Here is a 57,671-nt window from a genome sequence, read left to right on the forward strand (position 1 = left end):
ATTGCTCATTATCCCATGTCATCGCGTCATCGGTAAAAACGGAAAATTAACTGGTTATAGTGGTGGTTTATTAATGAAAGAAGCGTTATTAATGCTGGAAAAATAATTGAAAATCAATTTTCTTTTAAAAGAAGATTGATTTCTTTTTACATATAGTGTACTATTGTAGATAGTGCACTTAGTTCTTTATATGAAAGTAGGGTGAGAGATGTTTACAATTAATACTAAAAGTCAGCTACCAATATATGAACAAATTGTCCAAAATGTGAAAGAACAAGTTGTGAGTGGCGTGCTGCAAGAAGGAGAGAAAATTCCATCAATTCGTGAATTTGCTAGTAGGATTGGAGTGAACCCAAACACTGTAAGTAAAGCTTATCAAGAATTAGAACGTCAAGAAGTTATTGTCACACTGAAAGGAAAAGGAACGTTTATTGCAAATCAGAAAGAAAGAGTTAGTTCACCAAAAAAATTGGCAGAAACAAAACTAAAACTTAAAGAGAATATTCTAGATTTAGTTTATCTTGGTGTGGAGTTAGAACAAATACATCATTTAATTGAAGAATATAGTAAAGACATCATTGGAGGTGACAGTGTTGAAAGTTGATTCACTAAGTAAAAAAATGGATGGAAAAGTATTGTTTGATAAAATAACATTTGAAGTGAAACCTGGAGAGATTGTTGGAATAGTCGGGCGAAATGGTGTTGGAAAGACAACTTTATTTCGAACGATGATGGGATTTTACACACCAGATGAAGGGGATGTTTACATTGATGGTGCCTTGAGTAAAAATCCACAACAAAAACAAAATATATTTTTGCTGCAAGATAATTTAAGTTTTTGGGATGCATACAAAATCCCTACAATTAAAAAGTTTTATCAAAAAACATACCCGCTATTCGATGGAGTGAAATTCGATGATTTAATGACTAAAGTGGATTTAGAAATGGATGTCAAATTCCAAAGTTATTCGAAAGGAATGAAAGGATTATTTGGTTTAATATTAGCGCTCTCTGTAGGTGCGGATTATATTTTACTTGATGAACCGATGGAAGGTTTAGATATTATTGTTCAAAAAAAAATAACAGGAATTTTACTTGCAGAAGTGGCGGAGAGAAATCTCGCTGTGATTATTTCCTCTCATCGTTTAAGTGAACTAGAACCGATAGCTGATTATATACATATTTTAAAAGATAATCAGATTAAAGAAACATATCACCTAGAATCTTTACGTGAAAAAGCAGTGAAAATTCAAATTGCTTTTAATGACAAAAAACTTCCCGCTTTCATACTAACAAAAGGGAAAGTTATCAATCAATATGGAAGAGTATATACAATTTTGTTTCAAGATTTTAATTCAGAATTATATACAAAAATAAAAAAAGAAAAACCTATTTTTATGGATGAACTTGCAGTAACAGTAGAAGACTTATTTATTTATCATCTAGAAGAACAAGGAGGCGAAAAAAATGAGTAAAGGACTTCTTTGGAAAGAATGGCGTCAAAATGCTTGGATTTTTATTTTGATTTTAATAGCATGTGTTGGTTCTGAAATGATATCTGCTTCAAACATGATCGACGGATTTAATAATAATTATAACTATTATTATTCTGAGGAATTTCAAAAAGATAATGACAATGCGCTGGAAGAGGAGCAAATGACAGAGGCTGGTATTTTAGAAAGTATAAAACTTACCCCCTATGATTTTGAGGGTAGTTGGGTGCTTTATGTTTTGTTATTTTTATTTTTAGGGTTAAAAGTAACCGTATTTGAGAAAAATAAACAAATGGAATATTTTACATATGGGTTGCCATATTCAAAAAAACAAATATTTTGGCATAAAATGATTTTCCCTGCATTATTGATACTGGTTGCATTTCCAAGTATTATATTTTTGAAGAGCATTTACATTTACCAAAAGATACCTGCAATGTATTTACCAGATTTTTCGAAGATATGGATTTTTATTAGTGCTGTAGTAGTTTTATTATTATTTACTTATACCGTAGCAAGCGCGATTGGAAATTTAGTTGGTGAAATTGTAGTTGCTGGTGTGATCGGACTTGGAGCAATATTGAGCTTTTTTTACATGTTCCCAGTAGCTTTGACTAATTTAATTGTTGGATTTAAAGCTATTTTCAGAGGAGAAACAATCGCTCAATTGGGTAAAGATGGTGATTTATGGCTTTCCAGGTTTCCTTCATTCTTTGGAGAAATCGTGAATACTGAGGACTACATTTTACTAATTATAATGATTATTGCAATGCTTATCATTAGTTGGTTTGGTTTGAAAACGGCATCGCTAGAAAATAATGGGCGTTTTTTGATGAATAATAAGTTTCGTTTGCCAATACTAATTATTGGTACTATCTATGTAACCATCTGCTTGAGTGGTCGATTCCAGTATTATAATTATGAAGAAATGATTACATCTGGACAAATTGTAGCTCTTTTAATCAAAATGATTATTATTGCATTAGTGACTAGTATCTTTCTTTGGATAGTAATGTATAAATGGAAAACATTAAGAAAGAATTAGTTGTATATTAAAAGTCGAGAATGATTATTCATTCCCGACTTTTTTTATTAAATAGTATCGCGTCCAAATTTTCTTTTTCGAACAAAAACGATCATTAGTAATATCAATCCAAATAGTGCTATGCCTGAATTTAATAAAAATATCGCCGCAATATCAATTCGAGAAATAGCAGCTGCAATCAACGGAATACTAAATACGGCAATTCCTTCAGCGATAGTATAGAGGCTGGTAACAAAACCTTTTCCTCGAGCAGAAACTTCTGCAAGTAATGTTAGACCTAGTTGAATAATGCCGCCTGCTGAGAAGTAACCAAGTAAGAAAGCCCCAACGAGACAGATAATTTTATTTGGGAAGGCGAATAGTACAAAGGAGATTAGCATGGTCATAGTGACATATGTTATCAATATGTATAACGTCTTTACCCCATTATTTCCAAGAATAAAAGTAACGCAGACACATAAAATTGCGCCAACACTTGCGTAACTAACAAGTAACCTTGAAGCATTTTCTGTCATATGAATCACCTCAGAGCCGTATTTCGCAATCCATTGGCTCATAATATAAAGTAAAGTTTGTGCTACAAAACCAAATAGAATCAAGCAAATCTCATCAATACTAAAATGAATGTTTGACCGTTTTTCTTGGGCTACTTCTTTTTCCAAATCAAGCGGCTTGCCAACAGTCATTGGCGGGAAGTGTCGAGTCAATGTGTATAGTAAGTTAATTAGCAAAATAGCAATTAATACAATAAAACTCCAACCATACCACAAGTTATTTGCTAAAATAAAAGCAATCATAAATGGTAAAAGGAATTGTCCGGATTGAACGAATGCTTTTACTACAATATTTGCAGATGCTGCTTTTTTCGGATAGGCTTCCATAAGAGCTGGATAAGTACCAGTATCTAAAAACGAGTTAGCGATACCAGCAGAAATCCCAAATGCATAAGCAACTATCGTATTCGGACTTAGCAAAATCCCACCTAAAAAGACGATATAAAAGAATACCCCAAGAATGACAGATAATTTACGACCAAACTTATCTGATAGTTTACCAGAAACAAAAACGGCTAATAATTTCCCAATCCCAAACGAGGATACAACACCAGCAGCTCCAGCAATATCTGTATTCCATTTCTGAGATAAAAAATCAATATTTTGTGCAATGATAATTAATGCCATCCCATGAACGAAATAATTCATATAAAGTCCAAGTGATGTAGATAAATATTTATTTTTCATAATTTGCTCTCCTTTATGCAGGCGCTTTGGTGGTTATTAGATGCATCTTCTTTATAGATAAACAGCTTGCGCATAATTGTGTTTTTATTCACAATCCGAATATAAGTTCAACTGAGCAGCTAGCTACTCAGTTGGTTGGATAGCTTATTTGATTGCAAGATTAGCTTCTTTTTTATAACGCATATTAACAAAGATTGCAAGTAAGATACCAATAATTGTTATGACTACATTAAATAATAACACATATTTTGGTCCTTCGATACCACCTGTTTTAGTAATGTAACTGGCAATATTTAAAACAATATAATTAGCAAGGCTAGAAGAAATCATGACTATTGATGTGATTTTTCCTTTGTTGGTTGGGAAAAATTCGTTGGCAGTTGATACGGCTAGTTGTAAAACACCACCTGCTGCAGAATATCCAATGACAAATCCACCAATCAAACAAATTGCAGGTGTTTGAACAATATAAATAATTAGTAACATCAAAGTTGCAATAGCTGGGTAAATAATTAGAATACGAACTGGTAAAATAAATTTTTTCACAAGAACAGCTGTAATTAAAATCGCACATATGGTTCCGAGAGAATAGAATGATTGAATTTTACTTGGATCAGTCATCCCGTACAATTTTCCGAGTTCTTGGTTACAAGTTAGCCAAAGTTGGAAAGTTGCCGTACAAGTAAATCCGATACCAATAATGGCCCAACTCGTTGCAGTGAATTTCATTTTTTCAGTTTTAGCTTTTTCACCGCCGACATTATTGTTTAGTGGAGGAAATGGCATAAAGGCGATAATTAAACCATCAATTACAATTAAAACCATTGAAACAATGAAGAGTGTGCGGAATGACATGTTTGCGGCTGCTACAATCCCGATTGCAAAAGGTAGAACGAATTGTCCAATAGAAATGGAGAACTTCGTAAACATGTTAGCAATTGCACCATTTTTAGTGAAAATTTCTAAAACAGAAGGTGTTACTGCAGTATCCAAGAATGAGTTTGCCGCTCCTCCGATAAAAGCAAAGGCATAGGCGATATACATATTTGGTGCAAAAGCAAGTCCGATAAAGTAAACCGCATATAAAGCGACACCAATCAACGCAGAAGGTTTACGACCAAATTTATCTGAAAAAGGTCCAGATATAGGTAATGTAAGTAAGCGCCCCAATCCTAATGCAGCAATAACTGCGATAACTGCGCTAACATCAAAAGTACCATCAGAAAGCGTATCAGCGCCCCAAACACCGGCGAAATCTTGTTTGTATTGGCCAATAATAGAAACCCCAATACCATGAATAAAATAAGTAAAATAAAGTGCAATAGCTGTTGGATAAAATCTTTTTGCGTTCATTTTTTTCTCCTCTCGAAATCCTGATGAATTTTTTAAAACTAAAATAATTTTTTCTGAAACGAGGTATCTTACCTTACGTAGTGTCAAATATGCGTTTCAGGACATTATGTATGCAACGCTTGTTACTTAGTTTTGGAATTTTTTCAAAATCCATTCTATATCCCTTTTCGTCTAACTAGCTACCGGTGCAGTGAAGGTATTCTTGTAAGGTTTTATTCTCCTCCCTAGATTAAAATTAAAAAACTTTGATAATGTTTTCACAAGTGCGAGCAAAAAAATAAAACTATGCGTCTAAAGGAAATTTCAGATGTGATAATCCATCCAAGCATTGTATTCGTAAAAAACGATTGTAAAATTTATCACATATTTCATTAGGCATTAATTTTACTACCACACTTTACATATTAATTGTAGTATGACTGTTCCATAAAAACAAATTGGTATTTTTCTATTAATTAATAGAAAATATGCATAGATTCTATTTGGTGATGAGAAAAATTAAGCGATTAAGCATTTTTTATTATTTTATTCAGCAAGTCTAAATGGAGTAGGGCACTTGATTAACTGAATTTAATTGGGCCATTTCTTTGTGAAAATAGAAGTGGAAATCTCGTATTTATTTAAATAGATAGAATCAGAAAAAAATGGATGATATTCATTTTTTTCTTAAATAAAAAAAGCAATCTGTTTTAGCACCCTCTAAAGTGTCGTAATCAAAGGGCGCTAAAACTGCAGATAGCTTTTTATTAGTCGTTTTTCTTTGTAATTTCAATGTATTCAATATGGTGCGGTTCGCCTTGCTTGACTCGGAAAATGAATCCATCATAGTCAATTTCATCCCCAACTTCTACTTCATAATTTTGAGTGAGGAACCAACCGCCAATCGTATCCACTTCTTCTTCTTCAATATCGGTACCTAAAATATTGTTTACTTCATCAATTAATAATTTAGCATCAACAATATAATGACCATCCTTGATTTTGCGGATTTCAGGAATTTCATCAGCATCAAATTCATCGCGAATATCTCCAACGATTTCTTCCACAATATCTTCTACAGTTACAAGTCCAGAAGTACCACCATATTCATCAAGTAAAATTGCGATATGAGAGCGTTCCCGCTGCATCCGGAAAAGAAGTTCTTTAATCGGTATCGTTTCAATAACTCGTATGATTGGTTTCACATAGGGATCAATACTAAAACTTGGATTCGAACCGTGTTCTACATAGGCTGACAAAATTTCTTTTAAATTAAGTACCCCAATCACATGGTCTTTATCGCCATCAATTACTGGATAACGAGTATAACGTTCGTTTCGCATAATATCGGATAACTCACCAATAGTCGAACCAGTATCAACAGTAACAATTTCTGTACGTGGGATCATCACTTCTTTGGCCATTCGCTCATCAAAGTCGAAAATTTTATTTACATAGCGAAATTCCGATTGATTGATTTCGCCACTTTTATAACTTTCTCCAACAATGATTTTTAGTTCATCTTCTGTATGAGCAATTTCATGTTCAGAAGCTGGCTCTAAACCAAAAAGACGTGCAATAAATACTGCTGAACCATTTAAAATCCAAATAAATGGGAACATGACTTTGTAAAAAATATGCAACGGACGCGCTACAGCAAGTGCGACTGTTTCTGTTTTATCAATTGCCAGCGTTTTTGGTACAAGTTCTCCAACAACAACATGTAAAAACGTGATAAAAAGAAAAGCAATGGTGAAAGAAAGAATTGTAATTGCAGACTGAGGTAGATCCATCATGCTAAACAATGGATGTAACGCAGCTTCTACGGTAGATTCTCCTAACCAACCAAGCCCAAGGGAACTAATTGTAATCCCTAACTGGCAAGCAGATAAATACGCATTTAAATGGTTATAAATGTATCTAGCAAGTGCCGCTCGCTTATCTTTTTCCGCAATTAGTTGATCTAATCGGCTCGGTCGCATTTTTACAATCGCAAATTCTGTTGCCACAAAAAATGCAGATATAGCAATAAGTAAAGCTATAATTAAAAATTTAATGGTTAATATCAATAAATCGCCTTGACAGAAATTATTCTGCTAAGGCAAACACCTCCTAATTTAATATAAATAAGCTTATGATAAAACTATCTATAATAGAAGAAAAAACGTTTTGGAAGAGAACTCCTCCAAGGTTAGGATGTTATTTTCCATTCTAGTTAGATAATTTGACTGAATTAGTTTCTCTGCCCCATCGAATATTCCCTCCCAACAAATGATACTTAATCTAAATTATAGTGGACTTTCTGAATATTGACAACGAATATTATTCAAAAAATGGTTCGATATGGACTAAAGTAAATGCACCTTTATATTCATTTCGGATTTTTTGTTCGACTATTTCCGTAATCTCATGGCTCTTTATTACATTTAATTCCGGGTCAACAGCGATAGTAGCATCAATCCAGATACGATTTCCATTCATTCGTGCTTTAATATCAATCACTTTTTTAACATCAGGAACCGAAGCAATTAAATCATGAATCGTTTCTAGTTTTGAAACATCAAAACCATCTGTTAGTGTATGTGCCGCATCATAGAAAATTTTAATAGCGGTATAAATGATTAACACACCTACTAAAAATGCTGTAACTAAATCAAGCCAAGGTACACCAAAAACAGCACCAATAATACCAATAAACGCGCCAAAACTAACAAATGCATCTGAACGATTATCATAGGCCGCTGCTCGAACAGCCTGGCTATCAAGTTTTTTTGCCAAACGATGATTATATAGATAAATACCATACATAAACACACCGGAAAAAAGTGCAACAACTGCTGTCAACATCGAAGGAGAAGTAAAGTCTTTTTCAATTATATGAACAATGGAACTCCAAATTACTTGAACACCCACTAAAAACATAATAATAGAAGCGATTAAAGAACTGATGGTTTCTGTACGGCGATGGCCATAAGAATGGTCAGCGTCAGGAGGAATCCTTGATATTCTAAGGCCAATTAATAAGGCAACCGAAGCAATAATATCCGTTGTATTATTTAATCCATCTGCGAGTAATGCATCTGAGTTTCCGAAATGACCAGCTACTATTTTTAAAATGGAAAGAAATATATAAGCAAATATGCTCAAAAATGCAGCTTGCTCTGCTTTTTTTAAATCATTATATCCGTCCACTATGTAAACTCCTCTCTTTTTTTAATATAAAAATCCCGCCTACGAGTGGCGGGACAACGAAATTTAAGCCTCTATCAATACGTGCTCTAAATTTTTAACTGATAAGGCAATGTTATCACAAACTTCTTGATAACTCGCCCATTTTTGAGGTAACGCTAATTCCTGTTCTGGATCATCAATGTCCCAATATATAATTTTTTCTTGGATGTCCGTAGGGAAATTTGGAGCAATTTCATGTGCAGAATCATAAATTGTTACAATGAGATCAGCATCTGCCAGTAATTTTGAGCTAGGGGAATACGATAAGCTTTTAGGCGCTTCAATAGCAAACTCATTAAGCGCTTCGGCAATAAATGGTGTTGCTTTTGATTTAAGCCAAGAACCACTAATGAATTTAACATTGCTAACTGAAAGTCGTCTTGCCCAAGCCTCTGCTATGGCACTTCGAATATGCGTTTGTGATAAAAAATAAATTAGCTTTTGCGTCATATTCCAAATCCTTTCCGGCTTAATAATGATACCCATGTAAAACATGATGCCTTTACTTGTTGTACACAGCATAAAGGTGATTCTTATTACCAAAAAGATAAGTGATGGTAACAGTTATATGTACCCTTTTTAAACCACTAGAAACATGAAAATAAAGAAATTGTAAAAAAGAGGTTAATAAATATGTAGGAAATATGGATTATTACAAATTTATTACAAAAATCGGTCTAAAGTTGGTGGCATAAAATTGTGTTTTAACGTAAAATACGGGTATAACTGTGTTTTCAGTTATTGAATACCGTGTAGAAAGATAGGAGAGTTACATGGATAAATTTAAACAACAACTCATAAAATACCTTAAATTATTTTTTGGATTTATTGGTAAATGGATTGGTATTGGCTGGCGAAAATTTAGACGCTTTTGTAAAAATAAACATGTTGGAAAGATATTTTTACTTGCAGGACTGGTATTTTTATTAACTTTTATTATTTATCTCGTAGTTGTAGCTAAGTCTGCCGATATTGATGCCTTAAAGAAAGGGTTAGAATCGGCAACAATTATTTATGACAAAGACGGAGATAAAGCAGGAGAATTATCCTCGACGGATGCTACCTTTGTTTCCATCGATAAAATTTCAGATAATCTTCAAAATGCGGTCGTTTCAATTGAAGATAGAAGATTTTATGAACACAAAGGTTTTGATTTAAAAGGAATTGCTCGTGCTGGTGTTAATTTGATTACAAATGGCGGAATTTCTGGTGGCGGAAGTACTATCACACAACAGCTCGCCAAAAACGCTTTACTAACACAAGAACAAACTTTTACACGAAAAGCAAAAGAAATTTTCATGGCTAGAGAAATCGAAAAAACCTATTCTAAAGATGAAATTATGGAAATGTACTTAAATCGTTCCTATTTTGGAAATGGGGAGTGGGGTGTTGAGAATGCCTCCTTAAAATATTTTGGAAAATCTGCAGCGGACTTAAATGTACCTGAAGCAGCAACAATTGCGGGATTACTCCAAGCACCGAGCGCATATGATCCATACGAGCATATTGATAAGGCAACAAATCGGCGAAATATGGTATTAAACGCTATGGTTGAAACAGGGGACATCACAAAAGCAGAAGGTGATAAATATAAAGCAACTAAAATTGTATTAAATGACCAATCAAAAGATCCGCTAGCCAATAAATATCCATGGTATGTGGATGCAGTAATTAATGAAGCTGTAAATGAAGCAGATATAACGCAAGACGAAATAATGCAAAAAGGCTATAAAATTTATACTGAGTTAGACCAAAATTATCAAACATCTTTAGAAAACGTATATGAAAATGACTATTTATTCCCTTCTAATGCAAGTGACGGCACATTAGTTCAATCAGGTGCAGTTCTAATGGATCCGGCAACTGGTGGGATTCGAGCGTTAGTTGGTGGACGAGGAGAACATGTTTTCCGAGGATTTAACCGAGCGACACAAATGAAAGCCCAACCTGGTTCGACTATGAAACCGCTAGCTGTCTATACGCCAGCACTTCAATCAGGTTATGAAGTCGATTCAATGTTAAAAGACGAAAAAACAACCTATAAAGGCAATTACACACCGACCAATGTTGGTGGGGTTTATAGTGGAGAAGTACCAATGTATACAGCAGTTGCAAATTCTATAAATGCACCAGCCGTTTGGTTGCTCGATCAAATTGGTATAGATAAAGGTGTTAAATCAGTAGAAAAATTTGGCATTGAAGTTCCTGAAGAAGATCGTACACTCGGACTTGCTCTAGGTGGAATGAGTAAAGGCGCTTCACCAGTCCAAATGGCTACAGCCTATTCTACATTTGCTAATAATGGAGCAAAACCTGAATCACATATTATTACTAAGATAGTTGATCCATCAGGTAACACGGTTTATGAAAATGTTCCAAAAACAAAACAAATTATATCTGAGACAGTTTCAAATGATATGACGTCCATGTTACTAGATGTAATCAATACAGGAACAGGACAAAGTGCGGCTGTTTCAGGACACGAAATGGCAGGTAAAACTGGATCAACACAAGTTCCGTTCGATGATACAAGTGGTACAAAAGATCAATGGTTTGTTGGTTATACACCTAATTTAGTTGGAGCTGTTTGGATGGGATTTGATAAGACTGATAAAGACCACTATCTCACAACAACAAGTTCATCCGGCGTATCTAGCCTCGCACATTATGTGATGAATAGCGGGCTGAAATATCAAAAAGCAACAGATTTTGATACGAAAAGTGCCGCTCAAGAAACCGCAGCGAAAAAAGAAGCCGCAGAAAAAGAAGAGGAAGAGGGCGATTTCTGGGGAGGCGTCAAAGAAAAAGCAGATGAAGCTGGTAAAACGATTAAAAAAGGTGCAGATAAAGTAAAAGAATTCGGTGGTAAAGTATCAGATGGCATTGGAAACATGCTAGACTCAATCGGCAATTAATAAAAAGACACTTCATTGAAAATTTCAGTGAAGTGCTTTTTTATATTGCTATATTATTATAACTGTTATACAATATGTATAACAATAAAACGAGGTGAAATAATGGACAAAACACAAATAGCATTAATTATTCCAATAATTATTTTGTATCTAGCATTATTATTAACAGCTATTATTGATTTAGGAAAAAATTGGCAAATTCGAAAGAACCCACTTATTTGGTTATTTGTCATTCTCTTTATTAACATTTTAGGACCAGTAATTTATTTTGTTTTTGGTCGAAAAGAGGCTGGAAACTAATGGAAAAACTAGAAATTCAAGGATTGAAAAAGAAATACAATGGTAAGTTGGTTGTTAAAGAAATTAATTTAACGATTAATAATAAGGAATGTGTAGCGCTTATTGGACCAAATGGTGCTGGGAAATCAACCATTATTAATATGATTGTACAAACTTTACCCCCTGATGGAGGGCATATCACACTTGATGGAAAAGAAGCAAAATTGGTTCGTCAAAAAATTGGTTTTTTACCACAATATCCAGAATTTTATGGTTGGATGAATGCACAAGAATGTCTTCGCTTTATGGGAAGGTTATCCAATATGGAGAAACATGACTTAGAAACGCGTATTCAAGAAGTTTTACTACAAGTAGGATTAAGCGATAGTGCTAAAAAGAAAATTAGTACATATTCAGGAGGAATGCGGCAACGTTTAGGGATTGCACAGGCCATTTTACATCGACCAGAATTACTAATATTAGATGAACCAGTTTCTGCACTGGATCCAATTGGACGTCGTGAAATCATTTTATTGTTAGAGGAATTAAAAAAAGAAATCACCATTTTATTTTCAACACATATATTGAAAGATGCAGAGGAAATCTGTGACCGTATTGCGATTATAAAAAATGGGGAGTTAATAATTGATAAAACGGTAAATCAACTTATCCAAGAAGAAAGTTCCTCTATTTTTGATGTAGAATTTATTGGAGATGCAACTGCATGGCAACAAATACTTATACAAAATGATTTTATTGAAAAAATCGAAAAAATGGGGATGGTATATCAAGTACATTCGAACAACAGAAAAGCTTGTTCAGAAGCAATTTTAAAAGCGTTATTAGATATAAACGGTGAAATTATTCGAGTGGAAAATAGACATCAAAACTTAGAAGAAATCTTTATGGAGCAGGTGGGGAAATGATGCATTTTAGTGCACTCATAGGAAAAGAATGGCTAGAGCAACGTCGTAGTTTGAAAATTATTTGGTTACCAATTGTTTTTGCGCTTCTGGGGCTAACTCAACCAATGATGATGTATTTCTTACCAGATATACTAAAAGCTTTTGGGACGGGAAATGAGGCTGAACAAGTTATTAACTTAATGGGAAATCAATCTGCACAGGCAGTAATGGCTCAAACATTAGGTTCTCAGTTCGATCAACTTGGAATAATTATCATTGTCGTTGCGCTAATGGCTTGTATTCAAAGTGATAGAACAAAAGGAATGCTTGCTTTTATTATGACAAGACCAGTAAACACCATAGAATATGTTTTATCCAAGTGGGTAATGCAATGTCTCATGGGACTGGGTTCTTTACTAATAGGCTACATCTTAGCAGCATATTATACTTATTTTCTTTTTGGAGAATTATCTATAAATACATTAATAGAAAGTTTTTTTGTATACGCATTATGGTTTGTTTTTGTGATTAGTTTGGTAGTTTTTGCCAGTGCTGCTTTTGATAGTAGTGCAATTGTTGCAATGGTGAGCGTATTTATTGCGATATTACTAGGCGTTATTAGTGGATTTGGAGGCTGGATACAAATGTTTAATCCAGCATATTTAAGTAAAAATGCGACGGCGCTTATTATGTCAGGTCAATCAATGGATTATTATTTGCCAACCATTTTCATTACTATAGCATGGATTGTCCTTTTAGTAATATTAACTATTTTTATGGTGAAAATAAAACCACTTCAAAAAACAGAATAACAAATAATTTATAAGTACTTTGCGAAAATATCCTTCGTATAATAAAATAGAAAAAAAGGGGTGGCGAAGTGGAACGAATAGAACGAGATACACTGGGAGAAATTTCCGTAGATGCGACTAAATTTTGGGGGGCGCAAACCGAACGTAGCAGAAGAAATTTTGCGATTGGTGAAAATCAAATGCCAAAAGAAATTATCCGGGCTTTTGCAGAATTAAAAAAAGCTGCGGCTAAAGTAAATGCAATGGAAGGGAAACTATCACAAGAAAAAGCAGTTGCAATTGCTCAAGTATGCAATCAAATAATTCAAGGACATTTAGATGAGCATTTTCCATTAGTTGTATGGCAAACTGGAAGTGGAACGCAAAGCAATATGAATGTAAATGAAGTTATTGCGCATGTAGCGAATCAGCAGTTAACAGGAAGTGTGATTCATCCAAATGATGATGTAAATATGTCACAAAGTTCAAATGATACTTTTCCAACAGCCATGCATATCGCAGCGTATCAAGCATTAGTAACCAAACTTTTACCAGAGTTAAATGAAATGCATCAAGTATTAACGGCTAAAAAAGAAAAATATATGAATCTTGTTAAAATTGGTCGAACACATTTACAAGATGCGACTCCACTAACGCTTGGTCAAGAAATTAGTGGTTGGGAAGCTAGTATTACAAACAATAAAAATTATATCGAAACAAGTATGAAAGCAATTTTGCCACTCGCAATTGGTGGAACAGCTGTCGGAACAGGATTAAATGCATCACGAGATTTTGGTGATAAAGTGGCCCAAGAATTAATGAAACAAACCGGCTACAATTTTACTTCGGATGCTAATAAATACTTTGCATTAACAAGTCATAGCCCGATTAATTTCGTACATGGAGCAATTCGCAGTCTTGCTGCTGATTTAATGAAAATTGCAAATGATATTCGTTTCTTAGCAAGTGGACCTCGTAGCGGAATTGGCGAACTAACAATTCCAGCAAATGAACCAGGTAGTTCTATTATGCCGGGAAAAGTAAATCCGACGCAGTGTGAGGCGATTACAATGGTTGCAGCACAAGTTATGGGAAACGATACAACTATCAATGTTGCTGCAAGCCAAGGAAACTTTGAATTAAATGTGTATAAACCAGTTATCATTTTTAATTTTCTAGAATCTGTTCAATTACTTTCCGATAGCATGCGTTCATTCAGAATTCACTGCTTAGAAGGTCTTGAAGCAAATGAAGCAGTGATTGAAGCAAAAGTAAATGATTCTCTTATGTTAGTGACAGCCTTAAATCCTCATATTGGATATGAAAAAGCAGCACAGATTGCTAAATTAGCGTTTACCGATAATTCAACCTTAAAAATAGCAGCTATAAAAACTGGTTTTGTAACCGAAGAAGAATTTGATTTATGGGTTGACCCACTTAAAATGACGAATTTGTAATCTCATACTTTAGAATGAACTTCCCTAGAAACAATTGTTGTCTAGGGATTTTTCACGTATAATGAAAACACTTTTACTAGATAAATATGAGGAGATGCAAACCATGCCTGTGTTATTTACTATCATTCTAATGGCTATAATTGGCGGATTTATTGGAGCAATGACCAATTTTATTGCTATCAGAATGCTTTTTCGTCCATATAAAGCCATTTATCTTTTTAACAAACGGCTACCATTTACACCAGGGCTTATTCCTAAACGTCGCGATGAATTAGCAGAGCATATCGGAAGTGTAGTTGTTAGTCATTTACTCACAGAAGATGCTATTCGTAGTCGTTTATTAGACACGAAATTACAAAAAGAAGTGACTGAAACTTTTATTAAAATGTTTCAAGAAAAAATGACACTTGAAACTACCCCGAATGAGTTACTAGAAATTTTAGGCTACCAAAATGCAGAAGTTCGCTCCGTTGCATGGCTGGAAAATAATTTAGAAAACCAGCTAAATCAATTTTTTTATAAACACCAAGATACTCGCATTGATAATATAATTCCAACAATGCTGGAATCAGAACTTCAAGCCAAATTGCCACATGTGACAGAAAGAATAGTAATTAAAATGAGTGATTTTATTACAAGTGAAAATGGTAAAATTCAAATAAAACAAATGATCCAGAATTTTTTTGCAGAACATGGCAAAATGGGGAGTATGGCAAGAATGTTTATTAATACCGATACTTTTTCAGAAAAAATTCAACAAGAAGGACTAAGGTTGATTAGCCAAGAAGAGACTAAAAATATGCTTAACCAATTGCTAGTGACAGAGTGGCAAAACTTTAAATCAAAAGAATTACAAGAACTTGTGCCTGTAGAAAAGCAAGCTGATTTAGCAGAGCAGCTTACAACAGAAATAATTCAAGTGATTCCGTTTGGAAAATTATTTAACCAACCAGTCCAAAAATTCTTGCATAATTATGAAAGTATTATCAATGAAAAAGTCATTCCTTTTACAGTAGAACGATCACTTGATTTTGTGGCAAAACATAGCTCGGAAATGGTTGGAAGACTAAATTTAGCCCAGCTTGTAGAAAAACAAATTGCCACGTTCTCTTTACCTGAAATCGAAAAATTAGTTATCGAAATTTCTGGAAAAGAATTAAAAATGATTACTTATTTAGGCGGAATCCTAGGTGGCTTTATTGGGATTGTTCAAGGTATCCTCGCAATCTGGATTTAGTTCTTTTATACTGGAATAACGGGCGACTTTTTGTTATAGTGAAACAGAAGTGACAAATACAGATATTTGGAGGATTTATCAATGGCAGTTAATATTTATGATTTAGCACATGATTTAGACAAAGGAATTCGTGAAACACCTGAATTTTTAAGTTTACAAGAAGCATACCGTGATGTGAACGAAGATGCAGAAGCAAAAGCAAAATTCGAGCGTTTCCGTGATGTACAAGTAACAATCCAAGAAAAACAAATGACTGGTCAAGAAATTGACGATGAAACGGTTCAAGTAGCACAAGAAGTAGCACAAGAAGTTCAAGAAAATGCAACAATCGTGAAATTAATGGAAAAAGAACAAGCAATGAGCACGATTATTAATGACTTAAACCGCATTATTATGACGCCATTACAAGATTTATATAACGTAGCAAACGATTAATTTTGACAAAAAGAGTGGTTCTGGTATTTGTTATTAGCTTAACGATACCAGAACCACTTTTTTTGTTTGAAAGGCTTGTACCCGCTGATAGAATAGGATATAATAAGAACGTATATTCGGTTTTTGAGAAGGAGGCGAAAGTCATGAAAGAAATCAAATTTTTACATATTGCAGATTTGCATTTGGATAGTCCTTTCATTGGACTTTCAGCATTACCACAGCCACTCTTTTCCGCAATTCAAGCAAGCACCTTTCAATCCTTAGAAAGAATAATTTCACTAGCAATCAAAGAAACAGTAGATTTTGTTTTAATAGCTGGGGATATTTATGATAGTGAAGACCAAAGCGTTCGCGCACAAGCCCGCTTTTTAAAAGAAATGAAACGCTTAGAAGATGCCGGAATCAAAGCTTTTGTTATTCATGGAAATCATGATTTTTTAGATAAACACAAGGAAAAACTCGCTTTGCCAGAAAATGTGCATGTTTTTCCAGAAAAAGTAGAAATGGTTACAATGAAAACTAACCGAGGTGTCGACGTTAATCTTTATGGATTTAGCTATGACGAACGGCATATTCGCACTAGTCGTGTGGAGGAATATATTGTACAACAGCCCGCTGATTTTCATATTGCGCTTTTGCACGGTTCAGAATTAACAAGTAGTGAAGAGCACGACGTTTATGCTCCATTTCGTGTGCAAGATATTAGCAAAAAAGGATTTGATTATTGGGCACTTGGGCATATTCATAAACGACAATTACTCGCGGAATCCCCAAGTATTTATTACCCAGGAAATATCCAAGGTAGAAATCGTAAAGAGGCAGGTGGCAAAGGGGCAAGTATCGTAACCCTTTCAGAAGCAAAAACAGTGATTGACTTTGTAGAAACCAGTCCAATTATTTGGGAAGAAGTAACCATCACCTTGTCAGAAAATGCAGAAATAAACACTTACTTCCGAGAAATCACAAAACAATTAGAAACATACCAAGAAAAAAATGCTTCTTATTTTTTACATTTAATAATGGAGACAACAAACAATCAAAAAATAAAGACAGATGATTGGCTACAAATGCTTCAAGAGCAAACAAATATAGATGACTCTACATTTGTATGGGTGCATAAAATATCCTTACAAAAAAAGAAGCAAACAAGCACAAAACATTGGTCAGAATTTCATTTAGCTGAAAAAGAAATAGCAAGTGCCTATCAACATTTACAAGCGGAATCAGCATTTTATCAAGCTGTAGAATCACTTCATTTTGAAAGCGGAGTGAGTCGCTATTTGGAAGATTTATCGGAACAAGATCGCCTTATCCTCCTAGAAAGAGCATTAATCGAACTAGGAACAACGCTTGCAGAAGTAGAAGGTGATGAATAATGAAAATAACGTCTATTGATATTATTGGTTATGGAAAATGGTCGAATGCTCATTTTGATTGCATGGCAGATTTTCAAGTGTTTTTTGGTGAGAATGAAGCAGGAAAATCGACTATTATGGCATTTATACATAGTGTTTTATTTGGTTTTCCAACTAAACAGCAAACAATTCCGCGAATGGAGCCCAAAAATGGTGGTCCTTATGGTGGGAGACTTACACTAGAAGATACACCACTTGGAAAAGTTATAATTGAACGCTTAAAAGGCAAAGCAACTGGGGATGTTCGTATTCATTTGGAAGATGGACAAATGGTTGGAGAAGATAAATTAACTGACATTATAGGCGAAATCGACCGAACAACTTTTGAGGCTATATTCTCTTTTGACATTCATGGCTTGCAAAATATCCATCAATGGAAAAAGAAAGAATTTGAGCGATATCTATTAGCGACAGGTACAACAGGCTCTGACACACTTTTAAAAACAGCAGAAACTTTACAAAAAAAATTGGATGCTTTATTTAAACCCAATGGTAGAAATCCAGCAATTAATCAACAACTAAAAAAAGTAAAAGAAAGTCAGCAAGCTTTTCAAGAAGCCAAAAAACAAAATACCAAATATGAAGCGCTTCTTGCTGAAAAAGAACAAGAAATAGAACGTCAATCTAAACTACAAGAAGAAAAAACAAAAATCCGGGTGGAACTAGACACACTAAATATTTTGCTAGATTTATGGCCGTTATATACAGAGTGGAAGACACTTGATGAAAAAGCATCCAGCTCGGTACAAACAATATTTCCACCAGATGGGATTATCAGACTAGAACATTTGCAGCTTCGAGAAAAAGAATGGCAAAATCAATTTATTCAATTAGAAGAACGACAAAAAAACTTAATAAATAAAAATGATTTTGAACAATTGGCTTTTTTCGCATCCAATGAAGCGGAAGTAGCTTATCTAGTTGAATCGTTCGGAGCGTACAGTGAAAGAGAGTTACAACAAAACAATCTAAAACAAGAAATTGCGTATCATCAAACCAATACAGAGCCAACCAAAATAAAATGGAGAGCGGCACTAGACGAAAGAATTCATAAGCTAAAAGAGCAAGAAAAAATAAATAAACAAAGACAACATGATCTTAATCTAAAGTTAACATTAACATCTGAATCTGAACAAAAGCTACAAACCAAAATTGATCATATCGAAGCAGAGATGTGGGACAATAAATCTTTCCAACAACAAAAAGATCAAATGGAGCGAAAACAGAAATCGCCCACAACAGGTTTATTTATTTCTCTAGGTATATTAGTTATAGCTTTACTAGTAATGATCTTTTCTTTGTCCGTTTGGAGCATTGCCTTCGTTCTTGTTGATGTAGTTGTTTTGGGGTATTTCCTATATATTAACCAACAAAATGGGCAACCCAAAAATAAGCAAATAGTAGCTTTTCTAGAACAGAAAAAAATAAGACAAGAATGGCAGCAATTGCTGAGTGAAATGGATGTTGTCGCTGGTGAAGTTGCTGAATTAGAAGAAGATAAGCAAAAATTAAGCGAAACTATTTATCAACACGATATAGAACTGCGGCAGTTGTATCAAGAATTAGGATTGGATGATGAACCGCAAGAAAACTGGGAATTGGTTGTTCTTACATACAAAGAAAATGCCCAAAAAAATCAATTGATTGTCGAACTACATCAAAAATTACACCCATTAGAACAAAAACAAGCAGCATATCAAGCTAAATTAGAGAACTTAACTATTCCGGCTGAATACTCTCAAATAGAAGAAAAAATCACCTTTTTAAGACAAGGTTTATTACAGTACCGAAATCATTTAGCAGAAAACGCTAAACACACAGAAAAAGTAGAACAAGTAACGATGCAGCTTGATTTACTGAAACAAGATTTATTACTTGTGGAAAAAGAAAAAAGTGACTTACTACTGCAAGCAAAAGTAAACACAGAAGAGGCATTTCGGAGTAAAGCAGTACAAGCAAAAGAAGAACAGAAATGGCGTGAACGATTAGTTTTGCTTGAGGCACAATTAGAAAAAGAAAAAAGGCACGAGCTAAACAAATTCACCAGCCAAACTACAATAAAAGAAAAAGAAATTCAATTAGCGGAAAAACTACACAAAATGGAACTAGAACAAGAACGTCTTCATGCGAGTTTAGCCTCTAAGAACCATGAAATAGCAACTTTAGAAGAAGGTGGGACTTTTTCTGTACTAATGCAAAAATACTATTCAGAAAAAAGTAAGTTACAACAATTTGTAGAGGAATGGACAGAAACAAAACTGGCCCTTGAAATATTACAAGAGACGATGCAGCGATTACAAGAAGGGAAATTACCAAAAACATTAGCGCTTGCAAGTGAATATTTTCATGATTTAACTGGTGGAAATTATTCTAAAGTGTATTTACATGAGAATCGGCTACAAGTGGAAAGTAAGCAAGTGGTTTTATTTTACCCGGAAGAGCTTAGCCAGGCGACCAAAGAACAATTATATTTAGCGATACGCTTTGCGCTAATTGATGTTATGCATAAAGAGTTTCCGCTACCAATTATTATTGATGATGGTTTTGTCCATTTTGATGCGGCTAGAATGAGCCAAATGATGCAATTGCTAAAAAAAAGAAAGAGCCAAAATCAAGTCATTTTTTTCACATGTCACCGGGAAACTCGCAAATATTTTTCCAGTGAAGACATACGCATGCTATAATAGGGAAAAGAAACTTCTTACTACAGAAAGAAAGAAGGCGATACCATGGAAAAACGATTATTAGACTATGAAGTTGGAGAAACAGTTGATTTATTCTTATTAATAAAATCAAGTGTAAAAGGAACCGCAAGCAATGGGAAACCATTTTTAAGCCTCGTTTTACAAGATAAATCCGGTGAATTAGAGGCGAAATTATGGGATGTTAAAGAGAGCGATGAAGTAAGTTACGGGGTACAACAAATTGTTCAACTTACAGGTGATATTCAAAATTATCGAGGTAGAAAACAGCTGAAAATCCGTCAAATACGACAAGCTACCGCATTAGATGGGGTTAGCGCTAATGAATTTATGGAAACCGCACCAATTAATAAAGAAGAGATAGCAGATGAAATTACACAATATATCTTTGAAATGAAAAATGCTAATTTGCAAAGGATTACTCGTGCGCTCCTAAAAAAATATCAAGATGACTTTTATGATTATCCGGCTGCAATGCGCCATCATCATGAATTTGTTTCGGGGCTTAGTTTCCATGTAGTTTCGATGCTGCGATTAGCTAAATCTGTTGCTGATTTGTATCCATCTGTAAATAGAGACTTGCTTTATGCAGGAGTTATTTTACATGATCTAGGCAAGGTGATTGAGCTATCTGGTCCAGTTTCAACGACCTATACACTTGAAGGGAATTTAATAGGACATATTTCTATTGTTGTTGAAGAAGTGAGTAAAATTGCTGGGGAGCTTTCAATTGATGGAGAAGAAGTAGTTGTTTTAAAACATGTTTTACTTTCTCACCATGGAAAAGGAGAGTGGGGCAGTCCAAAACCACCACTTGTTCGTGAAGCTGAGATTTTACATCAAATTGATTTAATGGATGCTTCACTTAATATGATGGATAAAGTATTAAAACATACAAAACCAGGTGAATTTAGTGAACGTGTATTTGGACTTGATAACCGCTCATTTTATAATCCTACTTTTGAATAAAAATCATTATTATAATAAAAAAACACGTTTGGAATTTTCCAAACGTGTTTTTGATTGCTTATTTAGCTGTTTCGGATGACTCTTCTGATTTAGCAGAACCGTCAAAGTCTTTGAAAGCATCTTTCAAGTCTTTATCTTCAACTTTTACATTAGCATCTTTGTATTCTTTTTTCAGTGTTTTTTGCATGTTTTCAGTAGTAAGTTGAGACTGTAGGTAAGCTTCTTTTACAGCTTTTTTATCTTTGTCATACGTTGTTTTTGTAGCAGGTTTGTCCATTTGGATGATGTGGTATCCGTATTGCGTTTTAACGGGTGCACTGATATCGCCTTTATTTTTAAGGGCATATGCAGCTTTTTCAAATGCTGGATCCATTTTTCCTGGTCCGAATGGAGCTAACTGACCACCATTATCTTTAGTAGCAGTATCTGTAGAATATTCTTTTGCTAAGTCAGCAAATTTTTCGCCATCTTTAAGTTTTTGTTCTACTTCTTTGGCTTTTGCTTCATCAGCTACAAGAATGTGGCTAACAGTAATATCTGGTTGCCAAGTTTTGTAATACTCTTTAAGTACTTTATCACTAGTATCTGTGTTAGCTTCAGTTGCTTTTTGAACTAATAAGTTGTACTTAAGTTGGCTTTTGAAAGTTTCTTCAGTTAAGCCACTTTGAGCTAAAACAGCGTCAAATTGATCGCCATATTGAGATTTGTACTTCTTGAATTCAGAATCTACTTGTTCATCTGTAACCTTGTATTTATCACCAAGGATTTTTTCAAATGTAAGTTGTTGTACGAACTCATTGCCATATTTATCTTTCATTGCTTCGTAGAGCTCATCTTGCGTTACGTCGCCAGCATCCGTCTTAACGACATCGCCACCGCTACCACATGCTGCTAGACTGAACATTGCCATTAACATAACAAGTCCAAGAATCATTTTCTTCTTCATTAAATAAAACACACTCCTTAGTTGTTGGAATAATTCCCGCTTAACACAATAACTATCATACCACAAATTAAAGCTAAAATGAAAAGATGAAAGAAATTTAATGATATTCTTATGTTTTAGTCAGAAATCAAAATGGAAAATCCGCGCTCAGCACTTTCCACAAAACAGTTGTTAGGCATTTTCCAAAGTTTTTTAATATGAATAAAATCTGAAAAACTCATTCCAAAATGAACAGATAATAGAATTAAAAACATACCCGAGTGACCAATAGGCGTTAAAATCATTAAAGTAACTAAAATAATTGTTATGACTACAAATGGAAGTACTAGAGAGAAAATATAACTCCACTTGGGGATTATTCGTTTGATATTAAGTTTCATACAAGGCAGAAAAAAGAAATGAATCCGCCACTGGATAACTGTCCCTTCACGATATTTAAAACATCCAATCACATGAAGTAATTTATGAATTGGGTAGATTAAAAGAATACCCGCTAAACTAATCAGCTGATAATCATTTGTCAATTGCCCGGGGTAGAGTAAATGTTGTGTCAAAAAACATATACATACGGCAACTAGCCAGACAAGAATTCCTTTTAGAAAAAGTCTGTTAAATTCATCTCGTCGCTCTGTGTTGATTGATTTTAAGCAGCGCATTGAAAGCTTTCCTCCAGTTATAACCAAAATAGTGTCCTTTGTCATAAGGCACCATAGTATTGTATGCTCTAATGCATCAAAATTCAACCCCTTTTTTAGTCATTTTTAACTGTTTTCAAAATCAATCATTTGTCCAAAGAAAAAAACTGAGCATCTGCCCAGTTTTTCGATTATTTATTATCTTTTTTTAATGTTTTTTCTAAGTCGGAAATTGTTTTTTGCATGTCTTTAATTTCATCTTTTAAGCGTTTTTTCTCTGGTTCCATCTCTTCATTCCATTTTGAAACAGATTCCATAATGTCAGAAGATACATCTTTAAGTAAAGTGGAACCTTCCGTGCCAAGAACTTGAACAGATTGAATTAGTTCGTTCGCATTGTAAGCTAATTCTTTTAAAATGACACTTGCTTCACCTGACTTAGCTACAATATCTTTTCTAAGCTCATTGCCGGATTTTGGAGCAAATAATACCGAGGCTGCGGCTCCAATTGCCCCACCAGCTAGAATACCAAAAATAAGTGATTTTTTATTCATTTATACTCCACTCCATCCTTCAAGTCATTTTAGTCTACTTTTGCTGCAATTAGTTCAGCGATTTCTTGATAACGCTCTTTGGTGTACCAATCTGCATTATCTTTCCATTTTAACCCAAAGTCATCAGATTTGCCATACCTTGGAATTAAATGAATGTGACAATGAAAAACAGATTGAGAAGCTATTTCTTCATTATTATTTAAAATATTTAATCCTTGTATAGGTAAAGCTTCTTTTAATGCTCGAGCGATTTTTGGAACTCGGCGAAATAATTCAGCGGCCGTTTCATCAGGTAAATCGAAAGTGTTTCTAGCATGTTTCTTCGGAATTACAAGTGTATGCCCTTCCGTAACTTGTCCTAAATCAAGGAAAGCATAAACTTCATCATCTTCATATACTTTGGCAGAAGGGATTTCCCCGGAGATTATCTTACAAAAAATGCAATCATCCATTAAATGTGACCACCTTTCGCGATTTATAAAATATGTACTACTATAAATTTAACATAAAAAGGAGTTAAAAGCATGCGTAAGATAGTGAATAATGGATAATTTTGACAGGTAGAGGGATGGATATGCTATTATAAACTAAAGAGTACGCAAGGAGGTATACTAATGGCTTTACTAGAAGTAGAAAACTTAACAGGCGGGTATACGAAGCGCCCAGTCCTAAAAGATATTTCATTTGCAATAGAAGAAAAACAAATTGTTGGACTAATAGGTCTAAATGGGGCGGGTAAAAGTACAACGATTAAACATATAACTGGTTTAATGCATCCCAAACAAGGAACCATCAAAATTAATGGGCATCAGTTAGTGGAAGATACAGAAACATACCGGAAACAATTTTCCTATATACCAGAAACACCTGTCTTATATGAAGAATTAACATTAAAAGAACATCTTGAATTAACTGGTATGGCATATGGACTTTCAGAAGAAGAGTTACAAGAAAGAATGGTTCCACTATTAAAAGAATTTCGATTGGAGAAAAAACTTAATTGGTTTCCGGCACATTTTTCTAAAGGTATGAAGCAAAAAGTAATGATTATGTCAGCATTTCTAATCGAGCCTAAGCTTTATATTATAGATGAGCCATTTGTTGGCCTTGACCCACTTGGCATTCAATCTTTATTAAATTGGATGGATGAAATGCGCGCGGAAGGTGCTAGTATTTTAATGTCCACTCATATTTTAGCTACAGCTGAAAAATATTGCGACACATTTATTATTATTCATCAAGGTGAAATTCGTGCGGAAGGAACCTTGAAAGATTTACAAACCAATTTTGATATGCCTGGAGCCTCACTTGACGAAATTTACATTCAGTTGACAAAGGAAGAGGAAGCTGATGAAGATGATATTTGATAGTAAAGCGCTTTGGAAGGAGCGATTTAGTGCTTACACGACAGAAGTGATGCGCTATCTTCGTTACATGTTTAATGACCATTTGCTTTTCGTATTGGTAATTGGGCTTGGTGCAGGGATATTCTATTATGCTGGTTGGGTAAAAACGTTAGAGCCAACTTTCCCTGTTATCCCATTAATGGTTATTTTACTTACTGCTTCGATTGCCATAAGTCCGGTTGCTACACTCCTCCAAAAGCCAGATGTTGTATATTTAATTGTACAAGAAAAAGCGATGAATCATTATTTCGCGCAAGCCAAAATAGCTAGTTTTTTTATGCAATTTTATGTATTTTTGATTGTTCTTGGAGCTTGTATGCCAATGTACGTCGAAGTAACAGGTGTTTCTTATAGTCGATTTTTCTCATTATTTATCGTGCTTGCTTTACTAAAAGCTTGGAATATTTACTTTGGTTTTGAAAGCATGAAATTAGAAGAGGCTGATACGACTTGGATGTTTGTAAGGGTGATTGTAAATGCTTTGCTAATTTATATTGCATTAATTTCCGCACCGTATATTTCTATCCCCGTGACGATTATTCTACTATTTGCAAGTTATTATTGGATGACAAAGAAAGTAGCCAAAGTCACGCTTAGATGGGAGTATTTAGTAGATAAAGAAGAAGCTAGAATGAATCGTTTTTATCGTTTAGTGAATCTATTTACGGATGTGCCACATTTACGAGGAACTGTTCGCAGACGAAGCTATTTAGATTTTCTTTATCAACCAATCCCTTATGCAAAAAGGAAAACATTTGCGTATTTATTTAGTCGAACTTTTATAAGAACAAATGAATATAGTGGTTTATATATTAGATTAACGATTATAGCAGTGATTTTACTGGTTTTTGTACAAGGTTTTTATTTAAATATTGTTTTTTCTTTATTATTCCTTTATTTAACTGGTTTTCAATTTATTCCCATGCTAAAACACTACGATTCACAAATTATGCTTCGACTTTATCCGATTGATGATGGCTATCGTCACCGTAGTTTTATCCATTTTTTACGAATTTTATTACTTGCGCAAGCATTATTGTTTAGTATCATTGGAATCGCACAAAATGGAACAATTAACGGGTTGATTATTTTGAGTATAAACTTGGCTTTCGTAGTTATTTTTACTTTTATTTATGCACCAGTTCGAATGCGGAAAATGTATGAATAAAAAAATGCGATTTGGATTATTGTCATAGTCCAAATCGCATTTTTTTATTTTGCATCATGGGAAAATTCTGGATAATGATAGATATCTTCATGAGAAAATCCCGCTTGGGTATTATTTTTCTTCATGATATTCATGATTTCTTGATGTAGTGGTGTTTTTTTCCAATCTTGAAAGAAAATTTCTGAATCCCAAAAAGAGATCATTAAAAATTTATTTGTACTAATAGATTTTGCGAGCTTAGTACTCTGCAAGCCTTGAGTGTCCGCAAACTGAATACTTGCATGTTGATACATTTGTAAGAAAATAGGGATTTCTTCATCTCGAAGTTGAATATATTCGAAAACAACGATTCCGAATCCTTTTAAAGAACCACTGCTTTGAAGAACTCGATATTCCATGCCTTCTTGAAAAAGTTTGTCTCCAGTCGATTCCTGATACAGCAGTGATTGAGAATGATTTTGGAGCAATGTTACATTTGCACCTACATAATTTGCCATTAGTTGACGAAGATAATGCTCGGTACCAGTTGTGACAAATATTTTTTTCATACTAAGTCCTTCTTTCTAATTTAATCCAATAAGATAAATGATTTCACCTTTATTTTCCACTATTTATATATTTGAAACAGAAGATAGGCAATTTGTTTGGTTTTATACAAGATTTCTAGTATTCTTTTATCTGGAGAAGTTATTTATTGTTTTGTTACTTATTGTGTGCAAATGAACAAAGAAGGGAAGCGACCTGATGACAAAAATAACCAATGATTTATTTTTAAAAGCAGCTCGAAAAGAAAGTGTGGACCGAATTCCAGTTTGGTACATGAGACAGGCGGGCAGATCGCAACCAGAATATCGTAAATTGAAAGAGAAATACTCTTTATTCGAAATCACCCATCAACCTGAATTATGCGCTTATGTGACAAAATTACCTGTTGATCAATATGGCGTAGATGCAGCGATTTTATATAAAGATATTATGACGCCTCTTCCGGGGATGGGAGTGGATGTCGAAATAAAATCTGGAATTGGTCCGGTGATACATAATCCGATTAAAACTTACCAAGATGTGGAAAAACTAACTATTTTTAAACCTGAAATAGAAGTTCCTTATGTACTGGATACAATAAAATTATTAGCTGATGATATGTTAGAAGTTCCTTTGATTGGCTTTGCAGGAGCTCCGTTTACTTTGGCTAGTTATATGATAGAGGGCGGTCCTTCCAAAAATTACCATCAAACGAAAAGTTTTATGTATCGTGAACCAGAAGTTTGGGCGATGTTAATGACAAAACTTGGACAAATGACAGCAGATTATTTAATTGCGCAAATTAATGCAGGTGCTTCGGCTGTTCAACTATTTGATTCATGGGTGGGGGCACTCAGTCGTGCAGATTACGCCCAATATATTCGCCCCACTATCGAAAAAATAATTATCGAGATTAAAGCAGTACACCCAACAACGCCGATAATCATGCAAGCGGTTGGTGCAGGACATCTTTTAGCTGAATGGGAAAAAATGCCACTTGATGTAGTTGGAGTAGACTGGCGCGAATCTCTTACTGATGCTAGAAAAAAAGTACCAAGCAAGGCTATCCAAGGAAATCTGGATCCATCAACACTTTTAGCACCAGAAAAATGCTTGGAAGAAACCGAACGAATTTTGCAAGAAGGTGTATTAAAACCTGGCTATATCTTCAATTTAGGACATGGCGTTTTTCCAGAAGTATCACCAGAAATGTTGAAAAAACTTACTACCTATATTCATGAAAGAAGCGAAATACTATTAAATAAAGGATGATGAACAAATGACTAAAAAAGTTGGGTTACTAGTTATGGCATATGGAACCCCGTACAAAGATGAAGATATTGAACGCTATTATACAGATATTCGTCATGGGCATAAACCAAGCGAAGAAATGATTGCTGATTTACGTGGACGCTACCATGCGATTGGTGGGCTGTCACCACTTGCGAAAATTACAGAAGAACAAGCTTATGGACTTGAGCGAGCATTAAACCAAGCGCAATCGGAAGTAGAATTTAAAGCATACATTGGTTTAAAGCATATTGAACCATTTATAGAAGATGCAGTTAAAGCGATGCATGAAGATGGAATAGAAGAAGTGATTTCCATCGTTTTAGCTCCACATTATTCTAGTTTTAGCGTAGAAGCTTATAATAAACGAGCAAAAGAAGCAGCAAATAAATTAGGCGGCATGGAAATTAAATCAATTAATGATTGGTATAAAGAGCCGAAATTTATCCAAATGTGGGCCGACAGAATTAATGCAACTGCAAAACAAATTCCAGCCGATGAATTAATGGATACTATCTTGATTGTCTCAGCGCACAGTTTACCTGAGAAAATCAAACTACATCAAGATCCTTATCCAGATCAACTACAAGAAACTGCTGATATGATTTTTGAAAAAGTGGTTGTCCCTCATTATGCGCTAGGTTGGCAAAGTGAAGGGAAAACTGGTGAACCTTGGCTTGGACCAGATGTACAGGATTTAACAAGAGAACTTTATGGTAAAGAAAAATATAAACACTTTATTTATACGCCGGTTGGATTTGTTGCCGAACATTTAGAAGTGCTTTATGACAATGATTATGAATGTAAAGTGGTAACAGACGAAATTGGTTCCGCGTATCATCGCCCACCTATGCCGAATGCCGATCCAGAATTTTTGGAAGTATTAAGGACGGTTGTGTGGAATAAATACACAAATTAAGAAAAAATGCCGGAATAGATATTATTTCGGCGTTTTCTAGGTAATGAAAGAAAACGTTTTCAAAATTATTACCTAAATACTATGAAGTTTTAATCTGTTTCTCATCTTTACCGGGCATAATGATAAATATAGAAGGTTAGGAGGTTAACCTAAATGAAAAACAAGGCAGAAAAACAAAGAATTGCCACTAATTTATCACTTTATATGAAAATAAACGGATATACCAATAGAACATTTGCTACGGCGGTTGGAATCTCACAGAATACGTTAAAAGCATTGATGATTGGAAAAATGAGAAATGAAAATAAGTTTCAAAAATACATAATGCAAATTACAGAAAGTTTAGCATTAGAGGAAAAGTTTTTTGAACAACCTAAAGAAGCTATTACATCCGCGCCTATTACATTTCAAGATACAAATAAAATGCATCTTGGGGATGAAAAATTTAACGCAATTAGTCTTATGTTGAAAATTGGCGAAATTCATTATGAATCATAAGAAGTTTGGGAGCGAACCTCCCAAACTTTTTTTATGCAATGAGCTAGGAAGTTTAGGGGCTTGACGAACCTAACTAACTCACGTAAAATGAAGACAATTTTCAAAATAGGAGTGTGACACATGATTAGAAAACTGACTGTATCTGATAATGAAGAAGTAATGGCACTTTTGAAAGTAGAAGCAACCCTAAATTTGTTTATTATTGGGGATATTGAAAATTTTGGTTATGATAGTGATGTTCAAGATCTTTGGGGTGAATTTGACTCAACTGGTAGCTTACATGCTGTGTTACTCAGATTTGATAAATTTTACTTACCTTATTCAAAAGATGCTAATTTTGATGCAAAAGCTTTTTCAGAAATAATTGCAAAAGATAAGAAATATGAAATTAGTGGAATTTCTCGTGTCACACAAGTGCTAGAACCATTTTTACCAGAACTTGCCAAAAGAAGACAAGATACATATTTTTGTGAATGTGAACATGTTAACCGAATATCCGTCAATCAAGATGTTATCGTACGGACGGCTGCTCCAGAAGATGTTGCAGCTATCATCAAAATGCGAACAAATATTAACGAATTTGGTAATCGAGAAGAAAATGAAGAATTAATTATTCGCCAAATTAAACAAGGTGTGAAACGAATTTATTATATTGAACAAAATCAAGAAATTGTTGCAGTAGCGGAAACTTCTGCGGAAAATTCTTTTTCAGCAATGATTACGGGTGTTGCAACTAGTTCAAAATACAGACAAAAGGGGTTTGCAAGCACACTACTAAAAAAATTATGTTGTGATGTTCTTGCAGAAGGGAAAAAACCTTGTTTGTTTTATGATAACCCAGTTGCTGGAGAGATTTATCATCGTCTTGGTTTTGAACACACTGGTGATTTTGTGATGTATAAATAGCCTTTACTTTCCATGCATAACATTGGTAAGATGAATATATTATGTTAGTAGAGGATGAATAATTTGAAACCACATGGGATTTGTTTTTTTGATATGGATGGAACACTTTTAAATAATGAATCAACAGTACTAGATAGCTCGCTTTATGCACTAGAAAAGTTGCGTGAAAATAAGATTATTCCTGTTATTGCTACTGGACGGACACTTACAGAAATAAGCCATCAAATGGAAGTTACTGGTATCGAATCAGCAGTGATAATGAACGGACAAATGGTTATTTTCGAAGGGGAAAAAGTCTATGAAGATATCTTAGAGGAAGAATTATTAGAACGTCTAACTCAAGAAGCTAAATCGCAAAATGTAGAAGTTTGCTATTATAATGATAAACGAATTGGTGCATCAGCTATTACTCCGGTTGTAAAAGCGCATTATGATTTTTTAGGCGAACCGACACCAATGGTAATAGCGGATATGTATAAAAAAGAAACAATTAATATGGCGCTTTTATTGTTAGAAGCAGGTGATGAATATTTCCCAGAGCGTTTTAAAGAATTACAATTTATACGTAACACGCCATTTAGCAACGATGTACTTCGAAAAGGTGGCTCAAAAGCAGTGGGCATTGCAAAACTACTTGAAGTTATGGGTTATCAAGATGTTCCCACGTATGCTTTTGGTGACGGTATGAACGATCTAGAAATGTTTGGTGCCGTCAATTACTCGGTAGCAATGGAAAATGCAGTTCCACGTCTAAAAGAACAAGCAAGTTTTGTTACCAAGGATAATAATAATGATGGGATTAAACTCGGGTTAGAAAAATTGGGTTTAATATAAAGAAGTGCCTTGTGCGCTTCTTTTTTTAATTTCAAGCGCAAGACCGATATTAATAGAGGGTGTTTTCTGCTATACTTATAGTAAATTAATTGGAAGAAGGAGAAATGTTCATGAATGAAATTGGCCAAACATCAGATCACATAAATACAGATAAAAGAACGGATAAACAAATTATTATGCAAAAAATTCTTAATTGGTTTGTATTTTCTTTGTTAGTTGCATCAGTTGGTGCTGCGGTTGGAAGTGAGTTAAGTCCAGAACTTTATTTACCGCTTGTTGTTATTGAAATAGCTCTTTTAATTGTGGCTATTTTAATACGAAGAAGTAAAACCATTAATAAAATTGTTGGCTATCCTGTTTTGTTGGCTTTTGCTTTTGTCACAGGTTTAACACTTGGACCTACTTTGACATATTACTTTGGTGCGGGACAAGGTGCGGCTGTGCTAATGGCATTTGTTACAGCATCTGTTACATTCACAACACTGGCTTTAATCGGTTCAAAAATGAAAAAAGATTTATCGTTTTTAAGTAGTGCTTTATTTGCGGCAATTATTATTTTAGTGCTATTTAGTTTTTTAGGTGTCTTCTTACCACTAGGTTCGATGCTTTCAACAATTATATCAGCAGGCGGTACACTAATTTTTTCACTCTATATTTTGTATGATTTTAATCAAATTATGAAGCGCGATACTCACCTTGATGATGTACCAATGCTTGCTCTTACACTTTATCTTGATTTCCTTAACTTGTTCCTGTTTTTATTACGACTTTTTACAGGACGTGACTAAGTAAAACAAAAGATCTGCCAACCTAAAAATTGGTGGATTTTTTTCTATAAAAAAGATGGTTTTTATTAGACAAAAAGCATTTAAAATTCTATAATAATCTTAAGGTCAAAAATGGTCAAACTTATCTTTTATAAGGAGGACAAACTAATGGATTTACAAAAATTTACACAACAAGTCCAGCAAACAATTGCGGATGCGCAAAATCTAGCTATAGCATCAGAAAACCAAGAAATAGATGTAGCTCATATTTTCCAAGTCCTTTTAACAGAAAGTGATTTTACGAAACGAGTTTATGATGTAGCAGAAGTAGATACGGGTGCACTTCACCGTATAGTAGAAGATTCTTTGAAAAAAATTCCAGTTGTTTCTGGAAGTGGTGTTAATTACGGTCAGGCCATGAGCCAACCATTATTTCAATTAATAAGAGATGCTGAAAAAGAGCAAAAACAGTTGGAAGACGATTTTGTATCAACCGAACACCTTATCTTAGCTGTGATGGATCAAAAATCCAATCCAATCACTTTAGAACTAAAAAAACAAAATAAAACTAAAAAACAAATAAAAGAAGCAATTTTACAAATCAGAGGAGGAAAAAAAGTGACTTCCCAAAATGCAGAAGAAAACTATGAAGCATTACTCAAATATGGCCGAGATTTAGTGGCAGAAGTACGAAGCGGAAAACTTGATCCCGTAATTGGTCGTGACACAGAAATTCGTAATGTTATCCGGATTTTATCTCGAAAAACAAAAAATAATCCTGTGTTAATTGGTGAACCAGGTGTTGGTAAAACAGCAATTGTCGAAGGCTTAGCACAACGTATTGTTAGAAAAGATGTACCAGAAGGACTTAAAGATAAAACAATAATTTCGCTTGATATTGGTTCACTTATTGCTGGAGCCAAGTATCGTGGGGAATTTGAAGAGCGTTTAAAAGCTGTATTACAAGAAGTGAAGCAGAGTGATGGGCAAATTTTATTATTCATTGACGAAATCCATACGATTGTTGGCGCTGGTAAAACTGACGGCGCAATGGATGCCGGCAATATGTTAAAACCAATGTTAGCAAGGGGAGAGCTGCATTGTATTGGCGCAACAACTTTAGATGAATACCGACAATACATCGAAAAAGATGCAGCACTAGAAAGACGTTTTCAAAAAGTACTTGTTCCAGAACCAACTGTGGAAGATACTGTATCCATATTGCGCGGATTGAAAGAACGTTTTGAAATTCATCACGGCGTTAATATCCATGATAATGCTTTAGTTGCTGCAGCAAGTTTATCCAATCGTTATATCACAGATCGTTTTTTACCTGACAAAGCAATTGATTTGGTAGATGAAGCATGCGCTACGATTCGCGTGGAGATTGATTCTATGCCGAGTGAATTGGATGAAGTGACTAGAAAAGTAATGCAACTAGAAATCGAGGAAGCTGCTCTCAAAGAAGAAAAAGATCCAGCAAGCGAACGCCGTCTGGAAATACTTCAACGAGAACTAGCTGATTATAAAGAAGAAGCAAATAAAATGAAGTCCAAATGGGAAGCTGAAAAAAGCGAAATAAGTAAAATTCGTGAAGTCCGGGAACAAATTGATCATTTACGCCATGAATTAGAAGAGGCTGAAAATAACTATGACTTAAATAAAGCTGCTGAATTACGCCATGGTAAAATTCCAGCAGTAGAAAAAGAACTTTTAGCACTAGAAACAGAAAACCGAGAAAAAACAGCTCAAGAGGACCGGATTTTACAAGAAGAAGTAACAGAAAATGAAATTGCAGAAATCGTCGGACGTTGGACAGGCATTCCAGTTACTAAGTTAGTAGAAGGTGAGCGCGAAAAACTACTAAAATTAGCAGACGTTCTTCATCAAAAAGTAATCGGCCAAGATGATGCAGTGAGACTCGTTAGCGATGCAGTTCTTCGTGCACGTGCAGGAATTAAGGACCCTAAACGTCCAATCGGATCCTTTATTTTCCTCGGACCAACTGGTGTAGGTAAAACAGAACTTGCTAAAGCGCTTGCCTTTAATATGTTTGATTCAGAAGATCATATGATTCGGATTGATATGTCTGAATATATGGAGAAACATTCAGTATCTAGACTTGTCGGAGCACCTCCTGGCTATATTGGCTATGAGGAAGGTGGGCAATTAACAGAAGCGGTTAGAAGAAATCCATATTCCATTGTACTTCTGGATGAAATTGAAAAAGCACACCCAGATGTGTTTAATATTTTACTCCAAGTATTAGATGATGGTCGTATTACGGATTCACAAGGTCGCTTAATTGATTTTAAAAATACCGTAATTATAATGACATCAAATATTGGTTCTAATTTACTTTTAGAAAGAACTGAAAAAGGAGAAATATCACCTGAACTCGAAGAAGATGTGATGCAAATTTTACAAAGTGAATTTAAACCTGAATTTTTAAATCGTGTCGATGATATTATTTTATTTAAACCATTAACGCTAGCTGACATTAAAGGTATTGTAGAAAAACTAGTAGAAGAACTTCAAATCCGTTTGAAAGATCAAGAAATTAGTATAAGCATTTCAGACGCTGCAAAAGCATTTATTGCAGAAGAAGCATATGATCCAGTTTATGGTGCAAGACCGTTGAAACGTTATATCGTGCGCCATGTAGAAACACCACTTGCAAGAGAAATTGTTTCTGGTCAGGTTCTTCCGCATTCATCTGTAGAAATCGACCTCATGGACAATGAATTTACATTTAAAGTGAGTGAATAACAAAACAAAAGGTTTGATGTTGAGTTTGAAAGGGAAAACTTTTGTTGGATTAGTCGTTTTATAATAGATGAAAAACGGAAGGATGAGGAAGATGAAACTAGTATTAATACGTCATGGCCAAAGTGAATGGAACAAATTGAATTTATTTACAGGTTGGCACGATGTTGATTTATCGGAAGAAGGCGTGATTGAAGCAAAAAATGCTGGAAAACGAATTAAAGAAGCTGGTTTAGAATTCGATGTAGCTTTTACTTCAGTATTAACAAGAGCTATTAAAACATTAAATTTTGTTTTAGAAGAATCCGACCAAATGTGGATTCCAGTAAATAAATCTTGGCGCTTAAACGAGCGACATTACGGAGCACTTCAAGGCCTAAACAAACAGGAAACAGCAGAAAAATATGGAGCAGATCAAGTGCAAAAATGGCGGAGAAGCTATGATACACTACCACCATTATTAGAAGAAAACGACGAAAGACAAGCAAAAAATGATCGTCGCTATCAGCTGCTTGACACACATGCGATTCCATCAGGCGAAAACTTAAAAGTAACATTAGAACGAGTTATTCCTTATTGGATGGATACAATTGCCCCAGAAATTAAAGAAGGAAAGCGCGTTGTTATTGCTGCACACGGTAACAGTTTGCGGGCCTTAGTGAAATTTTTAGAGGGAATCAGCGACGATGAAATAATGGAGTTAGAAATTCCAACAGGTGTACCACTTGTATATGAGTTAAATAATGAATTAAAACCAGTAAATAAATATTACTTGGATAAATAGAAAAAGAGCCTCTTTCTAAGCTTAATAACTTAGAAAGAGGTTCTTTTTTTGAGTACATTACGCACTCTAGCTAACAGAAAGTTGGATGTTTACTTAAAGTCATAAACTTCGCTATCTTTAGGCATTAAGAAAGTGATTAAAATAATGAAGAAGGATAAGCCCGCCCCTAATATAAGAGCTCGTGTCATATCAAATGATACATATAACATGGAAGAAAGAACGAATTCTGCCATTAAAGAAAGGACGAATATCCAAAATACAGTCACCACGTAACGCATCCTTACACCTCATTTCATCTATTTCATAATATATTTTAGCATATAAAACTTGATTATCCAATCAAATCTCTTTAGAAAATAGGATTATCAGCAAATAGAGAGGATTAAGTGAAGCGATGGAGAATATAAATATTAAGAGCTAACAAAACGAATGTCATAATATTGTCAAATGTAAATAGCTATCCACAATTCCTTTCATACAGCCAATTAGCTTGCTTTATGATAAAACTTTCATCAAAAAGTTAGTAAGCTCTCAGATTTAAAATGCTAGAATGTAGAAGGTTAACAGAGACAGAGCCATTTAAATTGGGGGAATTAACTAATTTGGATAGGAAGTGCCGACTGATAATGAAAAAGAAATTCACACAAATTATACTAGCAAGCACAATCGTAAGTTCCACATTTTTACCTTTTGCTCATGCAGAGGAAGCTAAAGCAAGTCAAACTACTACAAGCCAGTCAGGAATGACTTTATCACAACAACAATTTATTCAATCAATAGCAAGCGACGCACAAGATTTACAAAAAGAAGAAAAAATATTGACCAGCGTTACATTAGCACAAGCTATTTTAGAATCTAATTGGGGTAAGAGTGGATTATCAACAACAGGGAATAATTTATTTGGAATTAAAGGAAGCTATAATGGTGAATCTGTTTCGATGGGGACACAAGAATTTAGCGGAGGCAAAGCATACCATACTCAAGCAGATTTCAGAAAATATCCAGATAAGAAAGCATCTTTAGTAGACCATGCACAATTATTTGTTAATGGGGTGTCCGGCAACGCGAATTTATATGCAGCAGTTATAGGAGAGAAGGACTATAAGAAAGCAGCGTATGCTATTCAAGATGCTGGCTATGCGACAGATCCAGCATACGCAGAAAAGCTCATTTCAACCATTGAAAAGTATGATTTAAATAATTATGATAATGTATACGATACGGTAACCTCTACCGAAAAACAGTTAGCTTATGCAGAAATAGCGAATCCACAAGAAACAATTTGGACAAAACCATACAACACTGAAGGCGCTGAAAAAGCAACTGATGCTAAACAATATCAAAATAAATCACTTAGAATTACTGATAAAGCAACGACCAAACAAGGAACTTGGTATAATCTGCAAGACCAAGGTAAACAAATTGGTTGGATTAATAGCAAGGCAGTAAAAGTTTTCTATACCCCTAAAAATGAAACAAATGTAAAACTAGATAAATATGTAACAGATTCGAACCAAAAAATTTATGCATATCCCGTAGAAGATAATTCTAAAGTTATTTCTGCATTAAACGATTATAAGGGTCAGGAGTTAGATATTGATCGTCGTGCAGATGTGAAAAATGAATATTGGTATCGTGTGAAATCAGAGGATGGCAAGATTATTGGTTGGTCTAAAGCTAGCGGATTTGCAGAAAACAACCCAGAAAAAGTTGCGAAATAAAATAAAAATTGCAATCCAATTGCGTAATGAAGAGTTCTCTGTTAAAATTAGGACCAGGTCATAAAAAATATCCAGGAGAAATGAATATTTATCCTGATGTAGGTTGATATGGAGGAGAACACATGAACGCAGGAATTTTAGGAGTAGGTAAATACGTACCTGAAAGAATACTAACAAACTTTGATTTAGAAAAAATGATGGAAACATCTGATGAGTGGATTCGTACACGTACTGGAATTGAAGAAAGAAGAATTGCTCGTGATGATGAATATACGCATGATTTAGCATATGAAGCAGCAAAAGTAGCAATAGAAAATGCCGGATTAACACCAGATGATATTGATTTATTTATTGTAGCAACAGTAACTCAAGAAGCAACTTTCCCATCTGTGGCTAACATCATCCAGGATCGCTTAGGAGCAAAAAATGCAGCTGGGATGGATGTTGAAGCAGCATGTGCCGGATTTACTTTTGGAGTTGTAACAGCTGCTCAATTTATTAAAACAGGTGCTTATAAAAATATCGTTGTTGTAGGTGTAGATAAGTTATCGAAAATCACTAATTGGGATGATCGTGCAACTGCAGTTCTGTTTGGAGACGGAGCTGGTGCGGTTGTAATGGGACCAGTTTCTGATAATCGTGGCTTGCTTTCCTTTGATTTAGGTTCTGATGGTTCAGGTGGTAAATACTTGAACCTAGATGAAAACAAAAAAATCTATATGAATGGACGCGAAGTTTTCCGATTTGCAGTTCGTCAAATGGGAGAAGCATCATTGCGTGTGCTTGAGAGTGCTGGACTTGAAAAAGAAGAATTAGACTTATTAATTCCGCATCAAGCAAATATTCGGATAATGGAAGCTTCTCGTGAACGTTTGAATTTACCAGAAGAAAAATTAATGAAAACTGTCCATAAATATGGTAATACATCTTCATCCTCGATAGCACTAGCTTTAGTTGATGCAGTAGAAGAAGGACGTATTAAAGAGGACGATAATGTGTTGCTCGTTGGATTTGGCGGCGGGTTAACATGGGGCGCTTTAATTATTCGTTGGGGTAAATAACTCACAAACTAAAAAAAGTAAAGTTGTCCTGACAATTATTTTAGTTAGGGCAACTCTTCTTTATTTATGTTATAATAAAACAGGCTTTTGGTTTATTTGTTTTGCACTATTTTTATTTTAAGTAAAGCCTTAATTCTATACTAGCTGCTGTCGATTAGACAGAAGTTGTTTTTTATGAAATGCAAAGATGAGGAGATGAGTAAATGGATAGAAGAAGAGTTGTTGTTACTGGTATTGGAGCCGTTACACCAATTGGAAATGATGCAGAAACTTCCTGGGAAAACGCCAAAAAAGGTGTGAATGGTGTTTCGGAAATGACAAGACTTAATCCGGATGATTTTCCGGTTAAAATTGCAGCAGAATTGAAAGATTTTGATGTTGAAAAATACTTAGAGAAAAAAGAAGCGCGTAAAATGGACCGTTTTACCCATTATGCTATTGCAAGTGCGGAAATGGCTGTACAAGATTCTGGCTTAGTTATTGATGATTCCAATGCTACTCGTGTTGGTGTTTGGATTGGTTCAGGTATTGGCGGCATGGAAACTTTCGAAACACAATTTGAAGTTTTCTTAAATCGTGGTCATCGTCGTGTTAGTCCATTTTTCGTTCCTATGATGATTCCGGATATGGGATCAGGTCAAGTTTCCATTCGTTTTGGAGCAAAAGGCATTAACTCAACAACTGTAACGGCTTGTGCTACTGCTACCAACTCAATTGGGGATGCTTTTAAAGTAATTGAACGTGGAGATGCAGACGCAATGATTACTGGTGGAGCAGAAGCACCAATTACAAAAATGTCTTTAGCAGGATTTACTGCTAACAAAGCATTATCTTTAAACCCAGACCCAGAAACTGCTTGCCGTCCATTTGATAAAGACCGAGATGGCTTTATTATCGGTGAAGGTGCAGGGATCGTTATTTTAGAAGAATATGAACATGCTAAAGCTCGTGGCGCTAAAATCTACGCAGAAGTTGTTGGCTACGGTGCAACTGGTGATGCATACCATATTACTGCTCCAGCTCCAGGTGGTGAAGGTGCAGCTCGTGCTATGAAGATGGCAATTGATGATGCTGGCCTTACTCCAGACAAAGTAGACTATATCAATGCTCACGGAACTAGTACTCCTTATAATGATGAATATGAAACACAAGCAATCAAAACTGTATTTGGTGATTCAGCTAAAAAGTTAGCTATTAGTTCTACTAAATCCATGACTGGGCATACGCTAGGTGCATCTGGTGGAATTGAAGCTATCTTTGCAGTTTTAAGTATTCGTGATAATATTATTGCGCCGACAATTCATTTGAAAAATCAAGATGAAGTTTGTGATTTGGACTATGTTCCGAATGAAGCGCGTGAAAAAGAAGTAAATGTAGCCATGTCCAATTCTTTTGGTTTCGGTGGTCATAATGCAACATTAGTATTTAAAAGAGTTGAAGATTAAAAGAAAAAAAGCTTTACTTCCAAATTGGGAGTAAGGCTTTTTTTGAGCAATAAAATAGCTTTATATTAATAGATGGTATAAAATTAAATTGCACACAACTTAAAAGGAGGAGAACATCATGGTTGCATCCAATCGCATATTAGAAGAACAGCTTTGTTTTTCTGTTTATAATGCATCCAAACAATTTACAAGACTATATCGTGAAGCTTTAGAACCGTTTCAACTAACCTATCCGCAGTACATTAGTTTACTAGTTTTATGGGAAGGGAAAGAATTAATGGTATCTGAACTTGGTGTTAGATTAGGCTTAGATAGTGGAACTCTCACACCAATGTTAAAGCGGATGGAGCATTTAGGTTATGTCACGCGGAATCGTCATCCAAAAGACGAGCGCCGAGTGTACATCAAACTAACAGAAAAAGCGATAAAAATACAACCAGCTGTGCTTGAAAGCGTGGATAGATGCCTTCAACTACTAGATAACAACGAAAAAGAGTACACTCAATTACTTACAAAAATACAAGCATTAACTAATCAATTAGGAGGAATAGAACATGAAAAAACTGTATGAAACATCCGTGATTAACACCGGTGGAAGAAGCGGAGAAGTACACTCACCTGATAATGTATTTTACTTTGATATTGCAGCGCCAAAAGAATTAGGTGGCGATGGCGGTGGAGGAACGAATCCAGAGCAATTATTTGCTGCTGGATATGGCGCTTGTTTTAATAGTGCTTTAGAATTGGTACTTGGAAAAGCAGGTATTGACGCAAAAAGTACAGTAACAGCAACTGTGAGCTTGTATAATGATCCTGAAGATAATGGTTTTAAACTAGGTGTTTTACTAGAAGGTACAATTGAAGGCTTGGATGAAGAAAAAACAGAAGCTTTACTAAAAAAAGCACATGAAGTTTGTCCATATTCGAAGGCAACACGAGGTAACATCGATGTGGAAATTAAAGTGGGCTAATTTACTAATAGATATATATATATATATAGCAAAAACCCGTATGAATAAATACTTTCATACGGGTTTTTGCTATTATTTATTTTCTGCGTTTTCGGCCAAGACCAACGCCATTTTCCATTTTTTTCAAGGTTTTATTAGCTACACGTGCTGCTTTCTCTGCACCTGCATCCAGAATGTCATCAAGCTCTTCTGATTCCAAATACGCATGGTATCGCTCTTGAATCGGAGTAAGTTCAGCAACAACAATTTCTGCTAAATCTGTTTTAAAGTCGCCGTATCCTTTACCTGCATATTTTTTTTCTATACTAGAAATTGTTTCGCCAGTAATAACAGAGTAGATGGTTAATAGATTGGAAATACCGGGTCTTTCTTCTTTGTTATATTCAATAATTCCACTAGAATCAGTAACAGCACTTTTAATTTTTTTAGTGATTGTTGCTGGTGGATCAAGTAAAAAGATAGCATTTTTTAAATTAGCATCTGATTTACTCATTTTCTTTGTTGGATCTTGAAGAGACATTACACGTGCACCTTGTTTAGGTATAAATACTTCTGGCATTGTAAAAATATCGGCATGTTTTTTATTAAACCGTTCTGCTAAATCACGAGTTAATTCAATATGTTGTTTTTGATCTTCACCAACAGGAACTAAATTTGTTTGATAAAGTAAAATATCAGCTGCCATTAAAGGTGGGTAGGTTAATAGCCCAGCACTGACACCAGCTTTCCCATCTGACTTATCTTTAAATTGAGTCATGCGCTCTAATTCACCAATATAAACATTACATTGTAAAATCCAAGCAGCTTGTGCGTGTGCGGCAACTTCTGATTGAATAAATAAGGTAGCTTTTTCAGGGTCAAGTCCAACAGCTAAATACAATGCAGCTAAATTTCTAGTTTGTTGTCGTAACTTTAATCGATCTTGAGGAACTGTAATGGCATGCTCATCGACAATGCAATAAAAACATTCATATTCATCTTGAAACTGACCAAATTGTTTTAAAGCACCAATATAATTCCCTAAAGTTAACTGCCCACTAGGTTGAATTCCGGAAAATATTACTTTTTTCATGTGTATTCCTCCAATTTATTCACTGATTGCGAAAATAAAAAACCGTCCATCCCAACAAATGAATGTTAGGGACGAACGGTTATCCGCGGTGCCACCCTAAGTACCAAAAAGGCTCTTAGCAATAGAAAAACTCTATTAAAGAAGATAACGGTCTTTAGCCGCTATTTGCTACTAAACTTCACAAACAGTCCTCAGAAGTCCATTCGATTTTGCGCTTTATCTGTTTTCACCAACCACAGACTCTCTATTTTAAAAGCAACAAAATGTACTACTCTTCTTATTAACGCATCAGTTATATTACTTAATATTTTATCAGTTTACAAAACAGCTTGTCAATTAAAAAAATAAACATAAAATACTAGACAACATGATTAAGATAGCACTAATTAAGATTCCGGCATATTGAAGTCCAACGAGTTCAGAAAGCATCATATCAGAAAACTCATTCTCTTCTTCCCGTTTAATTTTGCGAGAAATATTTCTAAATCCATTGTGAACCCTGTCCAAAAAACCGCTTCTCATGATATAAACCAATAACCCGACAAGCAAAGTAATTAGTGATACAAGGAAAGAAATATCAATATAACCGCTTAAACTAACTCCATTTTTACCGAAAAGCAGAATTCCAAAAATAATGGCTTCTTGGATTAATGTGTAAATCATGATTCTTAAAAACATTATCTCACCTCTAATTAAAATTCATAATCCACTCTATCATAATTTACCACGAAACACTATATGATAGAAGAAAGCTACCACTCAATGTAAGAAATTTGCTTAGTTAATGGAAAATAACCATCCAGCTGTCTTTACATATTAATTACAGAAGAATCCCATTATATCAACGTTTTTCGAATTTATTACAAAATTTAATTAAATTTTTGGTATTTTTATCTAGACAACAGCCCAAAAAAAGTATATAAATATAATAATCCTTTAAAATTTAAAGGGGTTCGATATTTTTTCTTATACGAAAAAGAAACTTCTTCTTGTATTTCTAGAATTGGCTAAGTTAATTGGAAATTTATCTATGTAAATGGTTATTTTTCTGAAAACTTAATAAAAAGGTTTTGTAAAGTATACATAATTAATTCAAGTTATTGCAAAATAGTGGATAGCGTAACAGTCTCTGTTCAGATTTTTCACGCAATTTCAATTTTGCCATAATATTTTAATAACTTGTATCTTTCATCCTTGTTTTCATTTATCTTGTAAAAATAATTTACAAAGCCAGAATTCTTAGAGTATAATAGGTATCGAAACAATTTTTCAGAAAAATAAAAAAGGGAGGTCTACTTAGTGAAAAAATCTAAATTATTTCTTACACTTGGATTAACACTATTACTAAGCTTAGTCTTGGTAGCATGCGGAGGCGGATCTGATTCCAAATCTGACGACAAAAAAGGCTCAGGCTCAGGTAAAGCTTCAGGAGAACAAGTACTTAACTTAACAGAAAGTGCATTAATTCCTTCTGCAGACAGCACAAAAGCGGATGACCAAGTTGGTTTAAACGTAGTTAACCAAACAAATGAAGGTCTATATGCGCTTAATAAAGATGGTATTCCTGCCATTGCAGGTGCTGCTGAAGAGCCAAAAATAAGTGATGACAAAACAGTTTATACTATCAAACTTCGTGAAGATGCAAAATGGTCAAACGGAGATCCTGTAACTGCAAATGACTATGTTTACTCATGGCGTCGTGCAGTTGACCCTAATACCGCTGCAACATATTCTTACCTATTTGCTGCAATCAAAAACGGTGAAGAAATTGTAGCAGGTACGAAAAAACCTGAAGAATTAGGAATTAAAGCAGTAGATGACTATACTCTAGAAGTTACTCTAGCAAAACCAACTGCATACATTAATTCACTATTTGCATTCCCGACTTTCTTCCCACTTAACGAAAAATTCGTTACAGAAAAAGGCGAAAAATATGCACAAAATAGTGATAACATGTTATTCAACGGACCTTTCGAACTGAAAGATTGGACTGGAACAAATAAAAAATGGACTTACGTAAAAAATGATAGCTACTGGGATAAAGACAAAGTGAAGTTGAAACAAATCAACGTACAAGTTGTTCAAGATTCCGGTACTGGACTTAACCTATACAATACTGACAAAGTAGATCGTACTGTACTAAGTGCTGAATATGCAGCGCAAAACAAAAACAACAAAGATTATGTAACAGTAAATGATTCTTCTACTTTCTATATTAAATACAACCAAAAACGTGCTGGTAAAGATACAGTATTTGCAAACAAAAATATCCGTAAAGCGATATCTCTTGCAATCGACAAACAATCTTATACAGACACAGTTCTAAAAAATGGCTCTAAACCTGCCAACAACCTAGTACCAGAAGGATTTACTTTTGATCCAGGTAACAAAGAAGATTATACAAAAGAATCTGGTCCACATTTGGAATATGATGTAAAAGAAGCACAAAAAGCATGGAAAGCTGGTTTGAAAGAACTTGGAGTTTCTGAAATCACAGTTGAATTCACTAGTGATGATACTGAGAATGCAAGAAAATCTTCTGAATTCCTTCAAGCTCAATTAGAAAAGAATTTAGATGGTCTTACAGTTAAACTGAAAAACGTACCATTTAAAGTTCGTTTACAAAATGACCAAAACCAAGATTATGATTTCTCAATGAGCGGTTGGGGTCCTGACTATCAAGATCCATCCACTTTCCTTGATTTATTCGTAACTGATGGTGCACAAAACAGAATGAGTTATTCTAACAAAGACTACGACAAGATTTTAAATGATGCTTCAGTAACATATGCAGCTGACGATCAAAAACGTTGGGATGAAATGGTTAAAGCAGAACAAATCCTACTTACGGAAGATGTAGCTGTTCAACCACTTTATCAACGTTCTACTGCATACTTGCAAAAAGACTACATTAAAAACTTGCAAAAAAATCCATTTGGTCCTGATTACACTTATAAAGAAACATACTTGACTAAATAAAATAATTAATTAGTCTTTAAGAAAATGCTTAGCGGAAAGAGAGAGTATATTTCGATATGCTCTCTCCTTTTGCTGATGATTTTCATGTGTTATAATTAAAAATTAAAGTTTCCTTTTCTAGATTTTCTAGAACCTAACATTCGAAAAATGAAGTTTTTTTCCTAACTAATTTGCCATGTTGCAATAAAAGTTTAGAAACAAAGAAAAAGGCTCACTAAACTTGCGAATTTGGTTAGGAATAACTTTTTTATATATTTATTTATACTGGGAGGTGCAGAGATAGATGGTTAAATATACGTTAAAAAGAGTATTATATATGCTTATAACGTTATTCATCATAGCTTCAGTTACGTTTGTTCTAATGAAATTCTTACCTGGTACACCTTACCGTAATCAGGAGAAGCTATCCGATGAACAAATTCATATGATGAATGAAAAATACGGACTAAATGATTCAATTCCAGTCCAATATTTTAATTATATGACAAATTTGGTTAAAGGAGACCTAGGTGTTTCTTTCCAACTTGATAATAGACCAGTGTCCGAAATTTTAGGTGCACTAATTGGTCCTTCTGTCCAATTAGCACTAGAGGCAATGGTTTTTGGTGTTATATTTGGGATATTGCTTGGGGTGGTCGCGGCCATGTATCAGAATAGGTGGCCGGATTATACGAGTACATTTATAGCAATATTAGGAAAGTCAGTACCATCGTTTGTTTTTGCGACTGTATTACAATACTGGTTTGGAGCAAAATTACAATGGTTCCCAGTAGCCGGATGGGGGACTTTTGCAGATACGATTCTGCCGGCATTTGCGTTAGCGATGTTCCCACTTGCAACAGCAGCCCGATTTATGAGAACAGAACTAATTGATGTTTTTGCATCTGACTATGTTTTATTAGCTAAGGCAAAAGGGAATAGCCGCACTGAAGTAGCAATAAAACATGCGATTCGTAATGCACTTATTCCTTTAATTACCGTTTTAGGACCATTGTCAGTTGCACTAATGACTGGTTCTCTAGTTATTGAAAATATTTACAGTATTCCAGGTATTGGTAGTCAATTTGTATCTTCCATTCAAACGAATGATTATCCAGTTATTATGGGGACTACATTACTATTTGCTGTTATGTTAGTATTTATTATCTTAGTAGTGGATATTCTTTACGGATTAATTGATCCACGAATCCGTGTGTCTGGAGGTAGAAAATAATGGCAGAACACAAAATTGCAAAAGAAAGATTTCAACCAGCGCACATTCTTGAAGCAGAAGCAGAGAAAATTAATCGACCAAGTTTAACTTTTATACAAGATTCTTGGCTTCGAATTCGTAAAAATAGAGCGGCCTTAGTTTCACTTATTGTTTTAGCGCTTGTAGTTATTATGGCGATTATTGGTCCTTATTTATCACAAAACTTAGGTCCAGAGCATAATGTAAATAGACAAATTACTGAAAATGCGAGTCTTCCACCAAAAGTTCAAGGGTTTGATAATATGCCATTTTGGAATGGTCATCAATCAATTGGTGGGGAAGATGTCGATATTTATAAACAAAATAATATTAAAGAAGGCACATACTACTGGTTAGGTAGTGATACGCTAGGTCGTGACCAATTTGCTCGTATTTGGGCTGGTACACGAGTATCTCTTATTATTGCAGTTGTTGCAGCTCTATGTGACCTTGTAATTGGGGTTGCTTACGGTTTGATTTCTGGCTACATTGGAGGTCGTGTTGATAACTTTATGCAACGTGTACTAGAAGTTATTGGTGCAATTCCAAACTTAGTAGTTGTTATTTTAATGATGTTAATATTGGATCCAGGAATGCTTTCAATCATCATTGCAATTGCGATAACGAGTTGGATAACCATGGCCAGGGTAGTCAGGGGACAAGTCTTAAAACTGAAAAACCAAGAATTTGTTATGGCTTCTATGACATTAGGTGAATCAACACCAAAAATTCTTATAAAACACTTAATACCAAATATTTCTGGGATTATTATCATTAATATTATGTTTAGTATTCCTAGTGCGATTTTCTTTGAAGCCTTTTTAAGCTTTATTGGATTAGGTCTTCCAGCGCCAGCCGCATCTCTAGGGGTCTTGGTTAATGATGGATATAAAACATTACAAGTATTGCCGTATATGATACTTTATCCATGTATCGTGTTATGTATTGTCATGATTGCATTTAACCTGATTGCAGACGGCTTACGCGATGCCTTTGATCCTAAAATGCGCGATTAAAAGAGAGGTGAGGAATTATGGAAAAGCTATTAGAAGTGAAAGATTTAAATATTTCATTCCACACATATGCTGGAGAAGTAAAGGCTATTCGTGGAGTTAATTTTGATTTGTATAAAGGTGAAACATTAGCGATTGTTGGAGAATCTGGTTCTGGTAAATCAGTTACAACAAAATCAATTATGCGTTTACTTCCAGAAGGTAATTCAGAAATTAAAAGTGGTCAAATCTTGTTTAATGGAATGGATATTGCTAAAGCACACGAAAAAGAAATGCAAAAAATTCGTGGAAAAGATATAGCAATGATTTTCCAAGATCCAATGACATCACTAAATCCTACGATGACAATTGGAAAACAAATTTCTGAACCACTTATTAAGCACCAAAAGATTAGCAAATCAGAAGCTCGTAAAACAGCATTACGCCTGCTTCAATTAGTTGGAATTCCAAATGCAGAAGAACGAATTAAACAATATCCTCACCAATTTTCTGGTGGGATGCGTCAACGTGTTGTTATTGCAATTTCGCTTGCTTGTAATCCGCAAATTTTGATTGCTGATGAACCAACAACGGCACTAGATGTAACAATTCAAGCTCAAATTTTAGATTTAATGAAAGATTTACAGAAAAAAATTGATACATCAATTATTTTCATTACCCATGACCTTGGTGTTGTAGCAAACGTTGCAGATCGAGTTGCTGTTATGTATGGTGGTAAAATTGTAGAAATTGGAACAGTAGATGAAATTTTCTATAATCCACAACATCCATATACTTGGGGACTGATTAGTTCTATGCCTACACTGGATACAGATGATGAAGAACTATTTGTTATTCCAGGTACGCCTCCTGATTTGCTACACCCTCCAAAAGGAGATGCATTTGCTGCACGTAATAAATATGCGATGCAAATTGACCTTGAAGAAGAGCCACCACTATTTAAGGTGTCTGATACACATTATGCGGCTACATGGTTACTTCACCCAGATGCACCTGAAGTAACGCCTCCTGATGCTGTACTACGTCGCCAAGAACAGTTTGCGGAACTTCATCCTGGCATGCAAGCTGTCCATGCGAAAGGGGTAGAAGTAGAATGACAGAACAAAAGGAAAAATTATTAGAAATTCATAATCTAAAGCAATATTTTAATCAGGGGACTGCAAGTGAAGTACGTGCTGTTGATGATATTTCTTTTGATATTTATAAAGGTGAAACACTAGGTTTAGTAGGTGAATCTGGTTGTGGTAAGTCAACTACTGGTCGTACTATAATCCGTTTATATGATGCTACTGGCGGAGAAGTTATTTATAATGGTAAAGATGTGCATGCACGTAAAAACCGTAAAGAAATGCTTGAATTCCGCCGTAAAATGCAAATGATTTTCCAAGATCCATATGCGTCATTAAATCCGCGTATGAAAGTAAAAGATATTATTGCAGAAGGTATCCGTATTCATGGACTTGCTAAAACGCCGGAAGATACAAATCAACAAGTATATGATTTGCTTGAAACGGTTGGTTTAAGTAAAGAACACGCTGGTCGTTATCCTCATGAGTTTTCTGGTGGTCAACGTCAACGTATTGGGATTGCCCGCGCGCTTGCTGTTCAACCTGAATTTATCATTGCTGATGAACCTATTTCGGCTCTTGATGTATCTATCCAAGCACAAGTAGTTAACTTATTACGCCAATTGCAAAAAGAAAAAAATCTAACATACCTATTTATTGCCCATGATTTATCAATGGTTAAATATATTAGTGACCGAATCGGCGTAATGTATTTTGGTAAATTGGTAGAGTTAGCACCGGCAAATGATTTATATCATGCGCCATTACATCCTTATACAGAATCGCTTTTATCCGCAATTCCTCTACCAGATCCAAATTATGAACGGACTCGTGTGCGTAAAGCATATGATCCAACTACTCATAATTATAAAGATGGCGATGAAATTAAAATGCGTGAAATTGCTCCTGGACATTTTGTTTATTGTTCAGAAGAAGAAGAAGTAATGTATAAAGAAAAACATGCTAAATTATCAGCAGCTACTAAATAATGAATAAGCCTTCATTGAATATTATTTCGATGAAGGTTTTTTTATAGGAAATTGAAATTTCTCATCGAATTCTCATAAAAAAGCTATTTTTTTCATGTGATTTTAGTTTAAACAAGTTATAGTAGGGGTATCATATACATAACGGCTTGCTAACAATGGTTTTACATATTTGGAAAGAAAAAATTTAAAAATAGTATATAGAATTTCACAAAATTAGTGTATAATGAAGTGTAAGTTCTTTAATGAATTTTCCAAATAGAGATATTGCTAGAATTTCGTTATATGAATGAAACAATACCCGATAAGGAGTGTGAATGTCTAATGGTAACGTTATACACTTCACCTAGTTGCACATCTTGCCGAAAAGCTCGTGCATGGTTGGAAGAACATGATATCCCTTATAAGGAAAGAAACATTTTTTCTGAGCCACTTAGTTTGGATGAAATTAAAGAAATTCTTCGTATGACTGAGGACGGAACAGATGAAATTATTTCCACTCGTTCAAAAACTTTCCAAAAGTTGAACGTGGATTTAGATAGCCTTCCTTTGCAACAACTATTTGAATTAATCCAGAAAAATCCTGGCTTATTACGACGTCCTATCATTATTGATGAGAAACGTTTGCAAGTTGGGTACAATGAAGATGAAATTCGCCGTTTCTTACCGCGCCGAGTACGCACGTATCAATTACGTGAAGCGCAAAAAATGGTTAACTAAGATTGATAAAAGTGGTTGCCGAGGATTCCATTCAATTGGATTCTTGGCGCTTTTTTTGTAATTCGAGTTATTGTTCTTGTATTTTTTTAGTTTTTCAGCTAATATAGTAATCCACCATGAAAATTCAAGAAAAAATGGTGGTACTATTTTCTATTATGAGCTACAATGAATTTAACCAATTAAGTTTTACCCTTCATTGTCAAAGACTAACTAGGAAGGGAGAGTGTGACGATGGAAATTGAACGAATTAATGAAGATACTATCAAGTTTTATATCTCTTATCTGGATTTAGAAGAGCGAGGTTTTAACCAAGAAGACGTTTGGTATGACCGCGAGAAAAGTGAAGAACTTTTCTGGGATATGATGGATGAGCTAAAATATGAAGAAGAGTTCTCTCCAGAAGGTCCGCTCTGGATACAAGTCCAAGCTTTAAAACATGGTTTAGAAGTATTTGTAACAAAAGCTACAATTGGTGGAAAAGGTGAAGGTGGCTTCGATGTCACACTTAATTCCCCAGATGAGCTTGCAGAAGAAAAAATCGAAAAACTACTCGAAGAAAACTTCAATCCAGTGAAGAAAGAAATGCTTGGAGAAGATGATACGTTAGAGTTTATTTTAGAGTTCCGTGATTTTGAGGATGTTATTTCTTTATCACGTGCGACAGGATTAGAAAATCTGGTAACGAAACTTTATTCTTATCAAGAGAAGTATTATTTGAATGTAGAATTTCCTGAAAATAAGTATGATGAATCCAACATTGACAATGCCGTTAGTATTTTGCTTGAGTACGGTTTAGAGTCGAATTTAACTGGTTATATGCTAGCAGAATATGGCAAAATCATTTTTGACGTACCTGCATTACAGCAAGTAAGACAATACTTTTAAATCAATATTTTAAGACCCGTTTTGGCTGAAAAAACAGCTAGACGGGTCTTTTTTATGATTTTAAAAAATTAGCAGGAAAATGGTTAGCTGTTGTCGAATAATATTAGTAAAGAGCTAATAGGAGTGTGTAGATTATGTTTACAGCAAGAAACGACCAAGGAGAAACATTTACTATTACTAAAATGAATGTAGCACGTATTCGACAAGAAAATCAATTGTTTTGTAAGGCTTGCTCAAGTCCGGTGATGATTAAAGCTGGTGAAATTAAAATACCACATTTTGCACATGAAAAATCAACTAAATGTGCTTTTGCTTCAGAAGGTGAAAGTGAGCAACATTTGCTTGCTAAAAGCCAACTTATGTCCTGGTTTTGTTATCAAGGTATTCCGATTACAGTAGAATGTTACTTTCCAAAGATTGCTAGACAAGCAGATGTGTTTGTTAACAATAAGTCAGTAATTGAATTTCAGTGTTCCTCCATCCCAATAAGTGAGATGATTAGACGCACAATGGATTATGTATCGATTGGTTTAGATGTACACTGGATACTAGGACAAAGTGTAAAAACAGTGAAAGGACGAATTTATCTAACGGCATTCCAACTAGCGTTTTTACAAGTAGACTCACAATTAGGCTATCATTTTTGGCATTATTCTCCTGAAAAAGAAATTTTTACATTATATTACCACCTAACATTTGAAAAAAGAAATGCTTTCTTTGCTAGTGAGATGCAATTTTCACTAAAAGAAAATTTAAATGAATGTAAACAAAAAATCAGTCGAATTATTTCAAGACATACTTATGTAAAAAGAGATCGATTGCTTGAACGCGAGAAAATTTGTTTTTATTATGCTAAATTTAAAAAACATGGTCAGTTTATGAAAAGAGTGTATAATGCAGGTTATTATTTGCATTATTTGCCAAAAGAAATTGGTGTGGATTTAGAATCTCAATTCTTAGTAATTACACCTGCTATAGAATGGCAATTTGATTTATGGGATATTTTTTTTAATAGGCTTGAAAAAGATGATACATTTAGTGAAGTTTATTTTTTAGAAAAATTTCAGTTAGTAGTTAAAAAAGTGCATACAATTTGGCTCCCATCTGATGAATACTTAAAATTAGGAAAAGCTTATCTATCTTATTTAATTCAGGTGGGAGTTCTTTCCACAATTCCAGATAATCGCTACCGAGTAAAACGTGTAATGGCATGCATCCATAAATCAGTTTCAGAACTTTAATCATCTGTTTTGCTTTTTTAGTTATTTTAGCTCATAATAAAATCAAAATGACTATGGTTGGGAGTTTTTAATAATGAGTAAAACAAATGCATTACCATTAAGAGAAGAAGTACCGAAAAAATTAACATGGGATTTAACCACAATTTATGCAAGTGATGAAGCTTGGGAAGAAGCTTTTGTTGAATGTCAACAAGTAGCAGAAGAGAGTACTAAATATAAAGGGAGGCTAGCAGAAAGTAGCCAAACACTTTTTGAAGCGCTACAATTTCGTGATAAGGCATATGATTTAATTAGTAATTTATATGTATACGCGCATTTAAAAATGGATCAAGATACAGCTAATGCAAAGTACCAAGGATTATATAGTCGAGCAGGGAGTTTAGTTACAAAACTGATGTCTGCTTTATCGTATTATGATCCAGAAATTTTAGCTATGGATGAAAATATTTTAAAACAGTTCTTGGAAGAAAATAAAGATTTACAATTATATGCACATCTTTTAGAAGAGCTAAATTTAAGCCGACCTTATATTTTAAGTGAGAAAGAAGAAGCGCTACTTGCCAATGCTGGTGAAGTGCTTGGAAGTTCATCAAATACATTTAATACACTAAATAATGCTGATTTGAAATTCCCGATTATTCGAGATGAAGATGGAGAAGAGATAGAAATTACGCACGGTCGGTTTGGCAAGTTACTTGAAAGTAATGATCCACGTGTTCGCAGAGAGGCTTTTTTAGGTGTATATTCTGTTTATGAAGGTTTGAAAAATACGCTTGCTTCCACACTAAATGGTCAAGTGAAGAAATCTAATTTTTATGCTTCTACTCGTGGTTATCAATCAGCACGAGAAGCAGCACTTTCCGGTAATCATATTCCAGAAACAGTATATGATTCCTTGCTTAAATCTGTAAATGAAAATGCTAATTTGCTTCATCGTTATGTGAAACTTCGTAAAGAGTTATTAGGCCTAGAAGAATTGCACATGTATGATCTTTATACACCACTTTCCGATGATGTTAATTTGGAATTCACTTATGAAGAAGCAAAGGAACTTGTATTAGAGGCGTTGAAACCACTAGGTGAAGAGTATCAAGCCATTTTGAAAGAAGCTTTTGATAGTCGGTGGATTGATGTTGTGGAAAATAAAGGTAAACGTAGTGGTGCCTATTCTTCGGGTTCATATAGTACAAATCCTTATATTTTATTGAATTGGCAGGATAATATTAATAATGTATATACTCTGGCGCATGAGCTTGGTCATAGTGTGCATAGTTACTATACTAGAAAAAATCAACCGTTTGTTTATGGTGATTATTCGATTTTCTTAGCAGAAGTGGCTTCAACAACTAATGAAAACCTTTTAACAGACTACTTGTTGAAAAAATATGAGGATCCAAAAGTGCGTGCTTATTTATTGAATCATTATTTAGATGGATTTAAAGGAACTGTTTTCCGTCAGACACAGTTTGCTGAATTTGAGCATGCAATTCATCAAGCGGATCAAAATGGTGTGGCGTTAACTGCAGACTATTTAACAGAAACTTACTTTGATATTAATAAAAAATATTATGGTGAGGCCATGGTTTATGATAATGAAATTGGTTATGAATGGTCGCGAATTCCGCATTTCTATATGAATTATTATGTTTTCCAATATGCAACAGGATTTTCGGCAGCTTCAGCTCTTAGTGCAAAAATTTTAACAGAAGGCCCAACTGCTGTAACGGCATATATTGACTTTTTGAAAGCGGGAAGTTCAGATTTCCCTATCGATGTACTTAAAAAAGCTGGCGTTGATATGGCTACTCCTGATCCAGTAGATGATGCATTAAAAGTGTTTGCTCAACGACTTGATGAGTTAGAAAAACTTGTTAAGTAAGTATAGCTTCTTAAAAGGGTATAAAAGTTTAACTTAAACTTTTATACCTTTTTTAATTTGATTAGTGTAGACGGAGCTTCGAAATATAAAAATAACTATGTGAACTATTGAATTAAAGTGATTTATATGGTATATTATAACCGTGAAATAAATCACAAACAAATACCCCCTTTATTTGATTGTGTGAATTTCTCCTTTTGATTGCGCTGTAAGAAGCCGTGGCATTGTGCTACGGCTTTTTACGTTATCAACATGAATTTACAAAAAAGGCAGGGGTAAAATGATAATAGAGGATAAAAAGTTATTAAAAGAAGTGCTTCTTTTTGCGAAAAATGTAGATACAAAGATTAATGATATGTCGCTAGAGGTTATTGATTTTGGAGAACTTCGAAAATATACAAAAAATGAGGTGTTACTTACACTTTATTGGTTAGAGGAAAATGGTTATTTGGCGCGAAATAATAGGATTACAGAGAAACGCTATTCTTTAACGCTAAAAGGGGAACTATTGTTTGAACAATTTTCTAATGAAGAATAAATAAAATGAAACCATGGATATGTAAGTTAAATCCATGGTTTTTTTGTGCTTTCTTAAAAAAGGAAATGAAAATACAGTTGACAATGATAATCATTATCAATTAAACTGGTAATTAGCAAATGAAGTTACATACTTATACTTCACAAATTTTGTGGAGGATTTTTATAACGAATATTTTTTATTAAAGAAGGGAGATAAAAGTATGAAGAAGATAGTAATTTTGGTTGCGTTTGTTTTTTTGTTTAGTTTTTCTTTTCTTTCTAGTGGTAATACGGCTCAGGCAGCACTAAAGGATGGGGACTATTCGGTTAATTATACGGTGCTTCAAGGTGATAGTGATTCTGTATCAATGGCAAATGACTATTTTGATAAACCAGCAACTATAACGGTAAATGGAGGGAAGTCTACCGTTAACTTGCAAATAAATCATAGCAAATGGATTACAGGATTATGGGTAGAAGGCAGTTCGGTTAGCGAAATTTCAAAAAGTGCTGCCGATGATACTAGAAAAGTGCAATTTCCAGTATCGAGTTTAAGTAGTCCTGTGAATGCAAAAATTAAAGTAGACATTGATGATGATGGTCTTAATTATCATCATGAGTATCAAATTCAATTACGCTTTGACGAAAGTTCAGCAAAATCACTTGCAACTGCAGTAAAGTCATCAGATAACGATAAAACAACAGAAGTACCATCAAGTAATGAAACAAAAACAGAAGTAGCAAACCCAAAATCTAGTGATTCTAGTCAAATGTACTTATATGGAATTATTTTTGTTGCAGCAGGAATTGGTTTAGTTCTACTTAAAAGGAAAGCTAGTTTTAAATAAAAGGGGGATTACTATGAAGAAACTATGGAGAAAAGGTTTAGTATCACTACTAACGTTGATGCTTATTTTTCAAATGATACCTGGCTTTTCAGTTGATGCAGCTGACTCAAGACTGAAAGATGGCGGAGAATACCAGGTTCAAGTGAATTTTTATAAAGATAATACTGGAAAGACAACAAAAGAATCTTCTGAAGCGGATAAATATATTAATCATACAGCAACAATTAAAGTGGAAAATGGTCAACCTTATATGTACTTAACGATTACTAATAGTACTTTTTGGCAAACAATGGCGGTTTCAAAAGATGGGACTCGTCCAGCAAAACCTGCCCAAGCGGAAGTATATCAGGATAGTTATCAAGATGTACAAACAGTTAGTTCGAATACAACCGATAATACGCGTGTGGAGAAATTTAAGCTAAGTTCTCTTGATGAGATTATTTTTTCCTATATGCATATTAAAGTAGATGCAATTAATTATGATCACTGGTACCAAGTAGATTTGACCATTAATCCAAGTAGTTTGAAAGTTATTTCAGAGTCAACTACAGCAACACCAGAGACACTTTCAGATGGGAATTATACGATTCCTTTTGTAGCTAAAAAAGCAAATGATGATGCTAATTCAAGTATGCAAAATTATTTTGAGAATCCTGCTTGGTTGAAAGTGAAAAATGGTAAGAAAACAATAGCGATGACTATTAATGACAATAAGACAGTGACTGCTCTAAAAACACAATTAGCTGGTTCTTTACAAGATGTAAAAGTAATTTCAGAGGATACAGCAGCAAATACAAGAATCATTGAATTCGAAGTAGAGGATTTAAATCAACCACTTGCAGCACATGTTAATTACGAGGCTCCCTTTAATGGTTCTGTTTATAAAGGACAAGCTGATTTCCGTTATGTTTTTGATACAACAAAGGCTGTCGCTGCTAGTTCTTATCCCGGAGCAGATGTGACACCTCCTATAGTAGAAGAAGAAAAACCAAAGCCACCTGTAACAAAACCAGATCCAAAGCCAACAAATCCACCAGTGACATCTCCTACATTACCAAATAAGCCTGTAAAAGTGGATCCGAAAAAATTAGTAAATAATCATACGTATTCAATCGATTTTGATGTATTTAAAGATGGAACGTCGGAAACTTCTATGATGGAAAGTTATATAATGAAACCTGCTGTGATAAAAGTGGAAAATAACCAGCCATATGTTTACCTAACTTTAACTAATAGTAGTTGGATTAAAACGTTCCAGTATAAGCAAAATGGTGTTTGGAAAGATATGGAAGTAGTTTCTGGGGATATAAATAAGAATACTAGAACTGTAAAATATCCTGTAAAAGATGGAGCAGCAAGTACGGATGTGAAAACCCATGTTTTAATTGAAGATATGCCAGGGTTTGCTTATGACCATGAGTATATTGTTCAAGTAAAACTTAACGAAGCGACCATTAAAGATACGACAGGAACAAATGTGACTTTGAAAGAACCTGTGAAAAATGAGCTATTAAATACAGAAAATGTGACTAATAATGCTAGCCCTAAACTAGCTAAGCCAGATTTTAATGATACGAAAAACATTCAAAAATCTGTTACTAAAGATAAAACAGAGAAAAACGCTAAAACAAGTGATAGCTCTAGTATGACATGGTATATTACTTTATTTGTAGTTTCCTTCCTTTATTTAGCTTATCGCTTAAAACGTAAAAGAATAAGTTAATAAAACTGGTAATAGCGAGTTAGGTGGAGGGAAAGATTCTTTGCTTAGCTCGCTTTATTTTATAACTGGGGGAAATAAACGTGAAAAAGATGATGGTTATATGTGTGCTACTGCTTTTATTAGTAGGTTGTGGTAAAGAGGAGACTGCTAAAAAACAACTTTCAAAAACAGAAAAATCACCAAAAATTGTTGCGACTACAGTAGCGATTACTGAAATTATGAATGAACTAGACTTACCGCTCGTCGGGGTTCCCACCAGTGCCAAAAAGTTACCTGAGCAATATGAGCAAGTGGAGGAAATTGGGTCACCGATGGGGCCTGATTTAGAGGTTATTCGAATGTTGAAGCCGGATATTGTTCTTTCTACAAAAACATTAGAAGCTGATTTAAAGGCAGGTTTTGCTGGAGCGAATTTGCAAGCTGATTTTTTAGACTTTACGAGCATTGATTCGATGAAAATGGAGATTAATAAACTTGGTAAACAATTTGACCGAGAAAAGGAAGCCTTAAAGTTAAATGAAGGTTTAAGCGCTAAAATAAATCAGGTGAAAACAAGTGTTTCTAAAAAGGAACAACCATCTGTTTTAATTTTAATGGGTGTACCAGGAAGTTATTTAGTTGTGACGGAACATGCGTATATTGGCGATTTAGTCAAAATTGCGGGTGGGAAAAATATTATAACTAATCAAAAAGTGGAGTATTTAGCATCTAATACGGAATATTTACAAAATGCTAATCCGGATATTATATTACGTGCAGCTCATGGAATGCCAGCAGAGGTTGTAAAAATGTTTGATGAGGAATTTAAAACTAATGATATTTGGAAACATTTTGATGCAGTAAAAAATGATCGTGTTTATGATTT

General features: G+C 34.4%; 55 protein-coding genes and 1 other annotated feature (2 of these 56 cut by a window edge). Of the genes, 42 read left to right on the top strand and 13 right to left on the bottom strand.

Translation table 11 applies throughout. From position 1 onward, the window contains the following. The 4 genes from HCJ45_RS06885 to HCJ45_RS06900 form a co-directional block, all read left to right on the top strand. A protein-coding gene (locus HCJ45_RS06885; protein ID WP_185346649.1) for a methylated-DNA--[protein]-cysteine S-methyltransferase crosses the window boundary here: on the top strand, window positions 1–106 show its 3' end. Its footprint begins 353 nt before the window's first position; 106 of the gene's 459 nt are visible here — the last part of the coding sequence; its start codon lies off the left edge, out of view; the stop codon is at window positions 104–106. A 102-nt stretch (window positions 107–208) separates the two neighbouring features. Continuing rightward, window positions 209–604 (top strand): GntR family transcriptional regulator, encoded by a 396-nt coding sequence (locus tag HCJ45_RS06890; RefSeq protein ID WP_187124310.1) that lies wholly within the window; start codon window positions 209–211, stop codon window positions 602–604. Beyond that, a complete protein-coding gene (locus HCJ45_RS06895) occupies window positions 594–1,475 on the top strand; it encodes an ATP-binding cassette domain-containing protein (RefSeq protein ID WP_187124311.1) in 882 nt (293 codons plus the stop codon). The genes HCJ45_RS06890 and HCJ45_RS06895 overlap by 11 nt, the downstream gene beginning before the upstream one ends. After that, window positions 1,468–2,538, top strand: a complete 1,071-nt coding sequence (locus tag HCJ45_RS06900) for a hypothetical protein (RefSeq protein ID WP_187124312.1) — start codon at window positions 1,468–1,470, stop codon at window positions 2,536–2,538. The genes HCJ45_RS06895 and HCJ45_RS06900 overlap by 8 nt, the downstream gene beginning before the upstream one ends. A gap of 47 nt (window positions 2,539–2,585) precedes the next feature. Here the strand turns inward: HCJ45_RS06900 and HCJ45_RS06905 are convergent, their stop codons facing one another. The 5 genes from HCJ45_RS06905 to HCJ45_RS06925 form a co-directional block, all read right to left on the bottom strand. After that, a complete protein-coding gene (locus tag HCJ45_RS06905; protein WP_187124313.1) occupies window positions 2,586–3,779 on the bottom strand; it encodes an MFS transporter in 1,194 nt (397 codons plus the stop codon). A 144-nt stretch (window positions 3,780–3,923) separates the two neighbouring features. Then, the gene (locus tag HCJ45_RS06910) at window positions 3,924–5,132 is read right to left on the bottom strand and encodes an MFS transporter (protein ID WP_187124314.1); all 1,209 of its coding nucleotides are present in this window, start codon (window positions 5,130–5,132) and stop codon (window positions 3,924–3,926) included. A 746-nt stretch (window positions 5,133–5,878) separates the two neighbouring features. Then, complete coding sequence (locus HCJ45_RS06915) at window positions 5,879–7,180, bottom strand: hemolysin family protein (protein WP_185346655.1); 1,302 nt, start codon at window positions 7,178–7,180, stop codon at window positions 5,879–5,881. Window positions 7,181–7,433: 253 nt separating this feature from the next. After that, window positions 7,434–8,303 carry a cation diffusion facilitator family transporter gene (locus HCJ45_RS06920; protein ID WP_185381085.1) on the bottom strand — a complete coding sequence of 290 codons (870 nt, stop codon included), beginning with the start codon at window positions 8,301–8,303 and terminating at the stop codon, window positions 7,434–7,436. Between the two features lie 63 nt (window positions 8,304–8,366). After that, window positions 8,367–8,792, bottom strand: a complete 426-nt coding sequence (locus HCJ45_RS06925) for a low molecular weight phosphatase family protein (protein ID WP_185346659.1) — start codon at window positions 8,790–8,792, stop codon at window positions 8,367–8,369. Between the two features lie 323 nt (window positions 8,793–9,115). Here HCJ45_RS06925 and HCJ45_RS06930 point away from each other — a divergent pair, with 323 nt between their 5' ends. The 10 genes from HCJ45_RS06930 (at window position 9,116) to yhaM (ending at window position 21,447) form a co-directional block, all read left to right on the top strand. Continuing rightward, entirely contained in the window at window positions 9,116–11,257 is a 2,142-nt protein-coding gene (locus HCJ45_RS06930) for a PBP1A family penicillin-binding protein (RefSeq protein ID WP_185346661.1), read from the top strand. A 102-nt stretch (window positions 11,258–11,359) separates the two neighbouring features. Next, on the top strand, window positions 11,360–11,557 hold the full coding sequence (locus tag HCJ45_RS06935) for a PLDc N-terminal domain-containing protein (protein WP_185346663.1): 198 nt from the start codon (window positions 11,360–11,362) through the stop codon (window positions 11,555–11,557). After that, window positions 11,557–12,462 carry an ABC transporter ATP-binding protein gene (locus tag HCJ45_RS06940; RefSeq protein WP_187124315.1) on the top strand — a complete coding sequence of 302 codons (906 nt, stop codon included), beginning with the start codon at window positions 11,557–11,559 and terminating at the stop codon, window positions 12,460–12,462. The genes HCJ45_RS06935 and HCJ45_RS06940 overlap by 1 nt, the downstream gene beginning before the upstream one ends. Beyond that, window positions 12,459–13,253, top strand: coding sequence for an ABC transporter permease subunit (locus HCJ45_RS06945; protein ID WP_187124316.1), 795 nt, complete (start codon window positions 12,459–12,461; stop codon window positions 13,251–13,253). The genes HCJ45_RS06940 and HCJ45_RS06945 overlap by 4 nt, the downstream gene beginning before the upstream one ends. A gap of 68 nt (window positions 13,254–13,321) precedes the next feature. Continuing rightward, entirely contained in the window at window positions 13,322–14,689 is a 1,368-nt protein-coding gene (fumC, locus tag HCJ45_RS06950) for a class II fumarate hydratase (RefSeq protein ID WP_187124317.1), read from the top strand. A gap of 103 nt (window positions 14,690–14,792) precedes the next feature. Next, window positions 14,793–15,926 carry a DUF445 domain-containing protein gene (locus HCJ45_RS06955; protein ID WP_187124423.1) on the top strand — a complete coding sequence of 378 codons (1,134 nt, stop codon included), beginning with the start codon at window positions 14,793–14,795 and terminating at the stop codon, window positions 15,924–15,926. An 81-nt stretch (window positions 15,927–16,007) separates the two neighbouring features. Continuing rightward, on the top strand, window positions 16,008–16,361 hold the full coding sequence (locus HCJ45_RS06960; protein WP_003749173.1) for a YlbF/YmcA family competence regulator: 354 nt from the start codon (window positions 16,008–16,010) through the stop codon (window positions 16,359–16,361). 143 nt (window positions 16,362–16,504) lie between these two features. Further along, window positions 16,505–17,737: a metallophosphoesterase family protein gene (locus HCJ45_RS06965; protein WP_187124318.1), complete on the top strand. Its 1,233-nt coding sequence runs from the start codon at window positions 16,505–16,507 to the stop codon at window positions 17,735–17,737. Then, window positions 17,737–20,460: an ATP-binding protein gene (locus tag HCJ45_RS06970; RefSeq protein ID WP_187124319.1), complete on the top strand. Its 2,724-nt coding sequence runs from the start codon at window positions 17,737–17,739 to the stop codon at window positions 20,458–20,460. The genes HCJ45_RS06965 and HCJ45_RS06970 overlap by 1 nt, the downstream gene beginning before the upstream one ends. Window positions 20,461–20,505: 45 nt before the next feature. After that, entirely contained in the window at window positions 20,506–21,447 is a 942-nt protein-coding gene (gene yhaM / locus HCJ45_RS06975) for a 3'-5' exoribonuclease YhaM (RefSeq protein ID WP_187124320.1), read from the top strand. Between the two features lie 58 nt (window positions 21,448–21,505). Here the strand turns inward: yhaM and HCJ45_RS06980 are convergent, their stop codons facing one another. The 4 genes from HCJ45_RS06980 to HCJ45_RS06995 all read right to left on the bottom strand — a co-directional run bounded on the left by HCJ45_RS06980 (window position 21,506) and on the right by HCJ45_RS06995 (window position 24,061). Then, window positions 21,506–22,393, bottom strand: coding sequence for a peptidylprolyl isomerase (locus tag HCJ45_RS06980; protein ID WP_187124321.1), 888 nt, complete (start codon window positions 22,391–22,393; stop codon window positions 21,506–21,508). 116 nt (window positions 22,394–22,509) lie between these two features. Beyond that, entirely contained in the window at window positions 22,510–23,049 is a 540-nt protein-coding gene (locus tag HCJ45_RS06985; RefSeq protein WP_187124322.1) for a DUF3267 domain-containing protein, read from the bottom strand. Window positions 23,050–23,219: 170 nt separating this feature from the next. Then, a complete protein-coding gene (locus tag HCJ45_RS06990) occupies window positions 23,220–23,582 on the bottom strand; it encodes a YtxH domain-containing protein (protein WP_003720598.1) in 363 nt (120 codons plus the stop codon). Window positions 23,583–23,611: 29 nt separating this feature from the next. Beyond that, window positions 23,612–24,061 (bottom strand): HIT family protein, encoded by a 450-nt coding sequence (locus HCJ45_RS06995; RefSeq protein ID WP_343068876.1) that lies wholly within the window; start codon window positions 24,059–24,061, stop codon window positions 23,612–23,614. A 135-nt stretch (window positions 24,062–24,196) separates the two neighbouring features. On the opposite strand from HCJ45_RS06995, the gene HCJ45_RS07000 reads away from it, so the two are divergent. Together HCJ45_RS07000 and HCJ45_RS07005 are read left to right on the top strand one after the other, a co-directional pair. Further along, entirely contained in the window at window positions 24,197–24,949 is a 753-nt protein-coding gene (locus tag HCJ45_RS07000) for an ABC transporter ATP-binding protein (protein ID WP_185346684.1), read from the top strand. Further along, on the top strand, window positions 24,933–26,156 hold the full coding sequence (locus HCJ45_RS07005) for an ABC transporter permease (RefSeq protein ID WP_187124324.1): 1,224 nt from the start codon (window positions 24,933–24,935) through the stop codon (window positions 26,154–26,156). Before HCJ45_RS07000 ends, HCJ45_RS07005 begins: the two co-directional genes overlap by 17 nt. 44 nt (window positions 26,157–26,200) lie before the next feature. On the opposite strand, the gene HCJ45_RS07010 is transcribed toward HCJ45_RS07005, so the two are convergent. Then, window positions 26,201–26,704 (bottom strand): antibiotic biosynthesis monooxygenase family protein, encoded by a 504-nt coding sequence (locus tag HCJ45_RS07010; RefSeq protein ID WP_187124325.1) that lies wholly within the window; start codon window positions 26,702–26,704, stop codon window positions 26,201–26,203. Window positions 26,705–26,900: 196 nt separating this feature from the next. Here HCJ45_RS07010 and hemE point away from each other — a divergent pair, with 196 nt between their 5' ends. The 8 genes from hemE to gpmA all read left to right on the top strand — a co-directional run bounded on the left by hemE (window position 26,901) and on the right by gpmA (window position 35,445). Next, entirely contained in the window at window positions 26,901–27,953 is a 1,053-nt protein-coding gene (gene hemE / locus HCJ45_RS07015) for a uroporphyrinogen decarboxylase (RefSeq protein WP_187124326.1), read from the top strand. Window positions 27,954–27,960: 7 nt separating this feature from the next. Next, window positions 27,961–28,890 (top strand): ferrochelatase, encoded by a 930-nt coding sequence (hemH, locus tag HCJ45_RS07020; RefSeq protein ID WP_187124327.1) that lies wholly within the window; start codon window positions 27,961–27,963, stop codon window positions 28,888–28,890. Window positions 28,891–29,043: 153 nt separating this feature from the next. Then, window positions 29,044–29,388: a hypothetical protein gene (locus tag HCJ45_RS07025; RefSeq protein ID WP_185346694.1), complete on the top strand. Its 345-nt coding sequence runs from the start codon at window positions 29,044–29,046 to the stop codon at window positions 29,386–29,388. A 120-nt stretch (window positions 29,389–29,508) separates the two neighbouring features. After that, complete coding sequence (locus tag HCJ45_RS07030) at window positions 29,509–30,294, top strand: GNAT family N-acetyltransferase (RefSeq protein ID WP_187124328.1); 786 nt, start codon at window positions 29,509–29,511, stop codon at window positions 30,292–30,294. Between the two features lie 63 nt (window positions 30,295–30,357). Further along, complete coding sequence (locus HCJ45_RS07035) at window positions 30,358–31,128, top strand: Cof-type HAD-IIB family hydrolase (protein ID WP_187124329.1); 771 nt, start codon at window positions 30,358–30,360, stop codon at window positions 31,126–31,128. 110 nt (window positions 31,129–31,238) lie between these two features. Beyond that, window positions 31,239–31,916, top strand: a complete 678-nt coding sequence (locus tag HCJ45_RS07040) for a Bax inhibitor-1/YccA family protein (RefSeq protein WP_187124330.1) — start codon at window positions 31,239–31,241, stop codon at window positions 31,914–31,916. A 147-nt stretch (window positions 31,917–32,063) separates the two neighbouring features. Then, window positions 32,064–34,664, top strand: coding sequence for an ATP-dependent chaperone ClpB (clpB, locus tag HCJ45_RS07045; RefSeq protein ID WP_187124331.1), 2,601 nt, complete (start codon window positions 32,064–32,066; stop codon window positions 34,662–34,664). Window positions 34,665–34,755: 91 nt separating this feature from the next. Further along, on the top strand, window positions 34,756–35,445 hold the full coding sequence (gpmA, locus tag HCJ45_RS07050) for a 2,3-diphosphoglycerate-dependent phosphoglycerate mutase (RefSeq protein WP_185381076.1): 690 nt from the start codon (window positions 34,756–34,758) through the stop codon (window positions 35,443–35,445). An 89-nt stretch (window positions 35,446–35,534) separates the two neighbouring features. Here gpmA and HCJ45_RS07055 read toward each other — a convergent pair whose 3' ends face one another. Beyond that, complete coding sequence (locus HCJ45_RS07055; protein ID WP_185346705.1) at window positions 35,535–35,723, bottom strand: YjzD family protein; 189 nt, start codon at window positions 35,721–35,723, stop codon at window positions 35,535–35,537. A 324-nt stretch (window positions 35,724–36,047) separates the two neighbouring features. Between HCJ45_RS07055 and HCJ45_RS07060 the strand changes: the two genes are divergently transcribed. The 5 genes from HCJ45_RS07060 (at window position 36,048) to HCJ45_RS07080 (ending at window position 40,643) form a co-directional block, all read left to right on the top strand. After that, window positions 36,048–37,166 carry a GW domain-containing glycosaminoglycan-binding protein gene (locus tag HCJ45_RS07060; protein WP_187124332.1) on the top strand — a complete coding sequence of 373 codons (1,119 nt, stop codon included), beginning with the start codon at window positions 36,048–36,050 and terminating at the stop codon, window positions 37,164–37,166. A gap of 122 nt (window positions 37,167–37,288) precedes the next feature. After that, window positions 37,289–38,227 (top strand): 3-oxoacyl-ACP synthase III FabH, encoded by a 939-nt coding sequence (gene fabH / locus HCJ45_RS07065; protein ID WP_187124333.1) that lies wholly within the window; start codon window positions 37,289–37,291, stop codon window positions 38,225–38,227. Between the two features lie 203 nt (window positions 38,228–38,430). Further along, window positions 38,431–39,672, top strand: a complete 1,242-nt coding sequence (gene fabF / locus HCJ45_RS07070) for a beta-ketoacyl-ACP synthase II (protein ID WP_187124334.1) — start codon at window positions 38,431–38,433, stop codon at window positions 39,670–39,672. A gap of 118 nt (window positions 39,673–39,790) precedes the next feature. Further along, on the top strand, window positions 39,791–40,243 hold the full coding sequence (locus tag HCJ45_RS07075; RefSeq protein ID WP_187124335.1) for a MarR family winged helix-turn-helix transcriptional regulator: 453 nt from the start codon (window positions 39,791–39,793) through the stop codon (window positions 40,241–40,243). After that, window positions 40,227–40,643, top strand: coding sequence for an organic hydroperoxide resistance protein (locus HCJ45_RS07080; protein ID WP_187124336.1), 417 nt, complete (start codon window positions 40,227–40,229; stop codon window positions 40,641–40,643). The genes HCJ45_RS07075 and HCJ45_RS07080 overlap by 17 nt, the downstream gene beginning before the upstream one ends. A gap of 76 nt (window positions 40,644–40,719) precedes the next feature. Here the strand turns inward: HCJ45_RS07080 and trpS are convergent, their stop codons facing one another. Both trpS and HCJ45_RS07090 read right to left on the bottom strand, forming a co-directional pair. Continuing rightward, window positions 40,720–41,715, bottom strand: coding sequence for a tryptophan--tRNA ligase (trpS, locus tag HCJ45_RS07085; RefSeq protein ID WP_185346717.1), 996 nt, complete (start codon window positions 41,713–41,715; stop codon window positions 40,720–40,722). A 64-nt stretch (window positions 41,716–41,779) separates the two neighbouring features. After that, window positions 41,780–42,008 (bottom strand) — a binding site (T-box leader). A gap of 43 nt (window positions 42,009–42,051) precedes the next feature. After that, window positions 42,052–42,393 (bottom strand): DUF3899 domain-containing protein, encoded by a 342-nt coding sequence (locus tag HCJ45_RS07090; RefSeq protein WP_187124337.1) that lies wholly within the window; start codon window positions 42,391–42,393, stop codon window positions 42,052–42,054. A gap of 621 nt (window positions 42,394–43,014) precedes the next feature. Between HCJ45_RS07090 and HCJ45_RS07095 the strand changes: the two genes are divergently transcribed. The 13 genes from HCJ45_RS07095 to isdE all read left to right on the top strand — a co-directional run. Then, window positions 43,015–44,694, top strand: a complete 1,680-nt coding sequence (locus HCJ45_RS07095) for a peptide ABC transporter substrate-binding protein (protein WP_111143480.1) — start codon at window positions 43,015–43,017, stop codon at window positions 44,692–44,694. A gap of 283 nt (window positions 44,695–44,977) precedes the next feature. After that, window positions 44,978–45,907: an oligopeptide ABC transporter permease gene (opp3b, locus tag HCJ45_RS07100; protein ID WP_185346723.1), complete on the top strand. Its 930-nt coding sequence runs from the start codon at window positions 44,978–44,980 to the stop codon at window positions 45,905–45,907. Further along, on the top strand, window positions 45,907–46,941 hold the full coding sequence (opp3C, locus tag HCJ45_RS07105) for an oligopeptide ABC transporter permease (protein ID WP_187124338.1): 1,035 nt from the start codon (window positions 45,907–45,909) through the stop codon (window positions 46,939–46,941). Before opp3b ends, opp3C begins: the two co-directional genes overlap by 1 nt. 17 nt (window positions 46,942–46,958) lie before the next feature. Next, complete coding sequence (locus HCJ45_RS07110) at window positions 46,959–48,035, top strand: ABC transporter ATP-binding protein (RefSeq protein ID WP_038407752.1); 1,077 nt, start codon at window positions 46,959–46,961, stop codon at window positions 48,033–48,035. Then, window positions 48,032–48,994, top strand: a complete 963-nt coding sequence (locus HCJ45_RS07115) for an ABC transporter ATP-binding protein (protein WP_187124339.1) — start codon at window positions 48,032–48,034, stop codon at window positions 48,992–48,994. Before HCJ45_RS07110 ends, HCJ45_RS07115 begins: the two co-directional genes overlap by 4 nt. 321 nt (window positions 48,995–49,315) lie before the next feature. Further along, window positions 49,316–49,711, top strand: a complete 396-nt coding sequence (gene spxA / locus HCJ45_RS07120) for a transcriptional regulator SpxA (RefSeq protein WP_003720569.1) — start codon at window positions 49,316–49,318, stop codon at window positions 49,709–49,711. Window positions 49,712–49,942: 231 nt separating this feature from the next. Continuing rightward, the gene (gene mecA / locus HCJ45_RS07125) at window positions 49,943–50,596 is read left to right on the top strand and encodes an adaptor protein MecA (protein WP_187124340.1); all 654 of its coding nucleotides are present in this window, start codon (window positions 49,943–49,945) and stop codon (window positions 50,594–50,596) included. A 134-nt stretch (window positions 50,597–50,730) separates the two neighbouring features. Next, on the top strand, window positions 50,731–51,837 hold the full coding sequence (locus tag HCJ45_RS07130; protein ID WP_187124341.1) for a competence protein CoiA family protein: 1,107 nt from the start codon (window positions 50,731–50,733) through the stop codon (window positions 51,835–51,837). Window positions 51,838–51,910: 73 nt separating this feature from the next. Next, the gene (gene pepF / locus HCJ45_RS07135; protein ID WP_187124342.1) at window positions 51,911–53,716 is read left to right on the top strand and encodes an oligoendopeptidase F; all 1,806 of its coding nucleotides are present in this window, start codon (window positions 51,911–51,913) and stop codon (window positions 53,714–53,716) included. Window positions 53,717–53,996: 280 nt separating this feature from the next. Further along, window positions 53,997–54,254, top strand: coding sequence for a DUF3116 family protein (locus HCJ45_RS07140; RefSeq protein WP_185346734.1), 258 nt, complete (start codon window positions 53,997–53,999; stop codon window positions 54,252–54,254). Window positions 54,255–54,456: 202 nt separating this feature from the next. Further along, complete coding sequence (gene isdC / locus HCJ45_RS07145; protein ID WP_187124343.1) at window positions 54,457–55,083, top strand: heme uptake protein IsdC; 627 nt, start codon at window positions 54,457–54,459, stop codon at window positions 55,081–55,083. A 13-nt stretch (window positions 55,084–55,096) separates the two neighbouring features. Beyond that, the gene (locus HCJ45_RS07150) at window positions 55,097–56,806 is read left to right on the top strand and encodes an NEAT domain-containing protein (RefSeq protein WP_187124344.1); all 1,710 of its coding nucleotides are present in this window, start codon (window positions 55,097–55,099) and stop codon (window positions 56,804–56,806) included. Between the two features lie 80 nt (window positions 56,807–56,886). Then, window positions 56,887–57,671, top strand: partial view of a heme ABC transporter substrate-binding protein IsdE gene (isdE, locus tag HCJ45_RS07155; protein WP_187124345.1) — the 5' portion only. 85 nt of this gene lie beyond the right edge of the window; the window shows 785 of its 870 coding nt (coding positions 1–785); the start codon lies at window positions 56,887–56,889; its stop codon lies beyond the right edge, outside the window.

Origin of the sequence: Listeria immobilis, from assembly GCF_014322845.1 — a bacterium.
Lineage (GTDB): Bacteria > Bacillota > Bacilli > Lactobacillales > Listeriaceae > Listeria > Listeria immobilis.

Coding starts and splice junctions, on each gene's coding strand:
- HCJ45_RS06890 (WP_187124310.1), top strand. CDS start 209: ATGTTTACAATTAATACTAAAAGTCAGCTACCAATATATGAACAAATT.
- HCJ45_RS06900 (WP_187124312.1), top strand. CDS start 1,468: ATGAGTAAAGGACTTCTTTGGAAAGAATGGCGTCAAAATGCTTGGATT.
- HCJ45_RS06905 (WP_187124313.1), bottom strand. CDS start 3,779: ATGAAAAATAAATATTTATCTACATCACTTGGACTTTATATGAATTAT.
- HCJ45_RS06910 (WP_187124314.1), bottom strand. CDS start 5,132: ATGAACGCAAAAAGATTTTATCCAACAGCTATTGCACTTTATTTTACT.
- HCJ45_RS06925 (WP_185346659.1), bottom strand. CDS start 8,792: ATGACGCAAAAGCTAATTTATTTTTTATCACAAACGCATATTCGAAGT.
- HCJ45_RS06930 (WP_185346661.1), top strand. CDS start 9,116: ATGGATAAATTTAAACAACAACTCATAAAATACCTTAAATTATTTTTT.
- HCJ45_RS06935 (WP_185346663.1), top strand. CDS start 11,360: ATGGACAAAACACAAATAGCATTAATTATTCCAATAATTATTTTGTAT.
- HCJ45_RS06940 (WP_187124315.1), top strand. CDS start 11,557: ATGGAAAAACTAGAAATTCAAGGATTGAAAAAGAAATACAATGGTAAG.
- HCJ45_RS06945 (WP_187124316.1), top strand. CDS start 12,459: ATGATGCATTTTAGTGCACTCATAGGAAAAGAATGGCTAGAGCAACGT.
- HCJ45_RS06955 (WP_187124423.1), top strand. CDS start 14,793: ATGCCTGTGTTATTTACTATCATTCTAATGGCTATAATTGGCGGATTT.
- HCJ45_RS06960 (WP_003749173.1), top strand. CDS start 16,008: ATGGCAGTTAATATTTATGATTTAGCACATGATTTAGACAAAGGAATT.
- HCJ45_RS06965 (WP_187124318.1), top strand. CDS start 16,505: ATGAAAGAAATCAAATTTTTACATATTGCAGATTTGCATTTGGATAGT.
- HCJ45_RS06970 (WP_187124319.1), top strand. CDS start 17,737: ATGAAAATAACGTCTATTGATATTATTGGTTATGGAAAATGGTCGAAT.
- yhaM (WP_187124320.1), top strand. CDS start 20,506: ATGGAAAAACGATTATTAGACTATGAAGTTGGAGAAACAGTTGATTTA.
- HCJ45_RS06980 (WP_187124321.1), bottom strand. CDS start 22,393: ATGAAGAAGAAAATGATTCTTGGACTTGTTATGTTAATGGCAATGTTC.
- HCJ45_RS06985 (WP_187124322.1), bottom strand. CDS start 23,049: ATGCGCTGCTTAAAATCAATCAACACAGAGCGACGAGATGAATTTAAC.
- HCJ45_RS06990 (WP_003720598.1), bottom strand. CDS start 23,582: ATGAATAAAAAATCACTTATTTTTGGTATTCTAGCTGGTGGGGCAATT.
- HCJ45_RS07000 (WP_185346684.1), top strand. CDS start 24,197: ATGGCTTTACTAGAAGTAGAAAACTTAACAGGCGGGTATACGAAGCGC.
- HCJ45_RS07005 (WP_187124324.1), top strand. CDS start 24,933: ATGAAGATGATATTTGATAGTAAAGCGCTTTGGAAGGAGCGATTTAGT.
- HCJ45_RS07010 (WP_187124325.1), bottom strand. CDS start 26,704: ATGAAAAAAATATTTGTCACAACTGGTACCGAGCATTATCTTCGTCAA.
- hemE (WP_187124326.1), top strand. CDS start 26,901: ATGACAAAAATAACCAATGATTTATTTTTAAAAGCAGCTCGAAAAGAA.
- hemH (WP_187124327.1), top strand. CDS start 27,961: ATGACTAAAAAAGTTGGGTTACTAGTTATGGCATATGGAACCCCGTAC.
- HCJ45_RS07025 (WP_185346694.1), top strand. CDS start 29,044: ATGAAAAACAAGGCAGAAAAACAAAGAATTGCCACTAATTTATCACTT.
- HCJ45_RS07030 (WP_187124328.1), top strand. CDS start 29,509: ATGATTAGAAAACTGACTGTATCTGATAATGAAGAAGTAATGGCACTT.
- HCJ45_RS07040 (WP_187124330.1), top strand. CDS start 31,239: ATGAATGAAATTGGCCAAACATCAGATCACATAAATACAGATAAAAGA.
- clpB (WP_187124331.1), top strand. CDS start 32,064: ATGGATTTACAAAAATTTACACAACAAGTCCAGCAAACAATTGCGGAT.
- gpmA (WP_185381076.1), top strand. CDS start 34,756: ATGAAACTAGTATTAATACGTCATGGCCAAAGTGAATGGAACAAATTG.
- HCJ45_RS07055 (WP_185346705.1), bottom strand. CDS start 35,723: ATGCGTTACGTGGTGACTGTATTTTGGATATTCGTCCTTTCTTTAATG.
- fabH (WP_187124333.1), top strand. CDS start 37,289: ATGAACGCAGGAATTTTAGGAGTAGGTAAATACGTACCTGAAAGAATA.
- fabF (WP_187124334.1), top strand. CDS start 38,431: ATGGATAGAAGAAGAGTTGTTGTTACTGGTATTGGAGCCGTTACACCA.
- HCJ45_RS07075 (WP_187124335.1), top strand. CDS start 39,791: ATGGTTGCATCCAATCGCATATTAGAAGAACAGCTTTGTTTTTCTGTT.
- HCJ45_RS07080 (WP_187124336.1), top strand. CDS start 40,227: ATGAAAAAACTGTATGAAACATCCGTGATTAACACCGGTGGAAGAAGC.
- trpS (WP_185346717.1), bottom strand. CDS start 41,715: ATGAAAAAAGTAATATTTTCCGGAATTCAACCTAGTGGGCAGTTAACT.
- HCJ45_RS07090 (WP_187124337.1), bottom strand. CDS start 42,393: ATGTTTTTAAGAATCATGATTTACACATTAATCCAAGAAGCCATTATT.
- opp3b (WP_185346723.1), top strand. CDS start 44,978: ATGGTTAAATATACGTTAAAAAGAGTATTATATATGCTTATAACGTTA.
- opp3C (WP_187124338.1), top strand. CDS start 45,907: ATGGCAGAACACAAAATTGCAAAAGAAAGATTTCAACCAGCGCACATT.
- HCJ45_RS07110 (WP_038407752.1), top strand. CDS start 46,959: ATGGAAAAGCTATTAGAAGTGAAAGATTTAAATATTTCATTCCACACA.
- HCJ45_RS07115 (WP_187124339.1), top strand. CDS start 48,032: ATGACAGAACAAAAGGAAAAATTATTAGAAATTCATAATCTAAAGCAA.
- spxA (WP_003720569.1), top strand. CDS start 49,316: ATGGTAACGTTATACACTTCACCTAGTTGCACATCTTGCCGAAAAGCT.
- mecA (WP_187124340.1), top strand. CDS start 49,943: ATGGAAATTGAACGAATTAATGAAGATACTATCAAGTTTTATATCTCT.
- HCJ45_RS07130 (WP_187124341.1), top strand. CDS start 50,731: ATGTTTACAGCAAGAAACGACCAAGGAGAAACATTTACTATTACTAAA.
- pepF (WP_187124342.1), top strand. CDS start 51,911: ATGAGTAAAACAAATGCATTACCATTAAGAGAAGAAGTACCGAAAAAA.
- HCJ45_RS07140 (WP_185346734.1), top strand. CDS start 53,997: ATGATAATAGAGGATAAAAAGTTATTAAAAGAAGTGCTTCTTTTTGCG.
- isdC (WP_187124343.1), top strand. CDS start 54,457: ATGAAGAAGATAGTAATTTTGGTTGCGTTTGTTTTTTTGTTTAGTTTT.
- HCJ45_RS07150 (WP_187124344.1), top strand. CDS start 55,097: ATGAAGAAACTATGGAGAAAAGGTTTAGTATCACTACTAACGTTGATG.